The sequence below is a fragment of the Rhodovibrio sodomensis genome, from assembly GCF_016583645.1.
GTDB classification, from domain to species: domain Bacteria; phylum Pseudomonadota; class Alphaproteobacteria; order Kiloniellales; family Rhodovibrionaceae; genus Rhodovibrio; species Rhodovibrio sodomensis.
This window is the reverse complement of sequence record NZ_NRRL01000034.1, coordinates 1-43,124: the sequence shown is the minus strand read 5'-3', so window position 1 is coordinate 43,124 and position 43,124 is coordinate 1. Positions and strand designations below refer to the sequence as shown.

Annotated in this window: 38 protein-coding genes and 2 pseudogenes; 28 read left to right on the top strand and 12 right to left on the bottom strand. The window is 63.4% G+C overall.

All coding sequences use genetic code 11. From position 1 onward, the window contains the following. On the bottom strand, positions 1 to 874 hold an 874-nt coding region (locus CKO28_RS13405; protein ID WP_200341297.1), incomplete at its 3' end, for a S8 family peptidase. A 318-nt stretch (positions 875 to 1,192) separates the two neighbouring features. Here CKO28_RS13405 and CKO28_RS13400 point away from each other — a divergent pair. After that, positions 1,193 to 1,420, top strand: a complete 228-nt coding sequence (locus CKO28_RS13400) for a hypothetical protein (RefSeq protein ID WP_200341296.1) — start codon at positions 1,193 to 1,195, stop codon at positions 1,418 to 1,420. Between the two features lie 95 nt (positions 1,421 to 1,515). Here the strand turns inward: CKO28_RS13400 and CKO28_RS13395 are convergent, their stop codons facing one another. Together CKO28_RS13395 and CKO28_RS13390 are read right to left on the bottom strand one after the other, a co-directional pair. Then, positions 1,516 to 1,878 carry a hypothetical protein gene (locus CKO28_RS13395; protein WP_200341295.1) on the bottom strand — a complete coding sequence of 121 codons (363 nt, stop codon included), beginning with the start codon at positions 1,876 to 1,878 and terminating at the stop codon, positions 1,516 to 1,518. 131 nt (positions 1,879 to 2,009) lie between these two features. Beyond that, a complete protein-coding gene (locus CKO28_RS13390; protein ID WP_200341294.1) occupies positions 2,010 to 2,258 on the bottom strand; it encodes a hypothetical protein in 249 nt (82 codons plus the stop codon). Positions 2,259 to 2,880: 622 nt separating this feature from the next. On the opposite strand from CKO28_RS13390, the gene CKO28_RS13385 reads away from it, so the two are divergent. Then, on the top strand, positions 2,881 to 3,435 hold the full coding sequence (locus tag CKO28_RS13385) for an ElyC/SanA/YdcF family protein (RefSeq protein ID WP_200341293.1): 555 nt from the start codon (positions 2,881 to 2,883) through the stop codon (positions 3,433 to 3,435). 42 nt (positions 3,436 to 3,477) lie between these two features. Beyond that, positions 3,478 to 4,377: a S1 family peptidase gene (locus CKO28_RS13380; protein ID WP_200341292.1), complete on the top strand. Its 900-nt coding sequence runs from the start codon at positions 3,478 to 3,480 to the stop codon at positions 4,375 to 4,377. A gap of 146 nt (positions 4,378 to 4,523) precedes the next feature. Here CKO28_RS13380 and CKO28_RS13375 read toward each other — a convergent pair. From CKO28_RS13375 to CKO28_RS29320, 3 genes and pseudogenes are all read right to left on the bottom strand, one after another. Then, positions 4,524 to 4,955 (bottom strand): annotated as a pseudogene (locus tag CKO28_RS13375) (IS91 family transposase); the annotation flags it as partial. A 309-nt stretch (positions 4,956 to 5,264) separates the two neighbouring features. Then, on the bottom strand, positions 5,265 to 5,792 hold the full coding sequence (locus CKO28_RS13370) for a PEP-CTERM sorting domain-containing protein (protein ID WP_200341290.1): 528 nt from the start codon (positions 5,790 to 5,792) through the stop codon (positions 5,265 to 5,267). Positions 5,793 to 6,225: 433 nt separating this feature from the next. Further along, positions 6,226 to 6,348: a hypothetical protein gene (locus tag CKO28_RS29320; RefSeq protein WP_367575746.1), complete on the bottom strand. Its 123-nt coding sequence runs from the start codon at positions 6,346 to 6,348 to the stop codon at positions 6,226 to 6,228. On the opposite strand from CKO28_RS29320, the gene CKO28_RS29315 reads away from it, so the two are divergent. Beyond that, on the top strand, positions 6,298 to 6,645 hold the full coding sequence (locus tag CKO28_RS29315) for a transposase (protein WP_367575745.1): 348 nt from the start codon (positions 6,298 to 6,300) through the stop codon (positions 6,643 to 6,645). The two genes, CKO28_RS29320 and CKO28_RS29315, sit on opposite strands and share 51 nt — an antisense overlap. 31 nt (positions 6,646 to 6,676) lie before the next feature. Here CKO28_RS29315 and galE read toward each other — a convergent pair whose 3' ends face one another. From galE to CKO28_RS13345, 4 genes are all read right to left on the bottom strand, one after another. Further along, positions 6,677 to 7,663, bottom strand: a complete 987-nt coding sequence (gene galE / locus CKO28_RS13360; RefSeq protein ID WP_200341288.1) for a UDP-glucose 4-epimerase GalE — start codon at positions 7,661 to 7,663, stop codon at positions 6,677 to 6,679. A 49-nt stretch (positions 7,664 to 7,712) separates the two neighbouring features. Next, positions 7,713 to 8,435: a polyprenyl diphosphate synthase gene (gene uppS / locus CKO28_RS13355; RefSeq protein WP_274610975.1), complete on the bottom strand. Its 723-nt coding sequence runs from the start codon at positions 8,433 to 8,435 to the stop codon at positions 7,713 to 7,715. 267 nt (positions 8,436 to 8,702) lie between these two features. Then, positions 8,703 to 10,526: an asparagine synthetase B family protein gene (locus tag CKO28_RS13350; RefSeq protein WP_200341286.1), complete on the bottom strand. Its 1,824-nt coding sequence runs from the start codon at positions 10,524 to 10,526 to the stop codon at positions 8,703 to 8,705. Next, the gene (locus tag CKO28_RS13345; protein ID WP_200341285.1) at positions 10,523 to 11,050 is read right to left on the bottom strand and encodes a GNAT family N-acetyltransferase; all 528 of its coding nucleotides are present in this window, start codon (positions 11,048 to 11,050) and stop codon (positions 10,523 to 10,525) included. The genes CKO28_RS13350 and CKO28_RS13345 overlap by 4 nt, the downstream gene beginning before the upstream one ends. A gap of 293 nt (positions 11,051 to 11,343) precedes the next feature. Here CKO28_RS13345 and CKO28_RS13340 point away from each other — a divergent pair, with 293 nt between their 5' ends. From CKO28_RS13340 to CKO28_RS13250, 19 genes are all read left to right on the top strand, one after another. Next, a complete protein-coding gene (locus CKO28_RS13340) occupies positions 11,344 to 12,948 on the top strand; it encodes an acyl-CoA ligase (AMP-forming), exosortase A system-associated (RefSeq protein WP_200341284.1) in 1,605 nt (534 codons plus the stop codon). Then, on the top strand, positions 12,932 to 14,146 hold the full coding sequence (locus tag CKO28_RS13335; RefSeq protein WP_200341283.1) for a pyridoxal-dependent decarboxylase, exosortase A system-associated: 1,215 nt from the start codon (positions 12,932 to 12,934) through the stop codon (positions 14,144 to 14,146). The genes CKO28_RS13340 and CKO28_RS13335 overlap by 17 nt, the downstream gene beginning before the upstream one ends. Positions 14,147 to 14,158: 12 nt before the next feature. Then, entirely contained in the window at positions 14,159 to 14,425 is a 267-nt protein-coding gene (locus CKO28_RS13330) for a phosphopantetheine-binding protein (RefSeq protein ID WP_200341282.1), read from the top strand. Then, positions 14,422 to 15,240 carry a hydrolase 2, exosortase A system-associated gene (locus CKO28_RS13325; protein WP_200341281.1) on the top strand — a complete coding sequence of 273 codons (819 nt, stop codon included), beginning with the start codon at positions 14,422 to 14,424 and terminating at the stop codon, positions 15,238 to 15,240. The genes CKO28_RS13330 and CKO28_RS13325 overlap by 4 nt, the downstream gene beginning before the upstream one ends. After that, positions 15,237 to 16,106: a hydrolase 1, exosortase A system-associated gene (locus CKO28_RS13320; RefSeq protein WP_200341280.1), complete on the top strand. Its 870-nt coding sequence runs from the start codon at positions 15,237 to 15,239 to the stop codon at positions 16,104 to 16,106. Before CKO28_RS13325 ends, CKO28_RS13320 begins: the two co-directional genes overlap by 4 nt. Next, positions 16,103 to 17,374, top strand: coding sequence for a VanZ family protein (locus CKO28_RS13315; protein ID WP_200341279.1), 1,272 nt, complete (start codon positions 16,103 to 16,105; stop codon positions 17,372 to 17,374). Before CKO28_RS13320 ends, CKO28_RS13315 begins: the two co-directional genes overlap by 4 nt. Positions 17,375 to 17,465: 91 nt before the next feature. Further along, on the top strand, positions 17,466 to 17,810 hold the full coding sequence (locus tag CKO28_RS13310) for a hypothetical protein (RefSeq protein ID WP_200341278.1): 345 nt from the start codon (positions 17,466 to 17,468) through the stop codon (positions 17,808 to 17,810). Positions 17,811 to 17,930: 120 nt separating this feature from the next. After that, positions 17,931 to 18,134 carry a hypothetical protein gene (locus CKO28_RS13305; protein WP_200341277.1) on the top strand — a complete coding sequence of 68 codons (204 nt, stop codon included), beginning with the start codon at positions 17,931 to 17,933 and terminating at the stop codon, positions 18,132 to 18,134. Continuing rightward, a complete protein-coding gene (locus tag CKO28_RS13300) occupies positions 18,124 to 19,023 on the top strand; it encodes an HprK-related kinase A (protein WP_200341276.1) in 900 nt (299 codons plus the stop codon). The genes CKO28_RS13305 and CKO28_RS13300 overlap by 11 nt, the downstream gene beginning before the upstream one ends. A gap of 49 nt (positions 19,024 to 19,072) precedes the next feature. Next, complete coding sequence (locus CKO28_RS13295) at positions 19,073 to 20,080, top strand: nucleotidyltransferase family protein (protein WP_200341275.1); 1,008 nt, start codon at positions 19,073 to 19,075, stop codon at positions 20,078 to 20,080. Between the two features lie 308 nt (positions 20,081 to 20,388). Next, positions 20,389 to 21,009, top strand: a complete 621-nt coding sequence (locus tag CKO28_RS13290) for a hypothetical protein (protein WP_200341274.1) — start codon at positions 20,389 to 20,391, stop codon at positions 21,007 to 21,009. Positions 21,010 to 21,415: 406 nt separating this feature from the next. Then, positions 21,416 to 22,666: a glycosyltransferase family 4 protein gene (locus CKO28_RS13285; RefSeq protein ID WP_200341273.1), complete on the top strand. Its 1,251-nt coding sequence runs from the start codon at positions 21,416 to 21,418 to the stop codon at positions 22,664 to 22,666. Then, complete coding sequence (locus CKO28_RS13280) at positions 22,663 to 23,922, top strand: TIGR03087 family PEP-CTERM/XrtA system glycosyltransferase (protein ID WP_200341272.1); 1,260 nt, start codon at positions 22,663 to 22,665, stop codon at positions 23,920 to 23,922. Before CKO28_RS13285 ends, CKO28_RS13280 begins: the two co-directional genes overlap by 4 nt. Further along, on the top strand, positions 23,916 to 25,013 hold the full coding sequence (gene wecB, locus CKO28_RS13275; RefSeq protein ID WP_242480547.1) for a non-hydrolyzing UDP-N-acetylglucosamine 2-epimerase: 1,098 nt from the start codon (positions 23,916 to 23,918) through the stop codon (positions 25,011 to 25,013). The genes CKO28_RS13280 and wecB overlap by 7 nt, the downstream gene beginning before the upstream one ends. Before the next feature lie 8 nt (positions 25,014 to 25,021). Then, entirely contained in the window at positions 25,022 to 26,338 is a 1,317-nt protein-coding gene (locus tag CKO28_RS13270; RefSeq protein WP_200341270.1) for a glycosyltransferase, read from the top strand. Positions 26,339 to 26,374: 36 nt separating this feature from the next. Further along, positions 26,375 to 26,962, top strand: a complete 588-nt coding sequence (locus CKO28_RS13265; protein WP_200341269.1) for a C-type lectin domain-containing protein — start codon at positions 26,375 to 26,377, stop codon at positions 26,960 to 26,962. After that, on the top strand, positions 26,959 to 28,035 hold the full coding sequence (locus tag CKO28_RS13260; RefSeq protein WP_200341268.1) for a hypothetical protein: 1,077 nt from the start codon (positions 26,959 to 26,961) through the stop codon (positions 28,033 to 28,035). Before CKO28_RS13265 ends, CKO28_RS13260 begins: the two co-directional genes overlap by 4 nt. Continuing rightward, the gene (locus CKO28_RS13255) at positions 28,035 to 29,393 is read left to right on the top strand and encodes a putative O-glycosylation ligase, exosortase A system-associated (protein WP_338050128.1); all 1,359 of its coding nucleotides are present in this window, start codon (positions 28,035 to 28,037) and stop codon (positions 29,391 to 29,393) included. Before CKO28_RS13260 ends, CKO28_RS13255 begins: the two co-directional genes overlap by 1 nt. Positions 29,394 to 29,925: 532 nt before the next feature. Further along, a complete protein-coding gene (locus CKO28_RS13250) occupies positions 29,926 to 31,641 on the top strand; it encodes a hypothetical protein (protein ID WP_200341266.1) in 1,716 nt (571 codons plus the stop codon). Between the two features lie 66 nt (positions 31,642 to 31,707). Here the strand turns inward: CKO28_RS13250 and CKO28_RS13245 are convergent, their stop codons facing one another. Further along, positions 31,708 to 36,219, bottom strand: coding sequence for an Ig-like domain-containing protein (locus CKO28_RS13245; protein WP_200341265.1), 4,512 nt, complete (start codon positions 36,217 to 36,219; stop codon positions 31,708 to 31,710). A 353-nt stretch (positions 36,220 to 36,572) separates the two neighbouring features. On the opposite strand from CKO28_RS13245, the gene CKO28_RS13240 reads away from it, so the two are divergent. From CKO28_RS13240 to CKO28_RS13220, 5 genes are all read left to right on the top strand, one after another. After that, positions 36,573 to 36,908 carry a hypothetical protein gene (locus CKO28_RS13240; RefSeq protein WP_200341264.1) on the top strand — a complete coding sequence of 112 codons (336 nt, stop codon included), beginning with the start codon at positions 36,573 to 36,575 and terminating at the stop codon, positions 36,906 to 36,908. Between the two features lie 177 nt (positions 36,909 to 37,085). Beyond that, positions 37,086 to 39,317 carry a right-handed parallel beta-helix repeat-containing protein gene (locus tag CKO28_RS13235; RefSeq protein WP_200341263.1) on the top strand — a complete coding sequence of 744 codons (2,232 nt, stop codon included), beginning with the start codon at positions 37,086 to 37,088 and terminating at the stop codon, positions 39,315 to 39,317. A gap of 336 nt (positions 39,318 to 39,653) precedes the next feature. Further along, positions 39,654 to 40,691, top strand: a complete 1,038-nt coding sequence (locus CKO28_RS13230; protein ID WP_200341262.1) for a sulfotransferase family protein — start codon at positions 39,654 to 39,656, stop codon at positions 40,689 to 40,691. Next, positions 40,688 to 41,431, top strand: a complete 744-nt coding sequence (locus tag CKO28_RS13225) for a class I SAM-dependent methyltransferase (protein ID WP_200341261.1) — start codon at positions 40,688 to 40,690, stop codon at positions 41,429 to 41,431. The genes CKO28_RS13230 and CKO28_RS13225 overlap by 4 nt, the downstream gene beginning before the upstream one ends. A 173-nt stretch (positions 41,432 to 41,604) precedes the next feature. Beyond that, positions 41,605 to 42,588 (top strand): hypothetical protein, encoded by a 984-nt coding sequence (locus CKO28_RS13220; protein ID WP_200341260.1) that lies wholly within the window; start codon positions 41,605 to 41,607, stop codon positions 42,586 to 42,588. Between the two features lie 402 nt (positions 42,589 to 42,990). Here CKO28_RS13220 and CKO28_RS29610 read toward each other — a convergent pair. Beyond that, positions 42,991 to 43,124: pseudogene (locus CKO28_RS29610) on the bottom strand (ATP-binding protein); the annotation flags it as partial.

The window sequence follows — 43,124 nt, the reverse complement described above, 5'->3', positions numbered from 1 at the left end:
CCTCCACCCGCTGCCAGGGCTCTCGGTAGAGATCGTCGATCCGGTCCTGGTGCTGACGCAGCCACATCGCAGCAGCGGCGGCCACGTGGACGGTCGCGTAGGACGTGCCGTCGCCGGTGCCGTAATCGCCCGCGCTGACGGAGCCGTCGGTCAGCACGCTGTTCGCCCGGAATAAGTCGTCGGCGGGCGCCCACACGTCGATGGAGCGCTGCGCCATGGATTCCTCGTACTCGAACCACACCGTTCCGTCGTCGCGGACCCCGCCGACACCGATGGTGCGGGAGAACTTGCCGGGGTAAGTCACCCGATCAACGACTTGGCCGCCAGCACCCACCAGGATCATCCCGTGGTCGTAAGCGTGATCGACCGCTTCGCCGAGGTGCCGTTGCCCGAACAGGCTCATCTGCGGGAAACCGATGCTCATCGAGATGACCTCGCAGGCGTTGATGTGCACGGCGTGCCGAATCGCCTCAGCCACGTGCTTTCTAGCCTGCTTGGAATAGATCACGACGTGGTTGATCGCCCGGTAGGGCACGATGGGGAGCCCAGGCGCGACGCCGACGAAGCTCCCCGGCAGGTTGCCGCAGAGAACGCTCCCGACGCGCGTGCCATGGCCGGGCGTGCCCTCGTAAGCCAGCGGGTCAACGGGCCGCCTTCCGCGCTCGATCAAGTTGAGCCCGTCATCCACTCGCACGAACGGGCTGTCGCCCTCCTGCCAGGGGCCGAATACGGGGTGCTCCGTGTAGCCGGTGTCGATCAGCGCGACCTCGATCTCGTTCCAATCGATCTGACCGGAGCCGTCGGTGCGTCGAGGTAGACGGTCGCGCGCTTGGCGACCCCGCACCAGGTCGATGTTCCAGAACTTGCCGGTCATGGTGATCACCCCGAGCCTGATGACGGCACCCGAGCTGGTTTAAGGCTCGTCTTTGCGGTGCTGGTTGCTCGCGCTGCGATCGGGTAGTTGGCTGCGCGCCCTTTTTTCTGTGGCTGACCTCGGTGAGGCCGTTATCCTGCGTAAGCCGGGCGATGCCGCTTGCGGCCGACATGAAAGACCTCGCTCGTAACCGGTCAGGTCATATCCACTCCAAGACTAGAGCTTTCGACCACATCTCAGGTACAAGCGGTCCAGCCCGAGCGCGTAACACCAAGGCCAAATGTCCTGAAATGATGCCAAAAATTCGGAGCCGAAGCTATGAAAACGATTGATGGTTGGCAGCTGCTCGCCGTGATGCTTTGTGCAGTCCTCTTGGGCCTGGCTGCCGGGAAAAGTGCGACCGGCCAGCAGTCGGTGAACCTGGACAGTCAGCAGATCGACGACCCCGAGATGGCTCGGTGTATTCTGAAGCACCACAACGTTGGATCGGACGCAATGACGCGCTATGTGGTCGGCGCTTGCCGTACCGTAGTGGGCGCTGACTAACGCCGCTTGTCGCACAGCCGGAACTCGGCAGCTGACGAAATAGGTACTGAGGTGTCACATGACGGCGTGGTTGCGGCGTCCAGACCGGCTCGTTGCTATCGACGGCTACCTGTCGATACCGTCTCGTCAAGCTTGCGAGAGATCTCGTCGGCCATCTCCTCGATGCGCGTCCAGTGCTGTAAGAGACCTTCGACGTGCTCTTCGATATCTCGCCTGCCGACCTGCTGGCCCTCTCTCGTCAACATCACTGCCGCAACAGCCACGGTGGCCAGATCCCTCCGATCCGTGCGTTCCCTGATGCGCTGCATGAGATCTTTTTGGCGCGCGTCAAGGCACCTGATGCGGTGCAGTAGCCAAACGTTCAACACCACCGATGCGGCGAACAGTGCCGCCAAAGCGCCGAGTCCGAGAAGCTGGAGAGTTGGCGCTCCCCAGGCGACCGTTTCAAGAATGCTCAAGCTACAACCCCCAGGAGCGTATCGAGCGCGAAGGCAAGAATAGACCCTCCAGGGCTCCTTTCGAGGGTGTCAAGAGGTCACGACATTGCGGTCGACCAACAGGATTGCCGTGGCATCGCTGAATAAGCTGGTCAGACCAAAACGGAAACAATGACGGACAACACTCCCCAGCACGCCGCACTTGCAACGGCAATCGCCACGCCCGCGCTGCGAACGCTCAAACGCCCCGCCTGATCAGCGTCATGCCACAGCTCGCCGTACGCCCCCGATTCCGCAAGAGAAACCGCCTGATCGGCGAAAGCTGCTTTCTGGTACGTGAAGCCGCAGACCTGCGACTCAGGGCCGCGGGTCTGATGTGCGAAGTCGCTAACGTTAGCCATGACGAACTCCCTATTGACTAACGGAAGATCGCCGACAAAGCTTAATCCATGGTTAAAACAAGCCCGGAAGCCCACGGTCACATTTGGTGACCGGTGTCAACAGGTCTGTCTTCTGGCAGGTTAACCCACGGGAGTGGAAATACGCGCCTATCTCCGCATCCCCGTGATCACCCACCTGTCTACCGACAACACGCCCAGATCGTCAGCTACTCCGTAGCTGACGACCCGGCCTGGCACGATCCCGAAGCGCTCGACGGGGTCGTGCGCGGTGACGGAATAGGTGATGTTCGTGATGGCGGCAATCCTTGGCGGGCGTGGCCGCGACCAGTCGAACTCCTTTTCAGAAGCAACCAGCGGCAATCACGATAAAAAATGGTGGCGGAGGCTTCACTACGCTCTTTTTCTGAACACACTCGGATAAGTGAAGGGATGCTCATAAGGATTTATTATGGATCTTGTTAAAAGCCTTATACTACCTCCTGGTGTTCTCGTGCTGCTCCTGGTCTTGTGCTGGTTCCTAACCGCCAAAGGAAGCCGCCCTGGGCGCCTGCTTCTAGCGGGCGTCATCCTCATGTTCTGGGCTTTGTCGAGCCCGCTCATGGGCGGGACGCTACTCAGAGCCGTGAGCGTGGATGCCCAGCCGTCAAAAGACAAGCTGCGGTCCGCGGCGGCGATCATCGTACTCGGTGGAACATTTGACGCCGCCGAGGACGGCGGCGTCCCGGGCGCGCTCACCCTGGAACGACTCGCCAAAGCGGCGACTCTTCACCGGGCTCACGATCTCCCCATCCTCGTCACGGCCGGCCAGCTCAAGCATATGACGGAACCCGGCGCGGCCATCATGGAGCGCAGTCTGCGCGAGGTCTTTGGCGTTCCCGTTCGCTGGCAAGAAGCATCGGCGATGAACACGCGCGAGAACGCCCTCGAAGCCGCTAAAACTCTGCAGAATGCAGAGATCTCTCGCGCTCTGGTTGTGACGCACAGTTGGCATCTCCGGCGCGCCATGCTCGCGTTCGAGACCACCCAACTCGAAGTGATCCCAGTGGGGGTCCATCCGATGCCACCCGCAGGCGCCTTTGGCTGGCGCGACATCCTCCCCACACTAGCGGGCTTGGAAGCGTCTTACTACGCGCTTTACGAAACGCTTGGCTTTATATGGTACCGTATCCGGCGCTAGAATCTCCAAACTAGCGCGCCACGCGGGCGAGGGAGACAGGGGATGTCGTGCCGTACCACTGTGGTGTGCCTGATTGGTCTCGCCACGTTTGGGTTTTTTTCAGCAGGCGTGTCCGCGGCGTCCGGGGGGAGCAATCTCGCGCCCTGTTACGATCCAGCCCGCGAACTCGTCCAGAAGGTTGTCCCCGCAAACTGCGAAGGCAGGGTCGTCTCCCCCACCGAAGCCGAGAAGATCCGTGAGCGCATCAAGCGGCAGCGCTTTCGGCAGGCACGGGGATCCAACCCCGGCCGACAACCGTCCGGATCCGAAGTCGTCAGGTCTGGTAGCGGCGTTCTTGTCACATCCGCCGGCCACATCGTGACGGCGGCTCACGTTGTTAACGGGTGCCGGCGCATCCGGGTTCACCATCCGTCATTCCCGACCCGAAAGGCCACGGTCGTCGCGCGCCACCGGAACGCCGACCTCGCGCTCTTGCAGACGCCGTCAAAGAACCTGACACCGATCGCAATCGCCTTCGGAAGGACACCCGTCTCAGGTGCCCGCATGGCGACGATCGGTTATCCGAACCGCGGACGAACCGCAATTCGACCGATCCGAAAAGCCGCGCGCTTCGGTAAGCTAAGAACTATCGGTGACGACGGCGCTCAAGGCCCGCTGAGGATCGTGTTCCACGGCGATCTGCGCCCCGGTAACAGTGGCGGCGCCCTAGTGGATCAGGACGAACGGCTCGTTGGGGTGGTCATCGCGCAGATCAATACCCCCAGTATCTATGCCAGCACAGGCCATGTCATTCGCAATGTCGGTTTCGCAGAGCCCATTGCGGCGCTACGCGAGCTTCTGAAGTCGTCCGAGGCGCAAGTCTCGGCCGGCAAGCCAGAGCGATCGCGGACAGAGGCCGAGCGGTCCGTCTTTCGGGTGACCTGTCATTTCGGCGGCGGTTAGGTAGCCAACATCGCATCTCAGTGAAGCTGCCCCGCCCCGGCACCCTTGCCCGCACGGATCAATGCCGAACCCGATCGCCCCAAGACCAACGGTGCGAAAACAGCTATCCAACGTGCATGGTTGCCAACCGGACCACCCGTTTATCCGGCGATGGTCACCAGGTTCTCGGCGGTCGCCTTGAACAGGATGGCGTAGATCGCGGCCTTGTTCTGGTAGGCGATGTCGGCGACCGCCGCCGGCAGCATGAAAACGAGATGGTAGTACGGCACCGGCAGGAGGTCGGCCTGGCGGGCGGCCAGCCAGGCGTGGGCGGCCGCGCCCTGGCAGCCGGGCCAGTGCCGGTGGCGGCAGGAGTTGTAGGTGATCCGGGTATGGCCGCAGGCGTGGCAGGCCGCGACGTGCCCACCCAGGGCCGCCGTGCGGCATTGCTCGATCGCGGCCATGACCTTGAGCTGGCCGAGGCTGAGACGGCCGGCGTGGGCCTGACGAAAGGCGGCGCCCTGGGCGTCGAGGATATCCGAGAGCCCGAGCGAGGACGACGCATTGCGCCACCTCCGTCGATGGCGGACCACAGACATCCGCCGGCGAAACGCAGATCCTAAGCGACCGAGGCACGTCGTTGCGCCAGAAAACGCTCTTGCCCGCCTGGGCTACCGCGGTTCAGTCCCTTGACCCGAAGCGGCCGAAACAAGGCGGCGGCTAGTTTCTGCCCCCAGCGGAAGACGATAGCGACACATGCTTGAAAGCACAGCACGTTAACCTGTCACCGGTGATAGAATACAGCGGACCTACGTTCACATCTGTTACAATAAACAAAGCCTCCCCTGCATGCCACGGGAAGCAGGAGAGGCTTTCACACCTGATCGCGAATCAAACTAGAAAGCTCGCTACGCACGGACCCTTGCGGCAGCGCCTAGACCGATCAAGCCTATCCCAAGGAGAGCTAGGGTGCTTGGGCTTGGGATTGATGTACTAGTCGCCGAGAAAGTCGCTTCCACACCCGTCGTATTGAAAGTTGCATCGATAATCCCGGGCGTTGTGTCCAAGCTTGGGTCCGTGGAGGTTAGCTGTCCCACTGCTTCAAAATCGAAAGAGTCGGTTTCCAGATTACTTACGTCGAACGATTCGATATTCATCGTAAATGTTGTTCCGCCGCTTGAAACGCTCCAAAATGCCTGAAATGGTATTTCTGACGAATCTGCGGGAATATCAAAATCGGCCCACGAATCCACGACGGTAAAGTCCGGAATTCCTGTGAAGTCTCCGCTTGTTGCGATGACCGCTGTATTTTCATCAATACTTTGGATAGAGCTTGCCTGCGTCATATCGGTTGTGGTTGAGCCGCTTTCGTCATCCTGCGTATAGGCGTTAAACTCGCCACCGAAACCGATCGAACCTTCGATCGGAGCCGTCAATGCTTGGCTCGATATTAAAAGGATTCCGCTCGCGGCAACGGTTGCTATACCGAATCGCTTCCTAGTGCCAGTCATGGTGCATCCTCTTTGCTTTACAGTGAGGAAATGGTTTCCCCACTGTACCGGCGCGCAAACACTGTGCCAAAGACGTAAGTCCATGATCCTGGGGAAAGATATATTAACCATTAAAACGATAATGTAAGGTGCGCTTAACAACTGAACGCATTAGTGGCTTGAGGTTGTAAAGTACAGTGACTGTGTATTTGCCGGAGGGCGCGGTAGATGCTCCCTATCCGCAGTTGCCATTCTTCGGCCGGCCCAATCCGGGCGCAGCAACAATCGAACGCCGGGTCCGTAGTGCCCCCGAAAGCTGTCTACAGGGATCGTTCCGTGTGGGCTCAACCACGAGGCTGCGGGGCGCCCGTGATCCCGCTTAATGCACCGACCGGCCAGTAGGGCGGGGTGGCGTGCCCTCGAACAGCGCCTCGAACTGGGCGCGCGAAAGCTGCATCACACCGTCCCGGACGGGCGGCCAGCTAAACCGCCCCTGGTCCAGGCGCTTTTAGGTGACCGGCTCCGACGGACCGTTGCCGGGGTCTTCCATCACATCAGCCCGAATCATACCGACCGGTATGTCGCGGAGGTGGCGTTCCGCTGGAACCAACGCATCTGCGTCGGCGAGTCGATCCGTCGGACGCGGAAAGGCCGCGTCGTTCGGCGGCCCAAGTACGACCGTCTGGCGCCTATCACGCAGATGCTGAGCATCTTACCGAGCTGCGTCGGCCATCAGCTCCGGCGGACGCGAGACGGAAGTCTGCGAGTCGCAACATCGGTTACTGTGTTTGGGATATAAAGGCTTAATTATTCACCGCGATGGCCGCACTTCAATTCGGCGACGAGGACGCACTGCGGTACCAGCCACCCGCTGTCTCGATGATTTTTGACAGGTCGCTCATCTGCGGTTGCCAGTTCAAAACGGTTCTGGCCAGCCCTGGCTCTGCCACCAGCGCCGGCGGATCTCCGGCCCGACGGCCCACGCGGCGGTTGCGCGGTTCGCGTCCCAGAACCCGGGCACAGGCATCTACGACCTCCTGGACCGTCGTCCCGTGTCCGGTCCCAAGGTTGACGGCACAACTTTCACCGCCATGCAACAGGTAGGTCAGCGCCGCTACGTGGGCAGATGCGAGATCGCAAACGTGGACGTAATCGCGCACTGCCGTGCCATCGTGCGTATCAAAGTCTGTACCAAAAACGTCCAAAGTGAAATCAGGGTCGTACACGGCGCGAATCGCGTTCGGGATCAGATGTGTCTCGGGATCGTGCGCTTCGCCAATTTCTCCCTCCGGACTGGCGCCGGCCGCGTTGAAGTACCTGAGGGACACTGCCCGGAAAGTCTCGGCCGCCGAGAGATCAGACAGGATGCGTTCGCTGGCGTACTTACTGACACCGTACGGGTTGATCGGCTTGAGTGGATGGGTTTCAGGAATTGGCGTCTTGTCTGGCACGCCGTAAACGGCTGCCGTACTGGAAAACACAAACGGTTCGATACCAAATTGCTGAACGACGCTTAGCAGCGCCGTGATACCTTCGATATTGTTCCGGTAATAGGTGAGCGGTCGCCGAACCGATTCGCCCACCTGCGTATAGCCGGCGAAATGCATCACGGCAATCGGCCGGTAAGCCGCGAAGATTCGGCTCAAGCCGTCTTCATCGCGCGTGTCGACGGTTTCCAGAGGCCCCCAGCGAACCGCCCATCGGTGCCCGTTCTCAAGCGTATCGACGGTGACTGGTTCGTAGCCGTGCCCGGCTAACTCCCGGCAGACATGACTTCCAACGTAGCCGGCGCCACCGGTGACAATCACTCTTTCCATACCCCTCCGAACCCCCTTGGCTCACGACCCGCCGGCCTTGGACAGTGGGTCAACTCCCGATGATAGCACCGAAGCGGCGTCTCCGATGCTGGTAGGTCTCCACCATCGCATGGACGTCATCAGGTCCGATGTCGGGCCAAAGCTTATCTATGAAAAACATCTCCGCATAGGCGCATTGCCAGAGCAGAAAGTTACTGATTCGCTGCTCGCCTCCGGTCCGAACAAGAAGGTCCGGGTCGGGAAGAGACGACGTGCTGAGCGCGTCGCCGAATGCCTGGAGAGAAATCTCATCGACCCCAAGCTCGCCGTCTGCGACCCCCTGTGCCATCTGCTGGGCCGCGTTGACGATATCCTGGCGACCGCCGTAATTGAGGGCGAGTGTGACCGCTATACGCCGGTTCGCCCGCGTCTGGGCCTCAGCGCGCGCCAGCATGTCCTGCAGATCCTCCGGCAGAGGGGTTCGATCGCCGATGACACGCAGACAAACGCCATTATCGCGCAGGTCATCGAGTTCGCGTTGAACGAAGGTACGCAGGAGCCCCATCAAATCCTGGACCTCCCGCGCCGATCGCTTCCAGTTTTCGGCGGAGAACGCGAACAGCGTAAGATACGACACGCCAAACTCGCCTGCGGTGCGGACGACCCCCTTGACCGCTTCAGCCCCTTGGCGATGACCGACTGTCCGCGGGTGACCACGCGCTTGCGCCCAACGACCGTTGCCATCCATGATCACAGCAACGTGACGTGGCCCAGGGCGGTTATCGCTTTCCAAGCTAGACACCCTTCAACAGCTTCCACTGAAGCCAAAGCAACCCTTTGTGTCGCGTTGCGATGACTTCGATGTTGATCGGCAGTTGTAAGTGTAGTTGTAAGGTCGAACATGATGACACTGTCGATGATGTCATCCAGGCCGGCGCCATGGCCAGCGCTCCCGCGGGTTCTCGAAAAACTGCCCAAGTCATTGCGCTTCCTGGGCATCACGTGGCCGAGGCCCCACGCCTCCGGAACCGCCTGCCAGCAGCGCTGGCAAGGGAGAAACTTAGACCGGGGCCCCAGGCGCATGCGCTTTAAGCCAGAGTTCAAGGACGACGAGATCCCATGCCGCGCCTCGCAGACCGGCCGCATTGTCTTCGCTCAGCCCTGAGCGTGCCATATGGATGTAAGCGGGTGCGATGATATCCCGCTGTTCGAGATCGGCAAGGGCATCTTGCGCCAGCTTATTCAGGCCCGGGTCGGCGGCGAGCCACTGCGAGAACGGCATCCCGAAGCCCTGCTTCTTCTTGTTGATGATATCGCTCGGGAGGAAACCGGCCACAGCATTCTTGTAGAAGTGACGCAGCCGCAGACGGCGTATCAGGTGATCGGAAGGCACACTGAGCGCCACCTCCACAACGTCTTCGTCCAGCATCGGGTAGGCAAACTCGACGCCCGCAAGGTCGCACGCGGCGGCCACCTTGCGGAGGTCGTTATCGGCGAGCGTATACTTCATGTCGACGTAGTGCAGAGTATAGAGCCAGTCGTCGCTGGGACACCCGGTAGCATACGCCTGCATGTCGTCGACCGGGCCATGGGCGCGAACGCCCGCCGCAAGATCCGGGTGGAGAACGTCGAACGGATCGGCGTCCAGAACACTTGCGCCGTCTAGCATACGCTCGCTGAGCGGGCGCTCGCTCAACGCGCTAATCCGCGCCAGGCGGCGCAACGGCCCGCGCTGCAGACCGCCCGGCATCGAGGCGAGGGCACGGCGCAGCCTCGCCGGTAGGGCGGTCTCCCATCTCGCGATCAGCTTCTGACGCACGTAACGCTCGTTACCCCCGAAGATCTCGTCCCCCCCATCCCCGGCAAGCATGAAATCCACACCCTTCGCACGGGCCTGCTGAGCGCACAGAGCGGCGGGGATCGCCGATGAGTTGCCAAACGGCTCGTCGAAATGACGGGAGAGCCGGAGCAGCAGGTCTTGTGCCGTGTCCGCCGCTAGGCACGTCTCCTCTAGGGGGAGACCAAACCAGTTGGCGGCGCGCCGTGCATAACCGCTCTCGTCGAACGGCGCGTCGTCGAAGCTCACGTGAAAACACGGGGTGGGTCCATGCCGGCTCGCGAGGCCGGCGACAACCGAACTATCGAGGCCGCCGCTGAGGAAAGCACCGACTTGGCTACTTGAGGCGTGCACCCGTTCCACGGCGCGATCCAGGGCATGAAAAAGTCGCTCGCGTGCGACGCGCGGGTCGAATGCCCCGGCACTGCCGAACTCAGGCACCCAGTAGCGCCGCAGCTCGCCCCGGCTCGGCGTCCAATCGAAGCAATGCCCAGCTTCCAGGCGGTTGACGTCCTGATAGATCGTGTGCGGCGCTGGAACCGCGTAGAAGTAGAGGTAGCGGTACAGCGCCTCCGGGCTCAGGCGCCCGCCATCGGGCAGACCCGCCTTCAAGGGGGTGAGTTCGGTGCCGAATAGAACCTGGTCGCCGCGTTGTGCCACGTGCATCCGACGCACGCCGAAACGATCCGTGGCCAGGAGCGCGCGCTCACGCGCCGGATCGACGAGGGCGAGCGCAAAGTCTCCTTGCAGCCTGTCAAGGATTTCCTGTCCATTTCGGACATACAGTCCGGCAATTTCGCGCGCCAAAGACCGACCCTGAAGGTGACCCGTCGCGCCGTCGCGCAGACGGGGCGCCCCCTGCATGGCGACGACGACCCCGGTGTCATCATCGACGATGACCTGGCCAGCCCCGCCGCCCGTCCAGGCCACCGCAACCGGGCCAGCGCTGATGACCTTCGCACGTCCGTCGAACGTCCCGGCCATGCGGTCCAACAACTCCGGGTGATGTGCCCCGCGTGGATCGAGGATGCCAGCAAAACGAATCATTGTCCGGTCACTCCATCAGGACCTTCAACGGGTACGCGTATCAGCGGACCTTTGGAACGGGCCGCGGAGAAATGCACGCGCGGGCCGAGGCTGCAGGATGCCGCCTGCAGCGGACCCAGCCGTAAAAAGGTGGCCGCCCCCACGACACGGGCGCCGAGCCGGCGGTGCGCGGCCAGCGATCCCTCGTTGAACGCCGAGATACGGCTGACCGACCACCTCACGCCGCGCGTCCGCAAAGACGCGTTAGCCTCATCCCAGAGCTTGGGAAACACCAGGGCCCCGCGCTGGTTGGGATCGACATAGACGTCGAAATCCCAAACCGTCGCGTTCTCGGGTAACGGCCGGTAAACCGCAGACACCTCATCCTCGACGTAGTCGCCCGGGCATAGCCAGAGACACCCGGCCACCGTGTCGTCGCGGAACACGCAGAAGCAGGTTGCCCGCTGATCGAATCGATAGCGGATCACATCTTCCGTGAGCGGTAGCTGAGCCAGCTCGGGTGACGGCGTATCGAACGTCTTCACCTGCAGGCCCCGGCCGCGGCGAGCCGGTAGCCTCGGCCCCTGCACGGGCTGGACGACGAAGTAGTAACGTCGGGCACGCAAAGGGAGCCCAAGGCGGTCAGCCCCGCGGTCAAGTAGGTACAAGGCCGCATTGTACCATCCCACGGCGCGCCGCAGCCCGGTTAGCTTTTCAAACAAACGCATGGGGACGCTTCAAATGTGGACTTCGCGCTGGCCGGTCGGGCTTGTATACAACATACCTGCGTGGGACAAAGCCTAGCGGGAACAACCGGCTTCGAACAGCATCGTCGTACATGATCAAGCATCTAGCAGACTTGGCACGTCGCCACGCGGAGACGGCCGGCGACCGGACCGCGCTCGTCGACCGCCGTGGCGCGATGACGTATGCGGACCTGGCAGACCTGGTCGGGCGTGTTGCCGCCGGATACCGTGCCCGCGGGCTGCGCCCCGGGGACCGGGTTGCGATCTATCTGGACAAGCAGCGCGAGACCGTTGCGGCGATGCTAGGCTGTCTGCTCGCCCGCTGCGTTTTCGTCCCCGTCAACCCGGTCCTCAAGCCACGCCAGGTAGATCACATCCTGCACGACAGTGGTGCGCGTCTCTTGGTCACCGCGCGCACCCGCTGGACCAGCCTCGCAGACTGTGACTCCGCGCCCTGGAACCTGGATGCCGCGGTGCTTGTGGATGGGCTCGATGGCGGGTCCCGACCGCCCGAGTCGGACTGGGCACGGTTGCTGGACACCGACGGCGAAACTGGGTGGCGTGCCAGTGACGCGGCCCTCGAAACCGATCTCGCTGCAATCTTCTACACCTCGGGCAGCACCGGCCGGCCCAAGGGGGTGGTGCTGACCAACCGCAACCTCCTCGTCGGCGCGCTCAGCGTCGCCGAGTATCTCGGCAACACTCAAGAGGACGTGATCCTCGCCGCCCTGCCGCTCAGTTTCGACGCCGGCTTCAGCCAGCTCAGCACCGGGCTCGCCGCGGGCGCGAGCATTGTACTGCACAACTACCTGCTGGCCCGGGATGTGCCCAAAGCATGCGCCCGACACGGGGTCACCGGCCTGACCGCGGTCCCGCCGCTCTGGTTCCAGCTCGTCGAGGCCAAGTGGGATGACGCCAGCCGGGCGAACCTTCGGTATTTCGCCAATACCGGCGGGCACATGCCGCGCGCCACCTTGCACCGGCTTCGACAGTTGTTCCCTAACGCGGCCCCGTATCTCATGTACGGGCTGACCGAAGCGTTCCGCTCCACCTACCTGCCGCCCGCTGAAGTCGACCGCCGGCCGGATTCGATCGGCAAGGCAATCCCCAACGCGGAAATCCTCGTTGTCGGGGCGGACGGCGCCCGGTGTGATCCCGGCGAAGTCGGCGAACTTGTCCATCGCGGCCCCCTGGTGGCGCACGGCTACTGGAACGACCCCGAGCGTACGGCGCGCCGGTTCCGTCCGGCGCCGGCAACCGATGCCGGCACCGGGCGGCCCGAGATCGCGGTCTGGTCGGGAGATCTGGTCAAGACGGATGCCGAAGGCTTTCTGTACTTCGTCGGCCGCGGCGACGACATGATCAAAACCATGGGCTACCGGGTCAGCCCGGCGGAAGTGGAGGAGATCGCGCTTGCCCAGCCTGGCGTCGCCGAAGCTGCGGCTTTCGGGGTCCCGCATCCGGACAAGGGGCAGGCGATCATGCTGGCGCTGGTTGCGAGCCTGTCCAGCCAACTGCAGACGGCCGACGTGATCGCGGCCGCACAACGCGACCTGCCCAACTTCATGATCCCAACGGCGTGCATAACCGAGGCCGAGCTGCCGAGAAACGCCAACGGCAAGATCGACCGGAAGGCGCTGAGCGATCGCTACAAAAACCATTTCACCCCGGCGGACAGCCATGCACCCGGCGCTTGACCATCACGCCTGGACCGAATCCGGCCTCATTCTCGGCGGACGACCGGCCGAGCGCCTCGCGACCGAGGCCGGCGGAACACCACTGTTCGTCTACGACCGCGAGCTGTTGGCCCGGCGCGTCCGCGAGCTGCGCGCGGCCCTGCCCGAGGCGCTGGGCCTCAATTACGCCATCAAGGCCAACCCTATGCCCGCCTTGACGGGGTTTCTGAGCGATCAGGTCGATGGCTTCGACATCGCCTCCGCAGGCGAGATGCGGGTCGCGCTCGACGCCGGCATGCCGCGCGAAGAGGTCAGCTTCGCCGGCCCGGGAAAGACCGATGCGGAGCTGCGGCGGGCGATCGCCGCGGGGATCATCATCGAGATCGAATCGGCAGGTGAGCTGGAACGCGCCGCCGACATCGGCGCCGAGCTGGCGGTGCAGCCGAACCTGGCGGTTCGGGTGAACCCCGACTTTTCGGTCAAGGGCTCCGGCATGCAGATGGGCGGCGGCCCGCAGCAGTTCGGGGTGGATGCCGAGGCGGTGCCCGCGGTGCTGGACCGGCTGAGTGCGCGCGGCGCCCAGTTTCACGGCTTCCACGTTTTTCCGGGATCGCAAAACCTGCGCGCGGAGGTCCTGGCCGAAGCCTGCGAGCGAATCGGCGCGCTGGTCGAGGAGCTCGGGCGCAACGCCCCGGCGCCGCCGCCTCGGATCAACCTGGGCGGCGGCTTCGGCGTTCCCTATTTCCCCAACGACCAGCGGCTGGACGTCCCGGCCCTCACCCCGGCGCTGGAGCGCGTCTGCGCCCGGCTGCGGGCGGCGTTTCCAGGGGTTACGCTGCGCATCGAACTGGGGCGTTACATCGCGGCCGAAGCCGGCGTCTACCTTACCCGCGTCGTCGATCGGAAGGTCTCGCGCGGCAAGACCTATCTCGTGACCGACGGCGGTCTGCACCACCAGCTCGCCGCGTCCGGGAATTTCGGCCAGCGGATCCGGCGCAACTTCCCGCTCGCCGCGGCCAGTCCGGCGCGCGGGCCGGAAGAGCGCGTCTCCGTCGTCGGCTGCCTTTGCACGCCCCTGGACCTCCTCGGCGACGACGTTATGCTGCCCGGATTGGGGCCGGGCGACCTTGTTGCGATCTTTCAGGCGGGGGCGTACGGCCTCACGGCGAGCCCCACCGCGTTTCTCGGGCACACGCCGCCCGCCGAACTACTGGTGTAACTGGAGCCAATGATGGAGCAGCAAGCCGCTACGACGATCGACGAGGTGCGCGCGGTCCTCTGGGAGACTTTGCAGATCAGTGCGGACCGCTACCCCCTGCCTCGGGAGGCCGACCTGTTCGGCGCGATCCCTGAGTTCGATTCGATGGCCGTGGTGAACGTGGTGACCGCGCTTGAAGAGCGTCTGGACATCGAGTTCGAAGACGAGGAGATCACCGCGGAAGCGTTCGCCACGGTTGGAAGCCTGACGGATCTGGTCGAGGCAAAGCTGCCGCATTGAGCCTGAGCCCGCCGGCCCCCGAACCCTTCTTCGCGGACATCCACGGCGAACGCCTGTTTTGCGTCTTGCATCCCGCCCGAGGCGACTCGCGCATGGCGGCCCTGTATGTGCCGCCGTTCGCGGAGGAAGCTAACAAGACCCGCCATCTCGCCACCCGCCAGGCCCGCGAGCTGGCCGCGCACGGGATCACCGCGTTCCTGGTCGATCCCTACGGCACGGGCGACAGCGCGGGCGTGTTCGCCGAGGCGACCTGGACGCGCTGGTGCCGCGACATCGCCGGCGCGGTCGCCTGGCTGGAGGCGGCCGGCTACAAGACCGTCGTTCCGTGGTGCGTCCGGCTGGGCGCCGCCCTCGCCCACTCGGCCGGCCTGTTCGAACGCGACGCACCGGTCTTGCTCTGGCAGCCTGTGTTCTCAGGGCGCAGCCACCTCAACCAGTTTTTCCGGTTGCGGCTGGCCGGCGACATGACCGGGAGCGCGCGGGTTTCCCGGGCCGACCTGGAGGCCGCGCTCGCCCGGGACGGCTTTCTCGACATCGGCGGGTATCGCCTCAACCGCGAGCTGGTGGCTGCGATCCAGGCGCTGGACACGACCCCCCCGGCCCCGTCTGGCCCGGCCGGCTGGTTCGAGGTCAGCGCCGCCCCCGAGCCCGCCCTCGGCCGGGGCGCCCGCGAGACGGTCGCGCGCTGGCAGGCCGCGGGATGTGCCGTCACCGGCGCCGCGGTGACCGGTGACCCGTTCTGGGCGACCCAGGAACTCGGTTTCGCGCCCGACCTGATCGAGACCACGACCGGATGGATCAGCAGCGAACAATGACACAACCGGAACGCGCCTGCAGCTTCACCTGCGCGGCCGACCGGCTGATCGGGATCTTGCATCCAGCGACCGAGACTGCGGACGTGCTGGTCGTAATCGTGGTGGGCGGTCCACAATACCGTATCGGCGCGCACCGCCAGTTCGTCGATCTGGCCCGCCGGCTGGCAGCGGACGGCTGGCCCGTCTTTCGCTTCGATTACCGGGGGATGGGCGATGCCACCGGCGAGCTCGGCGGGTTCGAAACGGTGGACGCGGACATCCGCGCGGCGATCGATGCCGGGCTTGCGCAGTCGGGAGCGCGCCGCGTGGTGTTGTGGGGCCTGTGCGACGCCGCCTCGGCGATCGCGTTCTACGCCGGGTCGGACCCGCGCGTCGCGGGGATCGTCCTGGCCAACCCCTGGGTGCGGACCGAGACCGGCGCCGCCCAGGCGCGTCTCAAGAGTTACTATTCCCGCCGGCTGGTCTCACGCGACTTCCTGACAAAACTGGCACGCGGCCGGGTCGACCTGCCACGCGCGGCGGGCGGTGTTGTGGCCAGTCTCGCGGCGGCGGTGCGCCGGAAGATCGGTTTAAGCCACGAAGCCCACGACCTCCCAACCCGCATGGCGGCCGGGCTCGCGCGGTTCGCCGGCAACGTGCTGATCCTTCTCAGCGACCGCGATCTAACGGCCGACGAGTTCCGTCAGGTGGCCGCGGAACACGACTGGCGCGCGCGCGCCTTCGGCAAGGGCCGAGCGCACCATCAGACGGTGACCCTCGCGCGCGCGGATCATACCTTCTCCCAGCCGGGCAATCCGGAGGCGGCGGCGCAGGCGACCCTGCGGTGGCTGCAATCGGCGATCTGCGGTGATCAAAAGCGGTCATGACGGTCACGCGGCCAGAGGTGAGGGAGGGCGCGCGCGAGGCCACCCCGGAAAACGCCGGCACCCGGGCCAGCGGGCAGCCGGCGGCACGTCGGCCGGCCGTCCGTGCCTCCGTCCTAGCAGGCATTTGGGGCTTCGCCCTCATCGCCATCGCGCTGCTGTCGACCTGGCCGTTCGACGTCGACTGGGAGCTGGCGACCCCGTCAGCCTGGGCCGCGTTCACCGACTCCTGGGGATGGCGAACCAGTCAGGGGAACGCGGCGGGTAACGTGCTGCTGCTGGCCCCCGCCGGCATCCTGGCGGCGGTCACCGCCAGCCGCGCGCGGATCGGCTGGCGCGGCAGCCTTTTTGCCGCGATGGCCACGGTGACCCTGGGGCTCGCGGTCGGCGTGCAAGCCGCCCAGCTCGTCCTTCCCAGCCGGGACGCAACGCTCGTCGACGCGGTGTGGAACACAGTGGGCTTCGTCGCCGGCGCCGGGGTTGCCGTCACGCTCGGACGCGTCTCGGTCGGCGTCGAGCCGCTCCCGGGGCGCCTGCGGCCGCTGCCAACGGCCCTCCTGATGGCCTGGGTGGCCTACCGGCTGGCGCCATTCGTCCCCTCCCTCGACCTCCAGGCGATCAAGGACAACCTCAAGCCCCTGCTCGATACCGCACCCCCGGTCAGGTCGGTCGTGGCGAACACGGCCGCGTGGCTGGCGGCCACGTTTCTGCTGCGTGATGCGATGCTGGACCGGCGGGGCGACCGCTGGGCCCCCGCCCTGATTCTCGCGGTCTGCGCCGGTGAGACCCTGATCATCGGACGCGACGGTCTCGGCTTGGCGAGCGTTGCCGGCGCCGGCCTCGCCCTGCTCATCTGGTTCGGCGGGCTCGCACACCTGCACCGGCCGGCGGCCTGGGTATGGGCTTGCCTGGCGGGCGGCATCGCCGTTTCCGGGCTGTGGCCGTTCGACCTGCGGGACGACGCCGTTCAACCGTTCTACTGGCGGCCTTTCTTAAGCATCCTCTACGGCGATATGTGGCACAACGCGCTTGCCTTGACCTGGAAAGCTTTCGCCTACGGAGCCCTGGTTTACATCGGATGGGGCGCTTGGCGGTCGTGGCTGGCGACAGCGCTCGCCGGTGTGGGCGTGACCTTCACCGTCGAATGGCTCCAGCGCTTTCAGACCGCGCACGTGCCGGAGATCACGGATGCACTGCTGGTGGTGCTGGCCGCCCTGACCTGTCGGGCCGTGATGGGGCGTCGGTGGGATTGTGGCCGCGCAAACGGATAGATTGCGGCTGGCAGCTTGTACCGGGGCGGACCAACTAGTACCTTATAGGGGGCTTGGCGATCATGGAATCCTGGACGGGAGCGATACATCGATGACGGATGACCGGTCGCCGGACCAAAACGGGGCGGACCCGATTCGCCAAACCGAGAGCACCGCGGTCGACGCCCGCGGGCGTCGTCGCCTGCTTCAGGGCGCGGCAGGCGCGGGTGCGTTCGTGACCGTGCTTGCCAATCGACCGACGTTCGCCCTGGCGGATAGCGGCAGTCGCTGTTCGGGCACGCATTCCGGCCCCGGTTGCGCAAACACGTCGAGCGTCTCGCCCACCGACACGAGCCAGAGAACCCTTCCGGAACCCGCTCAGGGCAAAGCGCACGGGTTGAACAAGGCCAAGGGCTTCATCGACGAAGCCAAGGGTTTCGAAACTGGCGGCTCCTAATGGGCCGGCGAGGGTCTGGGTAGACCGCCCGCGTCGTTAGCGAGGATGTCGGCCCCCCTCCCCCCGATTTCTCTGACCGTTCAGCCGGCTGGTTTGGACGTGCGGGATTTCGGTGATTCCGTGGTTGTCTACGATCTCGACACACGGCGCACGATCGCCCTCGAACCCCCAGCGTCCACATTACTCACAGCGCTGCTCCAGGGCCAAGATGCCACGCTGGCGGCGATGCGACCTGACGGCCTTGAGAGTGGGTCGTCCGCTGATGTCGAGGCCGCGATCGTCGACCTGGAGAACGCCGGGTTGATCACCGTTCATGACGGCTGACGCGCTCACAGGGCCAACCCACCGGGGCGGCGAAATCGGGTGGTCACTGGGGGCGTTCACGGTGTCCCTGAAAACCGCCTTGCCCCACCTGCACGACAGCGTCCGGTTCATTTATGGCCGCCATCCCAAGGCGGGCCCCGGCACCTTCATCGACGTCCCGATCCAGGTGAATGGTATCGATCTGGGCCCGCGTCGCCTGTTCCGGCCGCGCGCGGGCTTTCGCGTTGGGTCGCGCACGCCCCTCTATCCGACACCACGCCGCCATGCCCCGCTGCTGCTGGAATCGGGGATCAACTGGGTGATCGGATCGGAGATGCACGGCTATCTGCTGTTGCACGCCGCGGTCGTGGCCCGCGGCGGTGACGCGCTCGTTCTGCCGGCGCCCTCCGGCTCTGGCAAAAGCACGCTGGCGGCCGGTCTGATGGCAGCCGGCTGGCGTCTGCTCGCCGACGAGTTCGCCGTGATCGACATGGAGACCAGCGCGATCCATCCCTGCCTCAAGGCGATCAGCCTGAAGAACGACGCGATCGCGGTGATGCGGGAACGGCTACCGGGCGAGGTGCTGCCGGATGTCTACCTCACGCAGCGCGGCCACGTGGGGCTGCTCCGCCCGTCGGCCGCGAGTGTTCTGGCGGTGGGCCAGTCAGCCCGCGTGAAATGGGTCGTCTCGCCGCGGTTTGCCCCCGGTCGCGAGCTGAGCCTGTCGCGGGTGCCGCGCAGCCAGGCGTTCGTCACGATGGCGAGCAACACGTTCAACTACGATGTGTTGGAGCGCCACGGGTTTCACGCCCTCGCCGACGTCATGTCGGGGGCGGACGGCTACCAACTGACCCACGGGGATCTGGACGCGGCCGTGGCCGCCGTCGATCGGATCACCGCGGACGCGTGAGACCGGTATGCGCCCCTTAACCGCGCGTGTCCTTGCAGCGCCCGAGACCGTGTCGAACCTCGGGCCGGATGCCTGGACCGACCTCATCCTGGAAGCCCGCGACACGGGTCTGCTGGGCCGTCTGGGCGCGCGCCTGGTCCGTCACGGTCTGCTCGATCAGGTCCCCGATGCGCCGCGCCGCCACCTCGACGGGATGGCGCGCTTCGCCGCCAAGCAGCACACGGACGTCATGGCCGAGGTGCGTCGGATCCGCGATGTTTTCGGCGCGCATGGCCTTCCCGTGGTGTTGATGAAGGGCGCTGCCTACGTCGCGACCGACAGCCCCGCCGCCGAGGGACGAACCTTCGAGGACATCGACCTGCTGGTCCCGGAAGCCCGCATCGCCGAGGCGGAAGCCGCGCTTACCGCCGCGGGCTGGACGCGCCCGCCGCTGACCCCCCACGACAGCCGCTACTACTACGAGTGGATGCACCAGATCCCCCCGATGGTGCACCGCGAGCGCGGCAGCCTGGTCGACGTGCATCACAACATCGTCCCGCGGACGGCGGCCCCGCGGATCGATGCGCGGGACCTGCTGGCACACGCCAAAGCGACTCCGGAACCGGGCGTCTACGCGCTCGCCGAGACCGATCTGGTGATCCACAGCGCGGCTCATCTGCTCAACGAAGGCGACTTCACCAACGGGCTGCGTGATCTCTCGGATCTCGACCTCCTGTTGCGGCGGCTTTTGCGCGCGGATCCCGACCTGGTCGAACTCCGGCGCCGTGCCAAGGCCCTGGGCTTCGGGCATCCGGTGTCCTGGGCCCTGTGGCTCGTCCAGGAGACCTGCGACACACCTGTCGGCGCAGACGTGCCCGGCCCCCGCGGACTGGTGGACCGGGCAATGCTGGCGTCTTTCCGACGGGCGGTGTTACCGGGTACCAATTTCGCGGCGGCCTCAGCCCGCGCGGCGCTGTACGTGCGCGGGCACCTGCTCAAAATGCCCGTGCGTCTGCTGGTTCCGCACCTGCTCGTGAAAGCCGCCCGCGCCCTCGGTCACGACGAAGCGCCTGGCTGATCAGCCATGCACATGGCAGCCGGCCGGCCACCGATCAGCAGCTGTCGGGAATTTTTACAGTTTGGTGAGGCGCCCGCAGGAACGTGATAAGCCTGCTTTACAGATGTTAGCTCTGTCATGCGCTCCCGTCCGCTAACCCCTTGCATTCTATAAGATAGAAAACCTGGCACCGGTTTTGCAAGTCACGCGATCAGCGTTTACGCTGCAGAAGCAGACCGGGAGCAAAAGAGATGAGAAAATCGATTGGCCGTACGTCACGGTGTTGTATCACAGCTGCGAGTGTCGCCGCTATCTTCGGGACGTTGATGGTGAGTGAGGCGCACGCGGGTCTGATCGAGAAAAAGTTCAGCGGCAGTGACTGTTCAGGTTACTTCGGGCAAGGCTTCGGCGCCTGCGAAATCTACATCGGCGAAGACAATAACAGAATCGAACTGTCCCCGGTGATCGCCAAGTTTGAATTTGCCGAGGATGGCACCGAGAACACAGGCGAAAGAGAGACAAATTCTCTATACGACACGGTGGACGGTACAGAGTTCTCTTGGACGGGTACGAGCTCGACAAGCGGGAGCTGGGAATACGATACTGGAGAAGGCGACCCAGCCGTGAAGTATTGGGCCGCAAAAGGGAGCAACTTTTTCAATCTGTTCTGGGAAGTTCCTGACGCGGCCGTAGCTCCCGACGGGGATTGCGCTGAAGGGGACCCTTACACGCTGGCCTGTCTCGAACAAGCGTTGGCACAAACGAGCAACACTTGGTCTACGCCTAACGGTGCGGGACTCTCGCACCTAACGTTCTACGATACCGAAGCGCCAGAAGAGCCGCCGGTTACGGAAATATCAGCGCCAGCCGCTTTCGGTCTGCTTGGCACGGCTCTGATGATGCTCGGCATCGTGGCCGCACGCTACCCGCGCGACCGGAAAGCGAGTTAAAGCCCACGTCTCGGCAGAGCTAACAAGCTTCTTGTCTGAAAGAGCATGTCGCGACGAGCCCTGACGCGCTGAGCGCGTCGGGGCTCTCCTGTCTGACCCGGCGCGCGGCTGGGCGCTCCTTGGCCGGTTGATCTTGACCGGATCTCGCCCAGTGTAGCTGGCAGGTGGCGTAGCGGACAGGATCTGCCCGCACCACCAGTCCGTTTTGGCCGCTCTGGTCTTGGCGAGCCGGTCGGTGAGAAAGTCGGTCGGCGTCAGCCATCCCTCGGCTGATTGTACCGGCCCAGTTGCTGCCAGAAAGGTCGCTATCCCGACCGCGCGCGCCGGCTTTACCAGCGCTTAACGCTATGAACGGTACCAACGTGTTGATATCGTCAAGCCGCGTCGTCGCCACAACGAAGCTGACATGCCCGACACCAGCCCGTCTGTCGCCACGCCCCCGCCGCGTTCCAGCGGTCGCGAACGGGTACGGATTCTGTATCATCATCGGATCGTCGCCGATGACGGCATGCGGGTTCATGTCAACGCGATCGTGAATGCCTTGCGGGGCGCCGGACATGAGGTTGAGGTTGTCGGGCCCACAGCCAGCGGCGAGGGCGGAAGCTTGACGGCGCGTGTCGCCGGTTTCAGGCAGCGCATGCCGGCATGGATGGGCGAGCTTCTAGAAATTGCCTACAACCTACCCACGCATCGCCGGTTACAGGCAGCCCTGCGTAAGTTCCGGCCCGATGTCATCTACGAACGCCACAATCTTTTCCTGTTGTCTGGCGCTTGGGCCAGGAAACGGCTTGGCATCCCCCTGATCCTGGAAGTGAATGCTCCGCTCGCGGTTGAACGCGCAGCCTACGGGCGTCTCGCCCTGCGGCGTCTTGCACGGCGTATGGAGGCCGATGTATGGCGCCGCGCGGACGCTGTCTTACCGGTTAGCGACGCGCTCGCCGATCACCTCCGTGGGGCTGGTGTCCCGGAAGACCGGATCCACGTCGTGCCGAACGCGGTTCCGCGTCCAACGGTCGTCGCCTCCGGGTCGAGCGCCGCTGCAACGAGGCACGCACCGGTCACCTTCGGTTTCGTCGGCTTCGCCCGCTCCTGGCACGGCCTGGACCGTGTTCTTGAGGTCCTGGCAGCACGGACGGAAATGGACATGCGCCTCCTGATCGTCGGAGACGGACCTGCGCTCCCCGCGTTGTCGGATCAAGCGCGCAGGCTGGGCATCGAAAACAAGCTTACGTTCACCGGCGCGGTCGAGCACACAGCGATTCCCGGATGCCTCGCGCAGGTTTCGGTGGCCCTTCAGCCAGACGTCACGCCGTATGCATCGCCGCTCAAACTGTTCGAGTACATGGCGGCCGGCTGTGCCATCATCGCCCCGGACCGCGCGAACATACGCGAGATCCTCGAACATGAGCGCACCGCCCTTCTGTTCGATCCACACACCCCGGGGGCGTTCGCCGCGGCGGTCGATCAGCTGGCTGGGGACGCCGCGTTGCGACGTCGGCTCGGAGAGGCTGCGGCGGCGACGGTGCGCGAGCGTGACATGACGTGGGAAGGCAACGCGGCGCGGATCGCCGAGATTGCCACTGAGTTGGTCGAGAAAACGGCATCGCCGACAAACGCGACCACGACGGCCCCGATGCAGCGCACAGAGGGGACATGACGCCGCGCGATGACGGAGGTGGCGGGATTCGCGGTCTGCGTATCCTGTATCTCAGCCATCGCTTCCCGTACCCGCCCGCTGGCGGCGCAAAGGTCCGCGCGTACCATACAATCAAGCGTCTCGCAGCGCACAACACGGTGACCGTTGCCGCCCCCGTGCGCGACGCCGAAGAGCTTGCGGCAGCCGAGACACTCGCCGGCCAGGGCCCGAGCGTTGAGACCGCGCCGATCTCCCGGGCGGGTGGTCTTGTTCGCACGCTCGGCAGTGCGCTGACCGGGCACACGGCTTCACTTGGGTATTTCCGGTCCCCCCGATTGATCCGGCGGGTAAGACAGCTCGTGGCCCGCGGCGAATTCGATCTCGTCGTCGTGCATTCCTCGTCAGTGGCGCCGTATGTGGCCGACCTCGTCGGACCGACGAAGGTGCTGGACTTCGTCGACATGGACTCGCGCAAATGGCTGGACTACACCCGTTACACCCGTCTTCCCATGCGCCTTGTCTACGCGCTGGAGGGCCGGTGCCTGTCGCGCATCGAGCGGCGGCTGGCGGCTCAGTTCGATCTCAGTGTGGTTGCAACTGCCGTCGAGGCCGAGAGCCTTCAGGCGATCGCCGGCACCGTGCCGTACACCGTCGTCCCGAACGGGGTCGATCTGTCCTATTTCCACCCGACAGAAGACGCCTACGATCCAAAATCGCTGTGCTTCGTTGGCCGCATGGACTACTTCCCGAACGTCCAAGCGATGCACCGTTTCTGCGCCGAGGCGTGGCCTCAGGTTCGACGCGCGGTGCCATCGGCGCAGCTGCGGATCGTTGGGGCGAATCCCACTGCAAGAGTACGAGACCTGGCCAGGATCGCGGGCGTGGAAGTGACCGGCACCGTAGACGATGTGCGGCCGTACGTGCGCGCCGCCGCGTGCACGGTTGCGCCGCTGGAGATCGCGCGGGGCACCCAGAACAAGCTACTGGAAAGCATGGCGCTCGGTGTTCCGGTCGTTGCCAGTCCACTCGCCGCGCGGGGGGTCGATGCCCGGGCACCCGACCATCTTCTCCAGGCAGCGGGCCCAACAGAAACCGCCCAGCGCGTGGTCGAGCTGATGACGGATCCTCAAGAGCGCGCGCGCCTAGCCGCAGCCGGCCGCGCGCAGGTTGAAAGCCGGCACGACTGGGCGAGGGCGCTGGACCGCTTCGAGCACGACCTGAAAACGATCCTCCACGACCACGGCCGCGTCGACGGAGCAGGAGAATGGGCATGCTGATCGACTTGGTGGCGGGCGCCCGACCGAACTTCATGAAAATCGCGCCCCTCTATCACGCCCTGGCGGCCGGGTCATGCTTCGAGCCGCGCATCGTGCATACGGGCCAGCATTACGATGAAAACATGTCCGACTTCTTCTTCCGCGACCTTGGTCTGCCCGAACCGGACATCGCGCTCAAGATCGGCAGCGGCCCGGCCGGTTGGCAGACCGGCCAGATCCTGGGCGCCTATGAATCGGTCCTTCTGGACAGGGCCCCGGATGTGGTCGTCGTCGTCGGGGACGTGAACTCCACGTTGGCGGCAACCCTCGCAGCGGTGAAACTGGGGGTAGCGACCTGTCACTTGGAGGCCGGCCTGCGCAGCTTCGACCGATCGATGCCGGAAGAGATCAACCGGGTCCTCGTCGACCGCGTCGCCGACGTGCTGTGGACGCCCTCCCCGGACGCGGACGCGCATCTGGCCGACGAGGGCGTGCCGCCAGAGCGGATCACCTTGGTGGGGAACATCATGATCGACGCGCTGGAACGCGTGCGCCCGCGCTTCGAGACGGCGAACGCGCCCGCCCACCACGGTGTCGCGCCGGGGACGTACGGCGTGGTCACCCTGCACCGCCCGGAAAATGTCGACGATCCGGATCAGCTCGGCCGCGTGGTGGACGCCCTCGTTGGGGCGGCGAAGACGGTGCCGCTGTTGTTTCCGGTTCACCCGCGCACACGCAGCCGCCTCGAAGCCGCGGGACTGCTTGAGACGTTACAGGGCGCTGCTGGCGTGTCACTGATCGCGCCGGAAGGTTACGTCGCATTCATGTCCCTGGTCGCTTCGGCTGGGCTCGTGATCACCGACTCCGGGGGGCTTCAGGAAGAGACGACCGCGCTGAGTGTGCCGTGCCTGACGCTGCGCAAGGGCACCGAACGGCCGATCACAATCGAACAGGGCTCGAACCGGCTGGTCACGACACGGACACTGCCCGAGGCTGTGCGCGACGCCCTCGACCAGGAGCGGCGCTATCTGCGGCGACCGGACAGGTGGGACGGCCGGACAGCCGAGCGGATTGTGGCGGACCTGCGCGACCGCTTCGCCACGGCCGCCTAAGCGACGTCATGCGAATCCTGATCATCACATGGTTCTTTCCGCCGGCGAACACGATGGGCGCCCTGCGCGTGGGCAAGTTCGCCGATTTCCTGGTCCGGCACGGCCACACGGTCCGGGTGGTCACGGCGGACTTCAAGGGTTCTGCACCGCCGCTCGATACGGTGCCATCATGCCCGGTCGTCCGGACGGGATGGTGGGACGTCAACGCGCTGCCGCATTACATCGCCCGGCCGCGCCGTCCGGTCCCGGCCGCGAGCGCGGAAGCGTCCGGCACGGAGAACGCAGGGTCCGAAGCGGGCGGCCGGCGGCGTAGCCTCGGCCTTAAGCGCCGCCTGGGGCGCGCCTACGAAGCGCTGACCAACTTCCCCGACAAGCGCGTCGGCTGGATCCCGCACGCCGTTCGCGCCGCGCGCCGCGAGCTCCGGAGCTTCGACGCGGACGTCGTGTTCGCCTCCGCGCCCCCGTATTCGACGGTCGTCGCCGGGGCGCTGGTGACCCGGCTGACAGGTAAGCCGTACGTTGTCGAAATGCGCGATCGCTGGAGCGATGACCCCTATCGGTCGGGATCAGGCGTCCGGGAGTGGCTCGAACGCCGCCTGGAGACCTGGGTGATGCGCCAAGCCGACGGGATCGTGACCGTGTCGGCGCCTTGGGCTCGGCAGTACGCCGAGAGGTGCCGCAAGCCCACGGAGGTCGTCCTGAACGGCTACGACCCGCAAGACATCGACCGCGCCGCCGCCCTGCCCGCGCGTCCGTCAGAACCGGATGTCCTCGTGATCAGCCACGTCGGGCGAATTTACCCGGGCCGACGCGATCCCAGTGTGCTGCTAAAAGCGATCCGGAGCCTTGACGATACCTACCGAGGGCGGATCCGGGTCGACTTCGTCGGTGAGAACGAAGGCATCTCCGAACTCGCGAATCGCTATGGCGTACGCGAGAACGTCAACCTCGTCGCGCCGCTACCCTATCTGGAGGCCCTTCGCCGTCAGATGGATTCGGACCTCGTGCTGCTTCTTCAGTGGAACGACCCAGCGGAACAAGGTAACGTCCCAGGCAAGCTGTTCGAATACTTGGCGACGCGCCGGCCGATCCTGGGCCATGGTTACGAAGACGGCGTTCCGGCAAGCATCATCGCCGAGCATCGGGCCGGACTGTATTCAAACGATCCCGACGCGGTCGCGCGCTATCTGGTCGACCGGCTGGAGGAAAAGCGTCGCACCGGCAAGGTCGCCGCGAACCCGGTCACGGCACGCGCCGGCTTCGACCGGGACACGGCCTACGACAAGATGACGACGTTTATGGCGAACTTAGCATCGACGCGGTAACCTGATGCCGTGTCAGTGGCAGAACGAGTGTTCGTGATGCGAGCCAACTACCGTCAGACCCCACTAATCCAGGGTGCCGCCTGGGTCGCTGGCGTATGCGTGGGCGTGTTCCTGGCCTCCGCATCCGCCGTCTCCGCGCAGCGTATCAACACTCAACCGGCGAGCGATGTCGTCACGTGCGGCGACAGCGCGTACCAACTCTTCCGGGCAACAACCCCCGATGGGTCCGGGGTTCAGTGGAAAGAAGCTGTGAACAAGGCCCCTCGCTTACGGCATCACGGCCGCAACGGAAGGCTTGCGATCATCCCGAACATGCGGGTGCATGCCTGCGTCAGTGAAAAGCTGCTGCCCAAGGCGCGAGAGGAAGCCTGGATCGGCCTGCGCTACTGGTGCAATTATCGCACACTTCAATGGTTAAGCGGCGACATTCGGCCCCACGAGAAGCGGTCACCCTGGGCAGTCCAGTGGTCGCGATACGGGACATGCAGAACGCAGTTCACCGGCGTGTACTACACGACGTCCACAAAGCGATGGCAGGCTGTCGAGCAGGATAAACGCTTCCGCTACATGGTCGTCGAGTATCCGCCAGTAACCGACGCAGCACGAAAGCAGACGGCTAAGTGAGCGCGAAAACCGCCCTCTCCCATGTGCCAACGTCGGGCCCGGCATCTGTGAATTTGCCCGCAGAGCACGACGGCAAGACGGTTGGCGATGAAACGCGACGCCGAACCCCGGTATTGTATATAGCCGCCAACCAATACTCCGGGAGCACCCTTCTCGCGTTCCTTCTCAACACACATCCCGAAATAGCCAGCGCGGGTCACACGATCGGCTGGCAAGGTCTGTCGCCCGAATTTCTCTGTTCCTGTGGTGCACAGCTTCGGGACTGTCCGTTTTTCACCGCCATTCGGCGGCACTTCGAAGAGGCAGGGCTTCCGTTCACCTTCGACGGAGCCCTCCCAACAAAATACAGCATATCGCGGTTTGACCGTCTCGATCGGATCGTGTTCGACAACCTGCCGAAGCTTCGCTCGGCAACACTCGAGCGCGCACGTGACCGTCTGGTTGAGCGCATCCCCGGCATCCGTCACCGGATTGAAGCTGCTGATCGGGCAAACGTCACCTTTATCGAGGCGGCGCTCGACTATGCCGGCGCGTCCGTCTACGCGGATAACAGCCACTCCCCCTACCGTGCTCGTCGCCTGGCGGAGATCTCGACGTTCAGCGTGCATCCGGTGCATTTGGTTCGCGACGTGCGCGGGATCGCCTTATCCACCCACCGGAACCTGGGTTGGGATCTGGAGTTCACCGCGCTGCACTGGGTGCGCGTGCAGGAGCAGATTGTCCGCGTATTGCAGAACACCCCAAGCTTTGCCGATTGTGCCGCAGAGTACGACAACCTCCTCGTGCACTACGAAGACTTGTGTGATCGACCGCAGGCGGTTCTCGCCAAGGTGGTGCGCCCTATCGGATTAGACGCTCCTGAGGGCTGGACATCGTTTAAGAGCGCCGAGCACCACATTCTGGGCAACGAGATGCGCTTCGATGCCGGCACGGTACGTAAGTCCGAACGTTGGAAACGCGAGCTGCCACGGGTGACCCGCAAAGCCATCGAGGCGCGGTGCCGGGACTACGCGCGCAAGTCGCGCTATTGTGACGCGCTCACGCAGATCCTCGATCCCATGTTCGGGGGCTAGTGGTGCCGATACGCGACCTACTCATCGCGGGCTTTTTCGCTGTCGGCGTCGTAGCCACGCTCCGGCGTCCATATATCGGCCTGTGTGTGTGGATGATTTTCACCTACCTGGCGCCACATCATTTTACTTGGGGCTTCGCCTACACGTTCAGCTGGGTCATGATCATCGCTGTGGTAACGATGGGCTCGATGGTGCTGAACAACGCGGTCAGAATGCCTCAGCCGCTGACCTCGACCTATCTGCTGGGGGCCCTGGTTTTGTGGGCCGGGGTCACGACGGCGGCCGCGTTCGACCCGCAGGCCGCGCTAACCGCGTATATAGACGCGCTGAAGATCGTCACCCTCGGGATCGTAACGATGTTGCTCGTCGACGACACGTTCAAATTCCGTGTGGTCGTGAGCGTCCTCGCGGGGAGTATCCTGTTTTTCGGCGTCAAGGGGGGGCTGTTCGTCCTCGCCACAGGCGGGAACTACATGGTATTCGGCCCGCCAGAGCATTTCATGGGAGCAAACAACGGTCTTGCCATCGCCTTGTTGATGGCGATGCCGCTCGCTTGGTTTCTGGGTACTGAGGCCCAGAACCGTTGGGTGCGCTGGGGCTGGTTCGCTTCGATCCCATTCACAATTCTGTCTATCCTATCAACATATTCCCGGGGTGCAGTCCTGGCTCTGGGCTGCACCGCGATATACTGGGCGATTGCAAGTGGCCGGAAGAAACTGGGGTTCGGCATTCTGGCGCTGTTCCCGGCCGCGCTTTTCCTCTTCATGCCGGATCAGCTCATCGAGCGCATGGAGACGATCGAGAACTACCAACAAGACCCCTCAGCGATGTCCCGCATCGAGATGTGGAAATTCGGCTTCGAAATCGCAAAGAGCCATCCGTTTGGGGGCGGGTTCGAGGTGTTTCCCATGTACCATCTCTACGATGAGTATGGTGTGAACATGGAGTATTTCGAGAGCGGCAAAACTGCGCATAGCATATATTTCGAAATGTTGGGCCAGCACGGCTTCGTCGGGTTGGCGCTGTTCCTCGCGATGGGTGTGTCACTTTTCATGGCGTGCAGCCGTATCCGTCGGCGGTACGCATCCGTGACCGCGCAGAACTTCGCCGCGGCGGCACAGATCAGTCTGGTGGGCTACGCGGTTGGTGGCGCGTTCGTGAACAAGGCATTCTACTGGCCGATCACCTTCCAGCTTCTCGGTTTGGTGGCCGCAGCCGCAACGATCTTCGCGCATGCTGGCGCATCAGCTGACGTACCCTCAGGACAAACCGGACGCGCAAAAGCCCGCCCCGGTGTGGGCCGACCGAGTCCGGCGCGCAGACGCAATCCAGCGCGCCAGACGACGACGCGTGGATGATCCCCCAGTGCCCCACGTCCAACCCAGTTTTGCGAATGTCTCCTTACGTAATACAGCCCAACGCGCAATCTCATCAGGATCGACGCCCAAAAGAACGCCGAGGCCGTTCTGTGTTGGCACTTTACCAGAAGAGCTAACACCGCGCGTTGGACCGCGAGAAGCACGCTTGCACACACGAATGGGAATGTTCGAAGTAAGGTAACATGGAATTTGTCCTGGGTATTTGTCCCTCTTCACCATCGGACGGCGCAGAACCGCTCGTGGTATGCAAGTCCCCCGGTCGAGCGCATCAAGGCGACCCGCGGCAAGACGTCGAGCGCCTACACGGGCTATCTTTTGACGCGCGCTCGATCTACAACATGCGCCATCCAGTTCCCCACGCACCATCCGCTTATCAGCTTGGCTTGCAGGCTGGTGTGCAAGAGGGCTTGGCGCCCGAGACTGTCACGCCGGGAGGCAGCGCGTCACCGCGCGGGATCTCTGTTATTCGAACATTCGACCACTGCTGGCCCGCCCGCGGGATACGTAGCAAATGAGCGTCTACCTTCTGGCAAGCGCGCATAGCGCTGACACTTGCAGCGAGCAGGTCTTGCCCCTCTATACGCAAGCTGGCTTCGCGCTTCGCGAACGGATTTCGCTCGGCCCTTATGCGCTGTGGTTGCTCGACAACCCGAACGTCCCAGCGCTGTGCACGGTCCGCACCCAAGATGGCCGTTTCGCGGCTGCCTTGGGCGCCTTCGTCTACGAAGGCCGTAGCGGCCGCGACGCGCTGGGGGGCTTTCTAGAGGACTTTCCGACGAAGACGGAGGATCTGTGGTCCTCAACGCGCGGACACTTCAGCATCGTCATCTATCAGGGTGGCGAAACCAGCGTGATGTGCGACGGGTTAGGGGCGCACAAGATCTACTACCTGCCCGACTACACGATCGCCTCGAACGCCTTCCTCGCCCCGCTCGCGGGCTGTCGCAGACCGACCGTGGATGCCCACGGCGCCTACGTCTATGCGTGGAACGGGGCATTCTTTGGCGGGCGTACGCCCGTTCAGCAGGTTCGATCGCTGCCAGCAAATACGATCCTGCGGATCCGGGAGCGGGCTGAGGCGGTGCAAAAGCCGTCACCGATCCTTGCGGCGCTGGATACGCACGAGAAACCAACGGATCCGGTCGCCCATAACCTGCACACCGTGATGCGATGCACGAGCGACATCTCAGCCGCGTACACCTCGGATGTCGCGCTGTCGTTCTCGGGTGGCTATGATTCGCGGCTACTCTTGGCAGCGCTGGTCGCCGGCGGCCAGCGGCCTTCGCTGTTCGTTTACGGCACTCCTGGCGACACGGACGTTCGGATCGCTGAACAGGTGGCCGAAGCGGAGGGCCTCACGTTCAGCCATATCGACAAGCGCGGCGAACCGCCGTGCGGCGATGCCTTCGCAGACCTCGTGGCGCAGGATCTCGTCGTCTTCGACGGCTGGAAAAACGAGGGGCTGATCGACATTGGGACGGACCACGCGGATCGCGTGGCCCGAAACACTGGCGGCAAGGTACCGTTCAACGGCGGTCTGGGCGAGATTTACCGTAATTTCTACAACCTCAGAGACCGGGACTATACGGCTGAGGACGTCGTCGCCTGTTTCTACCGACAGTATCGACCATCCTGGGCAACCAACGCATTTGACGCGCTCGACTACACCAACACGCTTGCAGATCAAATGCGTGCACAACTGAATACGTCTCAAGAACGGCTCTCCCCGACCCAGGCCCAACTCCTCTACGCGCTTTTCCGTGGTCGTTTCTGGACCGCCCGGGAGGCCGAGATCAACCAGCGCTTCGGGCCCATGCATTTCCCGTTTCTGGAGCACGACTGCATTACGGCCTCAATACACGTCCCCATGGCGGACCGCCATTTCGGCAGGGCCCAGAGAGAGATGATCCGCCGCGCCCACGAACGTGTCGCCAGTTACCCGAGTTCTTACGGCTTCGCGTTTTCGGGGCGGCCGAGCTGGCGGTATCGCGCGAACGTCATCGCGAGCCTCGCGCGGCCCGTGGGGATGCGCCCCATGCTCGCCCGGGCTCGCCGGGGCGAGCCGTCTCGCCCCTTACACCTGCGCGCCGACCGACTGGCGCAGATCATTGACCCCGCCTTTCCTTCCATGAGCCGCTTTTTTCAGGTCCACCGCATCGACGACGCCGACACTTTGAACCGTGTGGCGACCTTGGAATACCTTTGCACGCGCTTCGGCGTCATGTAACCGCTTGCCTTTCCCACGACAGGTCCGACAACGCTTACCTCCGATCCCTCAAGTAGGCTCGGACCATCAGCCACTTACATGACCCACCTCCTCGTCTACGATGCCGACGAGAGACAGCGGCTTCACCTCTTCCGACTGCTGATCCTGAATTTCTGGAACCGCATGGGCCTCAGCCATGAACGCATCTTCGCTGTACACACCGTCGGAAAACTGCAGGACCTCGACGTTGTTAAGCGTGACATCCGTCGCTCCCGAGAAGATCAAGGCTCCCTCGCTTCCGGAATCGATCGTATACTCGGCAAAGGGCGCGTCGAAGATGACGGTGTCCTCTCCGGCGCCGCCGTCGATGCTGGCGCCGTCACTCCCGCTGGCCTTGAACGTGTCATCTCCGGTGCTGCCGACGATTCCCGTCGAATTGTAGCCGTCGATCAGCTCGATGCCCGTCATTTCTGTCTTGGAGAAGTCCCAGTTCTGCGGCCATTTCCAGCCGCGGATCACGTCGTAGCCGTCCCCCCCTTCGATACGCTCGATCGATCGCAAGCCTTCGCCGCGGAACTGCATGAGATCATCGCCATGGCTACCAGCCACGACGTCAAAACCTGCGCCGCCGTCCACAAGCTTGTCGCGCCCGTTATCCGTGCCGGTATAGTCGAAAACGTCGTCGCCTTCGCCGCCCCATAGCCGATCTTCACCCGGCCCGCCGCGGATGAGGTCGGGCCCCGGACTGCCCACGACGCTATCATGGCCCGCCGCCGCGTCGATCAGCTCGATGCCCGTCACCTCCGTCTCGGAGAAATCCCAACTTTCCGTCGACTTCCAGCCGCGGATCACGTCGTAGCCGTCCCCCCCTTCGATAACGTCAATCGACCGCACCCCCTCGCCGCGGAACTGCATGATGTCGTCGCCGTGGCTGCCGGCCAGGACGTCGTAACCCGGCCCCCCATCGACCAGCTTGGCACGCCCGTTGTCTTTGCCAGCGTAGTCGAATATGTCGTCACCCTCGCCCGCCGATAGCCAATTTTCGCCCTGCCCGCCGCGGATCAGATCCGAGTACGGCGTGCCCACCACACGGTCGTGCCCGTCGGCAGGATCGATCTCCCGCGGCGCATTGCGATCCCGGAAGTCGACGCGATCGTCGCTGTCAGTGCCCGTCCAGGGCAATCGCACGGTCACCGTCAGGGCACCCGCGCGCTCGGTCCCGTCAGCCTCTCGAACGCTGTACGTAAGCCGATCGCTCCCCGCGAAGCCCGGATCGGGTGCGTAAGTGACGGCCCCGTCATCGCCCTCGACGATGCTGCCGTGCTCCGCTGGCTCGAACCCGATCAGCTCTTCGCCATCGGTCGCCGGAACGTATTCGTCCAATGCCACCGCTGCATCGACAACGGTGGACACGCGATTGCTAGAGGGCCCGAGCACCTCAAAAGTATCTTCGGCCGAGCCATCAGGGGGCAGGGTCGCGTCCAAGCGGAACGCCCCATCGGCATAGATACCGTCCGCGAACCGAAGGACATCGACGTTGCTCAGGGTGTTGTTCACACGTCCCGTGACCGAAAGGCCGCCGTTCTCGTTCGTTGAGACGTTGTACTCCGCGAAGGCGCCATCATAGACGACCGCATTATGCCCCCCACCGCCGTCGATACTACGGCGGTCACTGCCGCTGGCCTTAAACGTGTCATCGCCACGACTGCCGATGATATGCGTCAAACGGTGCCCATCAATCAGTTCGACTCCGGTCAAAGCCGTTTGGGAAAAGTCCCATGTCTGCGGCCAGTCCCAGCCCCGGATCACATCATAGCCTTCGCCGCCGTCGATGCGCTCGATCGAATGCGGGGAGTTATTCTTGAACCGCATCACATCGTCGCCGTCGCTTCCGACGATCGTATCTTGTCCAGGTCCGCCGTCGAGAAGCGGGTCCGGGCCATTGTCAAGCCCGGCGTAGACAAAAACGTCGTCCCCACTTCCTCCTCGGATCCGGTCCTCGCCGGGGCCGCCCACGATCAGGTCCCCTGCGGGAGAACCGGTGATGATATCGTGCCCCCCTCCGCCAATGATGTGGTAGGGACGGTCGCTGTCGCTAACGTCAAACCGATCACGCCAGTCTGGATCGCCGGTGAGGACCAGACGCCCATCTTTGACGTTCTGAACATCGATTTCGATGTTTCCCCGACCGACACCGCCCAGTCCGTCCGTGACATTGTACGCCACCGTGTCCGTCCCGGTGAATCCGTCATCCGGCGTGTAGGTGAACTGATCCGCTTCACGCTCAAGCCGGCCGTTTTCAGGTTGTCCAATCCCCACAAAGTCCAGCGGGTTCTCGTTGGGATCGCTGTCGTTTTGCAACAGCTCGTCCACACTGAAACTAATCGGCTTTCCGACAACGGTGTCGAATGCGTCGTTGGACGCGTTGGGCGCTTTGTTGTTGATCACCTTCGGGTCGCTTGTATCGAGACCCGAGTCGGCAGCGGCCTCCGGGGAATCTGGGAGGCTGGGATAGGGATCCAGACCGGCTTCCGCGCGATTGAAGAAGAACTGGTTTGGGTGTTCGGGAATACCGGCCGGCTGGCCACCGACGTAATACTGAGCTGTCGTATTATCACCGCCAACGAACGTGTTGCCTTTTATGGTGACCGGCGTATCCCCGACGACCGAAGCAAGGTCGAGCCACCGCGCACTGTTCCCCGTGTCGTTGATGATCAGCGAATCCTCGATCGTTACACTGTGGTCCTCGTAGACACTTTTAGACATCTCCTTGCCGAAACCGATCATCTCAGGGTTCGTCGAATTTGGACCCGACTCCAGCACCGAATTCCGAACCGTAAGATGGCCTCCTTCGGCGATATCGATAAGCCGGCTGTCGCTACCATCACCGGACGCAATAAGGGAGTCCTCGATGATTGTTTCTTTGGCTCGGCTTTTGATTTCGTGCCCGCCCGAGTTCATCCCGATGAACTCGCTATTCCGGACAATCGCTTTTTCGACACCATCCGAGAAGTACACGCCGTGGGACCGCTCCTGGCCACTGTTGTTTTCGAAACGGCTGTTTTCGATCACGACCGTGCCTCGACCGCCGATCAGACCCTTCTGGTTATCGTGGAAATAGACGTCGCGTAGCGTCAGATCTTCGGCCTGCAGCCGGATCGGCGAGCCCTGGTCGTCGGAAACCCGGGCGCCGGAAATCTCCAGCCCTTCAAAGGTCGTGTTGTTCCCGTTCACCACGAACGTCGCTTTGCCGCCCGTTATCGCGTTCTTGATGTGAACGCCCTCGCCGCGGATCGTGAGGTTGTTGGCCGAGACGGTCGCGCTTTCTTCGTAGGTCCCGGGCAGGATCTCGACGGTCGCCCCATCGGGCGCGGACTCGACCGCCTCTCGGATCAATTCATACGCCGTGACGTTGCCCTCGGCGTCGATAACCCGGGCGCGCGGGGCGTCGGGATCGAGGATTTTTCCCTGCTCCGCATCGGGCAAACGGAAAAACCACATGTCGCTGTCCGAATCCGAGATCGCAGCGAAGGCATCCGCTTCTTCGACATACTTGAATTTACTTAACACACGCCCCGTATCCGCGGGCGCCGCCGCACCCGGCGGCGTATCGAACACGCGGAATTCCTTTGTCGCCGGATCGAACGTGTAAATTTCCTCCCCGCCGTTCCAGAGCACCATCCGGCCGGATGGCTCGTGGAAGTCGAATCCGACATAGGTGTAGCCGCCTTTTCCGCCCGGAAACGATGCCGGCAGATCGTCGACAAACGCTTCCCAGACGAGGTTGCCGTCCGCGTCCTGCTCCGCCCGATAGATTGTGCCTTTGCGAATGAAGTACATTTTCCCGTCCGCGGGGTTGTACTCCATGTTACCAAGGTGCTTGTTATCCCACAGGGCAACAGAATTTCGGGCCTCGATCGTCCCGTCGGGCTGAATGATGTGAACGGCGTTTTCGGCCTTGCTGTCGACGACAAGCTGACCGGTCTCCGGATTAAAGGACGCGATCGGAAAGGTGCTTCCATTGGGAACGTCAAGGTCCGTTAGATCGTGACCGGTCCACGCTCCTGTTTCCGGGTCGAATTCCCAGAACGTGGGATCGTTCGGTTGACGCCCTCTCTGTGTAAAGTTCGTCCAGTTATGGGTCAGCCAAACGGTTTGCGTTTCCGGGTTCCAGGTAAAACCGTCGTAGGTATGCCGCGCAGCCGGCCCCTCTTCCGGTGCCGGGTGCGCATAGTCGTCGGCGGGACTCATCTCAGGGCCGGTGAGGGGTGCCGGGTCGGTCAGGCGCGTCCAGGTGAGCGCCTGGAGATCGAACTGGTAAACCTCGTTACCCCCGTAGGCGAAATGGCCACCGCCAAAGAAGTACAGCTTGTCGCCAGATTCATCGAAGGCAGCACCATTCCATCTCTCAAGCACGCCCTTGTCTGAGCCCTGGCCCCAAAATGCCTGGCCGCCTTTATCAGTGACAAGATTATCATGTTCTTCTTTAGAATATGCCACGTCTAGGAAGCTGTTTTGCCCAATGTCTTTCGCGCTTACCCAGGTGCCAGATGAATGAATGTCGAGCGCGGCATTTAAGCGCGTCAAACCCTTGTTCATATCCTAGCTCCTGAATTGTCGAAAGCAGGTTACTGCGCGATGACTTTTGCCGGCGAGTCCGCATTGAGGTCTGCCAGGAGGACGGCATTGATACGCTAGAGGTCTTAAGCGATCCTTGCCTGGCAACCTTCGGCGCGCCCTCTGGCAGAGACAGCAGGAACCTGCCCTGCAAGCACAGTGTCTCGCACATGCGAGAAGGCTTGTCAGTCGATCATGGTAGATCCGACCGACCGGCGGTGCGACAGTTCCGGGCGACGGCATTGGCATCGTCGGCGGCGTTCACGAACTCTGCGTGGTAGGTGACGCACTGCGCGGTGTTGCTCGCGAGCGGCATGGCGGGTTGGCTGTCTTGGATGCGAACCGACGTGACGATGGCCCTTGACCAGGACCAGTTTATCGGCCATGTAAGGTGGAGCTTGTCGCCGATCCGGCTGGTCGTGTGGCCGTTGCTGTTTCGTCTCGTCCCGACCGAGCCGTGCGGGCGCAACCGGGGAAGCATGCCAGCGAGGCGCTGGGTGGCCTGGCACTGCAGCCGCATCATGGCTTGGTCGGCGGCGCGCCAAGGTCATCAGACGGGTCGTTCCGCGGTGTTCCCGAACCTCGACCTCGGTGGCGTCGCGGACAGCATGGCCGACGATCCGGTCGTCGAACCCGCCGTCAAGGTCGCCCCTTCCGGCTATCGAGTCTGACCCAAGAGACGCGACGCCCCGACTGCACAACGAAAGCGCGTAGAATTGCGGAGGCCACTTACGTCTGGATGTTGTCCGACAGACGTTATTGCCCGACGTAGCCGTCATCCAGCAAGACTGATAAGCTCCGCAAAACAGGCGCTTCCGCCACGGACTCGTGACCAGATCGAGGTTTATATGCGTTTTTTCATTCACCGGGGCAAACTCAGTCTCCGGCAGGCCATCATCGGCGGGAGCTTTGGAGTCTTCGTGCACGCTTCGGTCGTCGCGGGAGCCGGCGGCGCCGAGCCTCAATTAACTGATGACCAACTCATAGATGCCGGGCTCACGGCGCCCACCACAGTGGCTGTTGCATCCGGCATAGGTGAGGAAATGGCGAAATCCGAACACGTTCGTCTTGCCGCCCAGGGCGGAACGGATTCCACGCCACCAAGGCGCAAGCCGGAAAGCAAGGCCGGTTCTGAGGATGGGCTCGCCGCCCTGGTTGAAGTGGTCCGTGGATTGGGGCAAGGCTACAGTGAGCCCATGAAACCGGGCACCTGGCGCTCGCTGCTGAACGGCAACACGCTCGCACAGGTTTGCACATCCTACGCCAAGCGGGCCGACTTCACGACGAGCCTGGATAACTGCGTCATGGGGCTGCACGCCTGGACGTCGGCGGCATTCGACCGCGAGCAATACATCTACCAGCGAGGCGGTGGGCATCGCGCCTACGAAGGCAACGAGATTTACCGCTTCAATCTAGCGACCGGCAAGTGGGCACGCGTGACCGATAGCGGCAAGGCGGTTCCGCAAGACCCAGACGGGCCTGAGCGGCAACCGTACAAGCCGCTTTACGACGATGGGTCGCCGTCCTCCGCGCATCATTATGCTCACCTAATCTGGGCAAAAGATCGTCTCGTAATGGGGCCGATGCTGGGGTTCGGGGAACCGTCCGTCTTTAACAAAAGCATCTTCACGTGGACGCCTGATGGCGGATACAAAGTTATTGGCGACGCCAAGGACTGGCGCCATTCAAAAATGGCGGCTGGCTGTAGCGACATCGACCCGGCTACTGGCGACGTGCTGCTTTCCAATGGCGGCCTGCGGCGCATTAACCCGGCCACTGGTGAGATCACGTTCATCGGTCTGTTCCACAACTCCAAGCTGAACGCCAGCGACTGCGTCTACGACCCAGAGACGAAGACCTTTTACGACTGGAAGGACGGCCACCTTCAGGTATTGGATGTGAAGTCGGGCGAGAGCGAGCGGCTCACGTTCTTTGAGCCGAGAAAAGTGAGTGTGGCTTCCGGTCATGCCCTGCGAGGCCGTAACGTGTTTCTGTGGAATGGAGGTCGGTCGGTGTTCGTTTGGGATTTGACGAAAATGCCAGAGCCGGCGTTTGTTGAGCTTCGCAACGCCGGTAGCACCGAAAGCCCCGAGGGCTGCGGCCTCGATAGCTGCCGGGACTACGATCATGACCGTGGCAACTACGGCAAGTGGTGGTACGTCGAGAGCCTGGACGTGTTCATCGGGTTCGACGAAGTTCACGAACCGCTGTGGGTCTATCGCCCGCCGGAGACCATCCCCCAGGCCGATCCGCGTAAAGCGGAGCTGCAGAAACAGGGTTACACCTGCGCCGACACCGTTCTGGGCTGGGAGTGTCCCGACCTACAAAAGCAGGTCGATGACGGATCGGTGCAAAAAGGCCTCTATCTACAAGGGGCCGTGGTCAATGACGAAGTCGACTTCAACGGCGCGTGGATTGAGGGGGCCGTAAAGAACCGTAAGGGCGCTCTGATCGCCGAGGCTGGCGCCGTGATTCGCAACGTTAAGGTGACAAACCCATCGACAGGTGGGAACGCAAACTGCGTCCGGTTACAATCCAACGGGCGCGTTGAGGTCCACAATTTGACCTGCACCGGCGCCGACATGGGGATCCTCGGCAACACTGAGGAATTGCTGATCGCAAACAGCGAAATCGGAAATACAGCAGATAGCGGGCGCCAGCTTGGGCACATTCTGTATCTGTGCGGCGGCGCCGAACAGGACGGATGCACGGTCACGATCCGCGACAGCCGTATATACGGTCCCGGCAGCGGAGGCCACGCGCTCAAGACTGGCGCAAGCAAGACCGTGCTTGAAAACGTCACGCTGGATGAGACGCGCGGCAAAGGCAGCCGATTGATCGATGCCGTCAATGGTGGCGTCGTCGAAATTCGAAACTCTAAGTTGATCGCCGCGCCAAACGACGGTAATGGCGACGTCATCGGCTTCGACTATGAGGCGAGGCGTGCCCACACCAGGAACCGAATTCAGATTGAGAACTCAACAATCGATTGTATGAACGGTGATCTTTTGGCCGGTCGCAACAGTTTCCAGACCGCCGAGATCCGCCGCGCTGGCAACCGGCTGGAAAATTGCCGTTGACGCATCCTTGGAACCCCACCGGCGAGGTCGTTGTGGCTGAGTGAAGCCGGTCCGCTCCCGACAACAGCGAGTCAACGCCAACGCCAACGCCAACGCCAAGCATGTTTAGCGGGGGCTTCTTGTCCCGGCGACAGTTTGGTGTTGTATCGGAGGCAGACTCTAAGCTTTTGACACAAGACTGACGCGGGAGGACACTGTTATCCTGTTATCTCATTTCTGGGGCCGCCACGGAACGTTCAATCCTCACATCGTCGTCCAAGCTTCACCCCTTTTTAACTTTTCCCAAGAGTTCTTAGGCAGACTGGTCTGCTCTTTTCAGCGAGTTCACGCGCAGACATGACAAGGTCCAATCTGGAGACCCCCACTAACGTCGATCAGTCCGATGGCGGCTCCGGCATTTTCCTGTTCGGGATGGAACGCAGTGGTACGACACTTCTTTCCATGATCGTCGGCTCACATCCCGATATCGCCGTGCCCCTCGCAACAACGGGTCTGTGGTATGACGTGGCGAACCGTCTGGCGCCCGGTAACGAGCTGCGCTCGGAGACCGATTTGCAGCAACTCGTCGCGGATATTCTTGAGCACGACCGTATCCAGCGCTGGGACTGCACGCTGAGGGTCGACGACGTGTTACCATTTTGCCGAAGCAATGATTATGCGTCAGTTGTCGAAGCGTTCCATAAAGCCTACGCCTACGCGAACCGCAAAACGCTCTGGGGGAATATCGACATCGCAACCCTAGACCAACTTCACATCGCGAACCGATGGTTCCCGAATGCGCGCTTTGTTCACATCTACAGGGACGCACGGGATGTAGCGCTCTCCAACCAGACGATGCCGTACGGCGCGGGAAACCTTGCGGAATGCGCGGACGCTTGGTCGCGCCGTTTGACGATCAACCTGAGGATGGGACTGATCATTGGTTCTGCGCGCTACAGGGCCATCGCCTACGAAGACCTCGTCAACAACCCCCGCGAGGTGCTCGAAAACCTTTGCGTTTTCCTCGGTGTTCCCTTCTCAGAGTCGATGCTCGCTTACAGCGACGCCGCCGAGGCGAAAGTGCCCGAGGACCGGCGCTGGCTCTGGCCGAACCTGACCGGACCGCTCGACCGGTCGGCGACACACCGATGGCGCACCTCCATGGGAACAACGAAGCGGGTCGTGGTAGAACGGTACGCGGGCCGGCTACTCCGGGAACTCGGGTATGACACCTACGACCAGCCGCCGCGCCGGCTGAGCGCCGAACTGCTGGATCTGGCCTACTTTCTGGATCGCGGCGGCCGTAGCAAGCGCTGGCTGGGAAAGCTCGGGCTGCGACGCGCCTCCACCCTGGAACGTCGGTGGCAAAACCGCAAAAACACGAGGCGATCATGACCCTTTCGCCCTCGGCTGAAGCATCTAGAGAGCGCTTCAACAGCCTCGTCGAAGATGGGGCTTATGGTCCGGGGTTTACCCACCCGAAACCGGCTCAGGCGTTCGTCGGAACCGTCATCAACGAACTGTTGCAAGAAATGGGCGGGGAAACGCTTTCGCTGTCCATCCTGGATGCCGGCTGCGGCAACGGAGCCTGGCTCCATTTTCTGCACGAGTTGGCTGCTAGTGGCCGAACGGCACCGGCCGTGTACGGGTTCGACGTCGCGGACCGGATGGTTGAAGCCGCAGACCAAGAGTTGGCCAGCCTCGAAGCCGTTGTCCACGTCCAGCGCGGCGACATTTTGGATCCCGCCTCGTACCGTTTCCCAGACGGGCGCGAGACGTTCGATCTCCTATTCGCCTACGACGTGGTCCAGCAAGTCCCACGCAACCGTCAATTCGACGCTATCCAGCGATTGACCGACGCCATGAAGCCGGGCGGTCGGGTCGTGGTGTTTGATCATGAACGGTGGTCGCGCTATGGACTGCGCATGGCGTTCAGGAAGGCCATTACTGCGAAACTCGGAATCCAACTTGTGCCACGGTATTTTTGCGCTGCCTCCTACCCGCCCCTAGCCGACATGGCGCGTCGGATCTCGGCGCTCCCCGCGCTGACAGCAGAGGTCGTGGTCAAGGGGCACCCACGCAAACGCGCGCTCGTCGTGCGCCGCGCGCCGGCGAGGGGCTCAAAATGGTTCTAGGCTTCCTGAAGCAGCGTATACGGGGTACACGCCCTACCCCAGTCGCACGCGCAGAGCGCCAGCGCGACCACCGCGAGGGGTTACTTAGCGACCCCGGCCCGGATCGGGCAATCGCCGCCGCCGCTGCATGGCTATCGCGCGCGCAGGATCGATCAACGTCCGCCGACGGCGGCGTGGCACGGCATTACAGTCTGATCGACGGCTGGAGCGCGTCCTATCCGGAAACAACTGGCTACATCGTGCCCACGCTGCTGGCAGTCAGCGGCCGTTTGGGCGAGCCGGAACACAAAGAGCGCGCTCGGCGCATGCTCGATTGGCTTGTCGGCATCCAACTTGCCGACGGCGGATTTCAGGGCGGGCGTATCGACGCTCAGCCCGTCGTTTCGGTTACGTTCAACACTGGGCAGATCCTGATCGGCCTGGCCGCTGGCGTTCAAACTTTCGGGGACGTGTATGCCGATGCGATGCACGCCGCCGCGAGCTTCCTGCGGGACAGCCAGGACTGTGACGGCTGCTGGCGCAGCCATCCAAGCCCATTTGCGGCCCCCGGAGACAAGGCGTACGAAACACACGCCGCGCTGGGGCTATTTGCGGCTGAAACGGCCGCCCCGGGCTACGGCTATGCAGAAGCTGGCCTCCGCGAGGTTGACTGGGCGCTCGGTCGCCAACGGGCCAACGGCTGGATCACGGACTGCTGCCTGAACGATCCCGAGCGGCCGCTCACCCATACCCTGGGCTATTTCCTCCGCGGCGTGATCGGCGCCTACGATGCCAGCGGCGACCGCGTCTACCTGGAGGGAGCGCGTCGAACAGCCGATGCCTTGGTCGCAGCTCAGCGTACCGACGGCGCCCTGGCCGGTCGCTTGACCCACGACTGGCACCCGGCCGTGGAATGGGTTTGCCTTACAGGCGTGGCCCAGGTGGCCGAGTGCTGGCTGCTACTAGCCGAGCGCACGCGCGATAACGGCTATGTCGCCGCCGCCCAGGCCGCGAACCGTTTCGTGCGGCGGACAGTCGATCTCGATGGACCTGACGACCGCCGCGGCGGCGTGAAGGGATCCTTTCCGGTCGACGGCGACTACGGCCCCTATGAGTACCTGAACTGGGCGGCGAAGTTCGCAATCGACGCCAACCTGGCCGAGCTCCGGCTCTCGTAGGGAGCGGGCTCAGCGGATGGCTTCGAGGGTTCTTCGTATCACGAACAGGCGTACCCCCGTCGTCGCCGGTGACCCGGCACACATAAACCGCAGGCCGCGACCACCGATCTGAACTGCTGGTAAGAAAAGCGGGCAGAATTTGCCCCGTATCAGTCCGGAGTGCTACGTCCGTCAACGTGAGCCGCATCACTCAGCGTGCTGCGGCGAGGGTGAGGCGGCTTCTGTAGCGCGTCAAGCAACGTGACCGGTTGAGCGACAAGGTCGTGGCCGGTGCGGGTCGATGATGTTGAGGGCTTAGCTTTTGGTGTCGTCACCTCCTTCTCGGTTGTTGTCGCTGGGGTTGTCGCCGAGGCTGTCGCTGTCGGATGACGCGGCGTCATCCGGTGCGGTCTGGCGGCTGACGGCGGCGCGCCGACGATAGCTCTCGACGTTCAGCTCGAGGATGGTGGCGTGGTGCACCAGCCGATCGATCGCCGCGACCGTCATGGCCCGGTCGGGGAATATCTGTTCCCAGGCGCTGAACGGCTGGTTGGCCG

What these genes read in the sequence shown, in the direction of transcription:
- CKO28_RS13400 (WP_200341296.1), top strand. Translation starts at nt 1,193, where the DNA reads ATGAAAACGATTGATGGTTGGCAGCTGCTCGCCGTGATGCTTTGTGCA.
- CKO28_RS13390 (WP_200341294.1), bottom strand. Translation starts at nt 2,258, where the DNA reads ATGGCTAACGTTAGCGACTTCGCACATCAGACCCGCGGCCCTGAGTCG.
- CKO28_RS13380 (WP_200341292.1), top strand. Translation starts at nt 3,478, where the DNA reads ATGTCGTGCCGTACCACTGTGGTGTGCCTGATTGGTCTCGCCACGTTT.
- galE (WP_200341288.1), bottom strand. Translation starts at nt 7,663, where the DNA reads ATGGAAAGAGTGATTGTCACCGGTGGCGCCGGCTACGTTGGAAGTCAT.
- CKO28_RS13350 (WP_200341286.1), bottom strand. Translation starts at nt 10,526, where the DNA reads ATGATTCGTTTTGCTGGCATCCTCGATCCACGCGGGGCACATCACCCG.
- CKO28_RS13340 (WP_200341284.1), top strand. Translation starts at nt 11,344, where the DNA reads ATGATCAAGCATCTAGCAGACTTGGCACGTCGCCACGCGGAGACGGCC.
- CKO28_RS13335 (WP_200341283.1), top strand. Translation starts at nt 12,932, where the DNA reads ATGCACCCGGCGCTTGACCATCACGCCTGGACCGAATCCGGCCTCATT.
- CKO28_RS13330 (WP_200341282.1), top strand. Translation starts at nt 14,159, where the DNA reads ATGGAGCAGCAAGCCGCTACGACGATCGACGAGGTGCGCGCGGTCCTC.
- CKO28_RS13320 (WP_200341280.1), top strand. Translation starts at nt 15,237, where the DNA reads ATGACACAACCGGAACGCGCCTGCAGCTTCACCTGCGCGGCCGACCGG.
- CKO28_RS13315 (WP_200341279.1), top strand. Translation starts at nt 16,103, where the DNA reads ATGACGGTCACGCGGCCAGAGGTGAGGGAGGGCGCGCGCGAGGCCACC.
- CKO28_RS13310 (WP_200341278.1), top strand. Translation starts at nt 17,466, where the DNA reads ATGACGGATGACCGGTCGCCGGACCAAAACGGGGCGGACCCGATTCGC.
- CKO28_RS13300 (WP_200341276.1), top strand. Translation starts at nt 18,124, where the DNA reads ATGACGGCTGACGCGCTCACAGGGCCAACCCACCGGGGCGGCGAAATC.
- CKO28_RS13285 (WP_200341273.1), top strand. Translation starts at nt 21,416, where the DNA reads ATGCCCGACACCAGCCCGTCTGTCGCCACGCCCCCGCCGCGTTCCAGC.
- CKO28_RS13280 (WP_200341272.1), top strand. Translation starts at nt 22,663, where the DNA reads ATGACGCCGCGCGATGACGGAGGTGGCGGGATTCGCGGTCTGCGTATC.
- wecB (WP_242480547.1), top strand. Translation starts at nt 23,916, where the DNA reads ATGCTGATCGACTTGGTGGCGGGCGCCCGACCGAACTTCATGAAAATC.
- CKO28_RS13270 (WP_200341270.1), top strand. Translation starts at nt 25,022, where the DNA reads ATGCGAATCCTGATCATCACATGGTTCTTTCCGCCGGCGAACACGATG.
- CKO28_RS13265 (WP_200341269.1), top strand. Translation starts at nt 26,375, where the DNA reads ATGCGAGCCAACTACCGTCAGACCCCACTAATCCAGGGTGCCGCCTGG.
- CKO28_RS13250 (WP_200341266.1), top strand. Translation starts at nt 29,926, where the DNA reads ATGAGCGTCTACCTTCTGGCAAGCGCGCATAGCGCTGACACTTGCAGC.
- CKO28_RS13245 (WP_200341265.1), bottom strand. Translation starts at nt 36,219, where the DNA reads ATGAACAAGGGTTTGACGCGCTTAAATGCCGCGCTCGACATTCATTCA.
- CKO28_RS13240 (WP_200341264.1), top strand. Translation starts at nt 36,573, where the DNA reads ATGCGAACCGACGTGACGATGGCCCTTGACCAGGACCAGTTTATCGGC.
- CKO28_RS13235 (WP_200341263.1), top strand. Translation starts at nt 37,086, where the DNA reads ATGCGTTTTTTCATTCACCGGGGCAAACTCAGTCTCCGGCAGGCCATC.
- CKO28_RS13230 (WP_200341262.1), top strand. Translation starts at nt 39,654, where the DNA reads ATGACAAGGTCCAATCTGGAGACCCCCACTAACGTCGATCAGTCCGAT.
- CKO28_RS13225 (WP_200341261.1), top strand. Translation starts at nt 40,688, where the DNA reads ATGACCCTTTCGCCCTCGGCTGAAGCATCTAGAGAGCGCTTCAACAGC.